Annotated in this window: 51 protein-coding genes, 2 tRNA genes and 1 riboswitch (2 of these 54 only partly in view); of the genes, 23 read left to right on the forward strand and 30 right to left on the reverse strand. The window is 68.7% G+C overall.

Annotated features, from left to right (window positions below; genetic code table 11):
* From mutM to ACQPYS_RS21200, 5 genes are all read right to left on the reverse strand, one after another.
* Window positions 1-652 carry the 5' portion of a bifunctional DNA-formamidopyrimidine glycosylase/DNA-(apurinic or apyrimidinic site) lyase gene (mutM, locus tag ACQPYS_RS21180; protein WP_433490564.1) on the reverse strand. Its footprint begins 236 nt before the window's first position, so only the first 652 of its 888 coding nucleotides appear in the window; its start codon is at window positions 650-652; its stop codon lies beyond the left edge, outside the window.
* Window positions 653-1,375 (reverse strand): ribonuclease III, encoded by a 723-nt coding sequence (gene rnc, locus ACQPYS_RS21185; RefSeq protein ID WP_063041739.1) that lies wholly within the window; start codon window positions 1,373-1,375, stop codon window positions 653-655.
* A 14-nt stretch (window positions 1,376-1,389) separates the two neighbouring features.
* On the reverse strand, window positions 1,390-1,572 hold the full coding sequence (rpmF, locus tag ACQPYS_RS21190; RefSeq protein WP_039825884.1) for a 50S ribosomal protein L32: 183 nt from the start codon (window positions 1,570-1,572) through the stop codon (window positions 1,390-1,392).
* 2 nt (window positions 1,573-1,574) lie between these two features.
* A complete protein-coding gene (locus tag ACQPYS_RS21195; protein ID WP_063041741.1) occupies window positions 1,575-2,234 on the reverse strand; it encodes a YceD family protein in 660 nt (219 codons plus the stop codon).
* Window positions 2,235-2,735: 501 nt separating this feature from the next.
* On the reverse strand, window positions 2,736-3,482 hold the full coding sequence (locus ACQPYS_RS21200) for a DivIVA domain-containing protein (RefSeq protein WP_063041743.1): 747 nt from the start codon (window positions 3,480-3,482) through the stop codon (window positions 2,736-2,738).
* A gap of 225 nt (window positions 3,483-3,707) precedes the next feature.
* On the opposite strand from ACQPYS_RS21200, the gene ACQPYS_RS21205 reads away from it, so the two are divergent.
* Entirely contained in the window at window positions 3,708-4,283 is a 576-nt protein-coding gene (locus ACQPYS_RS21205; RefSeq protein ID WP_433490565.1) for a GtrA family protein, read from the forward strand.
* Here the strand turns inward: ACQPYS_RS21205 and coaD are convergent.
* From coaD to ACQPYS_RS21220, 3 genes are read right to left on the reverse strand one after another with little or no spacing between them, the layout of a single operon-like run.
* The gene (coaD, locus tag ACQPYS_RS21210) at window positions 4,251-4,736 is read right to left on the reverse strand and encodes a pantetheine-phosphate adenylyltransferase (RefSeq protein ID WP_431940387.1); all 486 of its coding nucleotides are present in this window, start codon (window positions 4,734-4,736) and stop codon (window positions 4,251-4,253) included. The genes ACQPYS_RS21205 and coaD overlap by 33 nt on opposite strands.
* A gap of 3 nt (window positions 4,737-4,739) precedes the next feature.
* Window positions 4,740-5,333 carry a 16S rRNA (guanine(966)-N(2))-methyltransferase RsmD gene (gene rsmD / locus ACQPYS_RS21215; RefSeq protein ID WP_433490566.1) on the reverse strand — a complete coding sequence of 198 codons (594 nt, stop codon included), beginning with the start codon at window positions 5,331-5,333 and terminating at the stop codon, window positions 4,740-4,742.
* The gene (locus ACQPYS_RS21220; protein ID WP_433490567.1) at window positions 5,330-8,728 is read right to left on the reverse strand and encodes a pyruvate carboxylase; all 3,399 of its coding nucleotides are present in this window, start codon (window positions 8,726-8,728) and stop codon (window positions 5,330-5,332) included. The genes rsmD and ACQPYS_RS21220 overlap by 4 nt, the downstream gene beginning before the upstream one ends.
* A gap of 365 nt (window positions 8,729-9,093) precedes the next feature.
* A riboswitch (cobalamin riboswitch) is annotated at window positions 9,094-9,231 on the forward strand.
* 177 nt (window positions 9,232-9,408) lie between these two features.
* On the opposite strand from ACQPYS_RS21220, the gene metE reads away from it, so the two are divergent.
* The gene (gene metE, locus ACQPYS_RS21225) at window positions 9,409-11,667 is read left to right on the forward strand and encodes a 5-methyltetrahydropteroyltriglutamate--homocysteine S-methyltransferase (RefSeq protein ID WP_433493096.1); all 2,259 of its coding nucleotides are present in this window, start codon (window positions 9,409-9,411) and stop codon (window positions 11,665-11,667) included.
* Between the two features lie 39 nt (window positions 11,668-11,706).
* Here the strand turns inward: metE and ACQPYS_RS21230 are convergent, their stop codons facing one another.
* The 3 genes from ACQPYS_RS21230 to ACQPYS_RS21240 form a co-directional block, all read right to left on the reverse strand.
* Complete coding sequence (locus ACQPYS_RS21230) at window positions 11,707-11,859, reverse strand: hypothetical protein (RefSeq protein ID WP_433490568.1); 153 nt, start codon at window positions 11,857-11,859, stop codon at window positions 11,707-11,709.
* A gap of 81 nt (window positions 11,860-11,940) precedes the next feature.
* Window positions 11,941-14,199 (reverse strand): ATP-dependent DNA helicase RecG, encoded by a 2,259-nt coding sequence (recG, locus tag ACQPYS_RS21235; protein ID WP_433490569.1) that lies wholly within the window; start codon window positions 14,197-14,199, stop codon window positions 11,941-11,943.
* A gap of 48 nt (window positions 14,200-14,247) precedes the next feature.
* The gene (locus tag ACQPYS_RS21240; protein WP_433493097.1) at window positions 14,248-15,954 is read right to left on the reverse strand and encodes a DAK2 domain-containing protein; all 1,707 of its coding nucleotides are present in this window, start codon (window positions 15,952-15,954) and stop codon (window positions 14,248-14,250) included.
* Between the two features lie 386 nt (window positions 15,955-16,340).
* On the opposite strand from ACQPYS_RS21240, the gene rpmB reads away from it, so the two are divergent.
* From rpmB to ACQPYS_RS21255, 3 genes are all read left to right on the forward strand, one after another.
* The gene (rpmB, locus tag ACQPYS_RS21245; protein WP_011210730.1) at window positions 16,341-16,532 is read left to right on the forward strand and encodes a 50S ribosomal protein L28; all 192 of its coding nucleotides are present in this window, start codon (window positions 16,341-16,343) and stop codon (window positions 16,530-16,532) included.
* Window positions 16,533-16,598: 66 nt separating this feature from the next.
* Window positions 16,599-17,192: an N-acetyltransferase family protein gene (locus ACQPYS_RS21250; RefSeq protein WP_433490570.1), complete on the forward strand. Its 594-nt coding sequence runs from the start codon at window positions 16,599-16,601 to the stop codon at window positions 17,190-17,192.
* Between the two features lie 10 nt (window positions 17,193-17,202).
* Complete coding sequence (locus tag ACQPYS_RS21255; protein WP_063041348.1) at window positions 17,203-17,988, forward strand: enoyl-CoA hydratase/isomerase family protein; 786 nt, start codon at window positions 17,203-17,205, stop codon at window positions 17,986-17,988.
* A gap of 53 nt (window positions 17,989-18,041) precedes the next feature.
* On the opposite strand, the gene ACQPYS_RS21260 is transcribed toward ACQPYS_RS21255, so the two are convergent.
* The 4 genes from ACQPYS_RS21260 to ACQPYS_RS21275 are packed head-to-tail and all read right to left on the reverse strand — an operon-like array spanning window position 18,042 to window position 20,912.
* Window positions 18,042-18,905, reverse strand: coding sequence for an alpha/beta fold hydrolase (locus ACQPYS_RS21260; RefSeq protein WP_431940393.1), 864 nt, complete (start codon window positions 18,903-18,905; stop codon window positions 18,042-18,044).
* Between the two features lie 50 nt (window positions 18,906-18,955).
* Window positions 18,956-19,195, reverse strand: coding sequence for a hypothetical protein (locus ACQPYS_RS21265; protein ID WP_063041350.1), 240 nt, complete (start codon window positions 19,193-19,195; stop codon window positions 18,956-18,958).
* A gap of 38 nt (window positions 19,196-19,233) precedes the next feature.
* Entirely contained in the window at window positions 19,234-19,917 is a 684-nt protein-coding gene (locus tag ACQPYS_RS21270; protein WP_063041352.1) for a uracil-DNA glycosylase, read from the reverse strand.
* Between the two features lie 11 nt (window positions 19,918-19,928).
* Window positions 19,929-20,912, reverse strand: coding sequence for a thiamine-phosphate kinase (locus ACQPYS_RS21275; RefSeq protein WP_433490571.1), 984 nt, complete (start codon window positions 20,910-20,912; stop codon window positions 19,929-19,931).
* 276 nt (window positions 20,913-21,188) lie between these two features.
* On the opposite strand from ACQPYS_RS21275, the gene ACQPYS_RS21280 reads away from it, so the two are divergent.
* Window positions 21,189-21,782, forward strand: a complete 594-nt coding sequence (locus ACQPYS_RS21280; protein WP_433490572.1) for a DUF3515 domain-containing protein — start codon at window positions 21,189-21,191, stop codon at window positions 21,780-21,782.
* Between the two features lie 6 nt (window positions 21,783-21,788).
* Here the strand turns inward: ACQPYS_RS21280 and ACQPYS_RS21285 are convergent, their stop codons facing one another.
* Window positions 21,789-22,904 carry a D-alanine--D-alanine ligase family protein gene (locus ACQPYS_RS21285; protein WP_063041354.1) on the reverse strand — a complete coding sequence of 372 codons (1,116 nt, stop codon included), beginning with the start codon at window positions 22,902-22,904 and terminating at the stop codon, window positions 21,789-21,791.
* 55 nt (window positions 22,905-22,959) lie between these two features.
* On the reverse strand, window positions 22,960-23,955 hold the full coding sequence (locus tag ACQPYS_RS21290) for an NAD(P)H-dependent glycerol-3-phosphate dehydrogenase (protein WP_063041356.1): 996 nt from the start codon (window positions 23,953-23,955) through the stop codon (window positions 22,960-22,962).
* Between the two features lie 30 nt (window positions 23,956-23,985).
* Between ACQPYS_RS21290 and cofC the strand changes: the two genes are divergently transcribed.
* From cofC to ACQPYS_RS21305, 3 genes are all read left to right on the forward strand, one after another.
* Entirely contained in the window at window positions 23,986-24,675 is a 690-nt protein-coding gene (cofC, locus tag ACQPYS_RS21295) for a 2-phospho-L-lactate guanylyltransferase (protein WP_063041358.1), read from the forward strand.
* A gap of 131 nt (window positions 24,676-24,806) precedes the next feature.
* Window positions 24,807-26,993 carry an RNA degradosome polyphosphate kinase gene (locus ACQPYS_RS21300; protein ID WP_433490573.1) on the forward strand — a complete coding sequence of 729 codons (2,187 nt, stop codon included), beginning with the start codon at window positions 24,807-24,809 and terminating at the stop codon, window positions 26,991-26,993.
* Window positions 26,990-27,955 (forward strand): NUDIX hydrolase, encoded by a 966-nt coding sequence (locus ACQPYS_RS21305; protein WP_063041360.1) that lies wholly within the window; start codon window positions 26,990-26,992, stop codon window positions 27,953-27,955. Before ACQPYS_RS21300 ends, ACQPYS_RS21305 begins: the two co-directional genes overlap by 4 nt.
* 293 nt (window positions 27,956-28,248) lie before the next feature.
* Here the strand turns inward: ACQPYS_RS21305 and ACQPYS_RS21310 are convergent, their stop codons facing one another.
* From ACQPYS_RS21310 to leuC, 3 genes are all read right to left on the reverse strand, one after another.
* Window positions 28,249-28,890, reverse strand: coding sequence for an HU family DNA-binding protein (locus ACQPYS_RS21310; protein WP_063041362.1), 642 nt, complete (start codon window positions 28,888-28,890; stop codon window positions 28,249-28,251).
* Window positions 28,891-29,046: 156 nt separating this feature from the next.
* Window positions 29,047-29,655, reverse strand: a complete 609-nt coding sequence (leuD, locus tag ACQPYS_RS21315) for a 3-isopropylmalate dehydratase small subunit (protein WP_431940400.1) — start codon at window positions 29,653-29,655, stop codon at window positions 29,047-29,049.
* Between the two features lie 49 nt (window positions 29,656-29,704).
* Window positions 29,705-31,120: a 3-isopropylmalate dehydratase large subunit gene (gene leuC, locus ACQPYS_RS21320; RefSeq protein ID WP_433490574.1), complete on the reverse strand. Its 1,416-nt coding sequence runs from the start codon at window positions 31,118-31,120 to the stop codon at window positions 29,705-29,707.
* A 147-nt stretch (window positions 31,121-31,267) separates the two neighbouring features.
* Between leuC and ACQPYS_RS21325 the strand changes: the two genes are divergently transcribed.
* A complete protein-coding gene (locus tag ACQPYS_RS21325; RefSeq protein WP_431940402.1) occupies window positions 31,268-31,969 on the forward strand; it encodes an IclR family transcriptional regulator in 702 nt (233 codons plus the stop codon).
* Window positions 31,970-32,003: 34 nt separating this feature from the next.
* On the forward strand, window positions 32,004-32,531 hold the full coding sequence (locus ACQPYS_RS21330) for a pyridoxamine 5'-phosphate oxidase family protein (protein ID WP_433490575.1): 528 nt from the start codon (window positions 32,004-32,006) through the stop codon (window positions 32,529-32,531).
* A 191-nt stretch (window positions 32,532-32,722) separates the two neighbouring features.
* Here the strand turns inward: ACQPYS_RS21330 and ACQPYS_RS21335 are convergent.
* The 4 genes from ACQPYS_RS21335 to ACQPYS_RS21350 form a co-directional block, all read right to left on the reverse strand.
* Window positions 32,723-32,795, reverse strand: a tRNA-Glu gene (locus tag ACQPYS_RS21335).
* A gap of 149 nt (window positions 32,796-32,944) precedes the next feature.
* A tRNA-Gln gene (locus ACQPYS_RS21340) sits at window positions 32,945-33,016 on the reverse strand.
* 211 nt (window positions 33,017-33,227) lie between these two features.
* Complete coding sequence (gltX, locus tag ACQPYS_RS21345) at window positions 33,228-34,703, reverse strand: glutamate--tRNA ligase (protein ID WP_433490576.1); 1,476 nt, start codon at window positions 34,701-34,703, stop codon at window positions 33,228-33,230.
* A gap of 13 nt (window positions 34,704-34,716) precedes the next feature.
* Window positions 34,717-35,478 carry a fumarylacetoacetate hydrolase family protein gene (locus ACQPYS_RS21350; RefSeq protein ID WP_063041372.1) on the reverse strand — a complete coding sequence of 254 codons (762 nt, stop codon included), beginning with the start codon at window positions 35,476-35,478 and terminating at the stop codon, window positions 34,717-34,719.
* 186 nt (window positions 35,479-35,664) lie between these two features.
* Between ACQPYS_RS21350 and ACQPYS_RS21355 the strand changes: the two genes are divergently transcribed.
* The gene (locus ACQPYS_RS21355) at window positions 35,665-36,882 is read left to right on the forward strand and encodes an MFS transporter (protein WP_433490577.1); all 1,218 of its coding nucleotides are present in this window, start codon (window positions 35,665-35,667) and stop codon (window positions 36,880-36,882) included.
* Between the two features lie 231 nt (window positions 36,883-37,113).
* Here ACQPYS_RS21355 and ACQPYS_RS21360 read toward each other — a convergent pair whose 3' ends face one another.
* The 4 genes from ACQPYS_RS21360 to ACQPYS_RS21375 form a co-directional block, all read right to left on the reverse strand.
* The gene (locus tag ACQPYS_RS21360) at window positions 37,114-37,716 is read right to left on the reverse strand and encodes a Uma2 family endonuclease (RefSeq protein WP_433490578.1); all 603 of its coding nucleotides are present in this window, start codon (window positions 37,714-37,716) and stop codon (window positions 37,114-37,116) included.
* A 106-nt stretch (window positions 37,717-37,822) separates the two neighbouring features.
* Window positions 37,823-38,830: a 3-isopropylmalate dehydrogenase gene (locus tag ACQPYS_RS21365; protein WP_063041374.1), complete on the reverse strand. Its 1,008-nt coding sequence runs from the start codon at window positions 38,828-38,830 to the stop codon at window positions 37,823-37,825.
* 183 nt (window positions 38,831-39,013) lie between these two features.
* The gene (serA, locus tag ACQPYS_RS21370) at window positions 39,014-40,612 is read right to left on the reverse strand and encodes a phosphoglycerate dehydrogenase (RefSeq protein WP_433490579.1); all 1,599 of its coding nucleotides are present in this window, start codon (window positions 40,610-40,612) and stop codon (window positions 39,014-39,016) included.
* A gap of 604 nt (window positions 40,613-41,216) precedes the next feature.
* Complete coding sequence (locus tag ACQPYS_RS21375) at window positions 41,217-41,420, reverse strand: cold-shock protein (RefSeq protein ID WP_030521844.1); 204 nt, start codon at window positions 41,418-41,420, stop codon at window positions 41,217-41,219.
* Between the two features lie 362 nt (window positions 41,421-41,782).
* Between ACQPYS_RS21375 and ACQPYS_RS21380 the strand changes: the two genes are divergently transcribed.
* Both ACQPYS_RS21380 and ACQPYS_RS21385 read left to right on the forward strand, forming a co-directional pair.
* Entirely contained in the window at window positions 41,783-42,112 is a 330-nt protein-coding gene (locus ACQPYS_RS21380) for a hypothetical protein (RefSeq protein WP_433490580.1), read from the forward strand.
* A gap of 321 nt (window positions 42,113-42,433) precedes the next feature.
* Window positions 42,434-42,805 (forward strand): helix-turn-helix domain-containing protein, encoded by a 372-nt coding sequence (locus ACQPYS_RS21385; RefSeq protein ID WP_431940409.1) that lies wholly within the window; start codon window positions 42,434-42,436, stop codon window positions 42,803-42,805.
* 68 nt (window positions 42,806-42,873) lie between these two features.
* On the opposite strand, the gene ACQPYS_RS21390 is transcribed toward ACQPYS_RS21385, so the two are convergent.
* Both ACQPYS_RS21390 and ACQPYS_RS21395 read right to left on the reverse strand, forming a co-directional pair.
* Window positions 42,874-43,479 carry a ClpP family protease gene (locus tag ACQPYS_RS21390; protein ID WP_433490581.1) on the reverse strand — a complete coding sequence of 202 codons (606 nt, stop codon included), beginning with the start codon at window positions 43,477-43,479 and terminating at the stop codon, window positions 42,874-42,876.
* 174 nt (window positions 43,480-43,653) lie between these two features.
* Window positions 43,654-44,259, reverse strand: coding sequence for a ClpP family protease (locus ACQPYS_RS21395; RefSeq protein ID WP_433490582.1), 606 nt, complete (start codon window positions 44,257-44,259; stop codon window positions 43,654-43,656).
* 233 nt (window positions 44,260-44,492) lie between these two features.
* Here ACQPYS_RS21395 and urtA point away from each other — a divergent pair, with 233 nt between their 5' ends.
* From urtA to ACQPYS_RS21440, 9 genes are all read left to right on the forward strand, one after another.
* Entirely contained in the window at window positions 44,493-45,818 is a 1,326-nt protein-coding gene (urtA, locus tag ACQPYS_RS21400) for an urea ABC transporter substrate-binding protein (RefSeq protein ID WP_431940412.1), read from the forward strand.
* 4 nt (window positions 45,819-45,822) lie between these two features.
* Window positions 45,823-46,710 carry an urea ABC transporter permease subunit UrtB gene (gene urtB, locus ACQPYS_RS21405; protein ID WP_433490583.1) on the forward strand — a complete coding sequence of 296 codons (888 nt, stop codon included), beginning with the start codon at window positions 45,823-45,825 and terminating at the stop codon, window positions 46,708-46,710.
* The gene (gene urtC, locus ACQPYS_RS21410) at window positions 46,707-47,825 is read left to right on the forward strand and encodes an urea ABC transporter permease subunit UrtC (RefSeq protein WP_433490584.1); all 1,119 of its coding nucleotides are present in this window, start codon (window positions 46,707-46,709) and stop codon (window positions 47,823-47,825) included. The genes urtB and urtC overlap by 4 nt, the downstream gene beginning before the upstream one ends.
* The gene (gene urtD, locus ACQPYS_RS21415) at window positions 47,822-48,763 is read left to right on the forward strand and encodes an urea ABC transporter ATP-binding protein UrtD (protein ID WP_433490585.1); all 942 of its coding nucleotides are present in this window, start codon (window positions 47,822-47,824) and stop codon (window positions 48,761-48,763) included. Before urtC ends, urtD begins: the two co-directional genes overlap by 4 nt.
* A 5-nt stretch (window positions 48,764-48,768) precedes the next feature.
* Window positions 48,769-49,461 carry an urea ABC transporter ATP-binding subunit UrtE gene (gene urtE, locus ACQPYS_RS21420; RefSeq protein WP_433493098.1) on the forward strand — a complete coding sequence of 231 codons (693 nt, stop codon included), beginning with the start codon at window positions 48,769-48,771 and terminating at the stop codon, window positions 49,459-49,461.
* A gap of 10 nt (window positions 49,462-49,471) precedes the next feature.
* Entirely contained in the window at window positions 49,472-50,173 is a 702-nt protein-coding gene (locus ACQPYS_RS21425) for a GntR family transcriptional regulator (RefSeq protein WP_433490586.1), read from the forward strand.
* A 50-nt stretch (window positions 50,174-50,223) separates the two neighbouring features.
* Window positions 50,224-53,883, forward strand: coding sequence for an urea carboxylase (gene uca, locus ACQPYS_RS21430; protein ID WP_433490587.1), 3,660 nt, complete (start codon window positions 50,224-50,226; stop codon window positions 53,881-53,883).
* Window positions 53,880-55,622, forward strand: a complete 1,743-nt coding sequence (atzF, locus tag ACQPYS_RS21435; protein ID WP_433490588.1) for an allophanate hydrolase — start codon at window positions 53,880-53,882, stop codon at window positions 55,620-55,622. The genes uca and atzF overlap by 4 nt, the downstream gene beginning before the upstream one ends.
* A gap of 747 nt (window positions 55,623-56,369) precedes the next feature.
* A protein-coding gene (locus ACQPYS_RS21440) for a hypothetical protein (RefSeq protein ID WP_433490589.1) crosses the window boundary here: on the forward strand, window positions 56,370-56,588 show its 5' end (the start). 468 nt of this gene lie beyond the right edge of the window; 219 of the gene's 687 nt are visible here — the first part of the coding sequence; its start codon is at window positions 56,370-56,372; its stop codon lies off the right edge, out of view.

Genomic DNA, 56,588 nt, shown 5'->3' on the forward strand with positions numbered 1-56,588 from the left:
CCTCGGCGAGCAGGGTGCGCAGTACCGGACGGGTGAGCACCGAGGCGATCCGGCCGCCGTGCACCTTCGCCCGCCACAGCGCCTCGTCGGCGTAGATATTGCCGATCCCGGAGATCACGGCCTGATCCAGCAGCACCCGTTTGATCTCGGTGTTCTTGGTTCGCAGCACACCGACCACCCGCTCGGCGTCGAACCGGGGGTCTAGCGGATCGCGGGCGATATGCGCGAGCAGGTCCGGGAGCAGGTCGCCGTCCACCTCCACCAACGGTGCCAGCACCCAGCCACCGAAGGTGCGCTGGTCGACGAAGCGCAGTTCGCGCCCGTCGTCGAGGGTCGCCCGGATATGGGCGTGCTTCTCCACCGGGGCACCGGCGGACTGCACCAGCATCTGCCCGCTCATACCCAGATGCACCACCAGCGCGGTATCGGCGGATCCGCCGCCGGGCTCATCGAAGGTGAGCCACAGATACTTCCCGCGCCGCTGCGCCACGGCCACTGTGAGCCCGGTGAGCCGGGCCGCCATATCGGCGGCGCCCGGTTCATATCGGCGCACCGACCGCGGATGGGTGACGGTGACCGATTCGACGGTCCGCCCGCACAGATGCTCGGTGAGGCCGCGACGTACGACCTCCACCTCGGGGAGTTCGGGCATTCAGGATTCGCCGGTCAACGCGCGGTAGGCCGCGCCCGCCGCCTTCTGCTCGGCTTCCTTCTTCGACCGGCCGACCCCCTGGCCATAGGCATCCCCGGCGATAACGGTGGTCGCGGTGAATTCCTTGTCGTGGTCGGGGCCGGTCGAGGTGATCTCGTAGCTGGGCACACCGAGGCCGCGTTCGGCGGTCAGCTCCTGCAGGCTGGTCTTGAAGTCCAGCCCGGCGCCCATTCGCGGACCGCGTTCGAGCAGGTCGGCGAACAGCCGCAGCACCACCTCACGGGCCACGTCGATACCGTGCTCGAGATGGACGGCGCCGAGCAGCGATTCCATACCGTCGGCGAGGATGCTGGGCTTGTCCCGGCCACCGGTGAGTTCCTCACCTTTGCCGAGCAGCAGATGCGCGCCCAGACCACCCTCGCCAAGATTGCGTGCCACCTCGGCGAGCGCGTGCATGTTCACCACGCTCGCGCGCAGCTTGGCCAGCTCACCCTCGGATTTCTCCGGATGCTCATGGTAGAGCCGTTCGGTGATGCTCAGACCGAGCACCGAGTCCCCGAGGAACTCGAGCCGCTCATTGGTCGGCAGGCCGCCGTTCTCGTACGCATACGAGCGATGGGTCAGCGCCAGTCGCAACAATTCCGGAGCCACCTCGACGCCCAGGGCGGCGAGCAGGCCCGAATGATCACCCGGTTCACCGGGTTCGTCTTTACCCGCGGTCAACGGTCGACCGGGGGTCAGACGGCGGAAACGACCTGGCGGCCCTTGTAAGTACCGCAGGAGGGGCACGCGATATGCGGCGGGGTCTTCTGACCGCACGCCCGGTTCGGGCAGGTGATCAGGGTGGGGGCGGCGGCCTTCCACTGGCTGCGCCGCGACCGGGTGTTGGAACGGGACATCCGGCGCTTGGGAACGGCCACGACTATTTCTCCTCTGTACTGTTACGTGCTGTATCGGCGGAAGGGTCTCCGGTAGCCGCACCCTCGTCGGGGCTGCCGCTGCCGGGCGATCCGGGGGCGAATTTCGCCAGCCCGGCCCAGCGGGGATCAAGTATCTCATGCCCGTGATCGGATCCTGCAATCGCCATCCGAACACCGCACTCCGGGCACAGCCCCTGACAGTCGGGGGAGCACAGCGGCTGCAGCGGCAACTCCAGGCCGAGCTGGTCCACGACCAGGGGTTCGAGGTCGATGAGATCGTCGCTCATCCGGTAGACCTCGTCCTCGGAGGAGGTCTGGTCGGTGGCACTGTCCGGGTAGGCGAACAGCTCGGTCAGCGACAACCGCACGGTATCGGTGAACGGTTCGAGGCACCTCGAGCACTCACCGGCCACCGGAGCCTCGAGCGTCCCGGTGACGAGCACTCCCTCGGATACGGATTGCAACCGCAGATCCAGCTCGACCTCCGCGCCGACGGGTACGCCGGCGAGGTCGAGTCCGAGTCGTTCGGTGGTGGTGACCGTCCGCCGCAGTTCGCGCATCGAGCCCGGGGCGCGACCGAGGCTGCGGACATCCAGCACGAAACCCGCGCCGTGTGCACGAGATGCACCGGAACGCGAGCGCGCGGTGGTATCGGCAGGCATCGCAAACACTCCACTGGGTGGGTCGGGGCTGTTGGTTTTGCGCCGGAATCGGCGAGCAACCACACCACAGTACGGCGAACCCGTCACCCGGGCAAAACTGTGTTTTCGGCGCGCTGGCGCACGCGGGGTCGAGGCCCCCCTTGTTTCTCGCCGTTCCGGTCGGCATGCCGAGCCACGCGCCCAGGGCTTTCGCCCACTTCGGTCCGAACACCTTCCGCCTACTCCGGATGGTCGGCATTCGGGGCCCGCCCCCGGTTCTGGAGCGTGTGCAGCCGACAGTCCAGAGACCGGTGACCATTGAGCACTTACAGTGCTGTGAGCCTCCCCAAGCCGGTCGAGGCGCGCGACCGCATGCACCTTCTGCCTGTTCCGGAGGGTCTACCCCAGTAGTCGGGGCCCCGATTCCGGACCGACGGAGCGAAGGAGCGCAGCGACCGATCGAAGAAGAATCGGGTCACCGGGCCCCGACCCGCGCGCCGGAGGCGCGCAAATGAACACAGCTCACCGCCGGAACTCCGCGGCATAGTCGGGGACGCCCGCCCCGTTGCGCAACTGCTGGCGGCCCCGGCCGACGGTGCGCAGCGCACTGCCGAGGGTGTCCTCGAACTCGGCGAGCTTGGTGTCGACGTAGTGGTCGCAGTCGGCGCGCATCCGGTCGGCGTCGGCGTGCGCCGTATCGATGATGCGCGCCGATTCGGCGTGCGCGGCCCGCACCACCTCGGTGTCCTCCACCAGCCGGCGCTGCTCGGCCTGGCCGTCGGCGACCGAGCGGTCGTAGGAGGCCTGGCCTGCCTCGATGGTCCGGTCGGCCTCGGCGCGGGCCCGACCGGTGACCGCCTCGTATTCGGCCTTGGCATCGGTGACCAGACGTTCGGCCTCGGCCGTGGCCGTATCGACCATCCGGTCGGCGTGCGCGGTGGCCTCGGCGACCATCCGGTCGGCGTGTGCCTTGGCCTCGGCGAGGATACGGTCGGCCTCGGCGCGGGCGTCGGCCACGGTGCCGGCCGCCTGTTCGTCGGCGGACCGGATGGTGTCCTCGGCGAGCCCCCGGGCGTCGTCGACGATCTTGTCCCGGTGGTCGAGCACATCCTGGGCGTCGTCGATCTCGGTGGGCAGCGCGTCGCGCACATCGTCGAGCAGATCGAGTGTTTCCGGACGCGGCACGATGCAGTTGCGCGTCGCGGGGATACCCCGCGCCTCCTCGACTATGGCGACCAGTTCGTCGAGCGCCTCGAATACCCGGTACATGCTCACTGTCCTCCTGCTGACGATCGGCGATACATCACGCCGTTCCCAGTGTGCCCCGGGCCGGTGGATGCGCCGAACCTACTTTCGGTGTGTCGCCCGGTCTGCCCGATATCTGCGAAGTCACACAATCAACTGGAGGCCCACTCTCCGCTTGGTGTTAAATTCTTGGGGAGCCCCACCGCGGCGCGGAGGGGCTGCCTGTCCCTTGCCCGATCGGAACCGCCCATGACCGTCCTGCAGTTGCCTACTTCCACGGCACTGACCGCCGGGGATCTGGATATCGATTGGCCGGAACCGTTCGCCCACGCCGCCTGGCGGCAGCGCCTCGTGCTTTACCTGCGCGGGGACCATGCGTTCCCTCAGTTGATTCGTTTCGCACTGGTCGGCGGATTGAGCAATATCGCCTATGTCCTGCTCTTCCTGAGCCTCACCGGCGCCGGGACCTTGCTCGCCAATGTGGCCGGCTCGGTCGTGAGCACCGTCATTGCCAACGAACTGCACCGCCGGCTCACCTTCCACGCCGCCGAGCGGGTCGGCTGGTTCACCGCGCAGTGGGAAGGCGGCGGCCTGGCGCTGCTGGGGCTGGGTATCAGCACCGCGGCCCTCGCCGCGGTGGGCGTATTGGCCCCGACGCTGAACGAACCCACCCAGGCCGCGGCCGTGCTGGCGATCAGCGCCGCGGTCGGGGGTCTGCGGTTCCTGGCGTTGCGCGGTCTGGTGTTCCGGCCGCTGCGGCGGGCCCGGGAAATAACCGCGCAGCGGTCCGGATCAGCCCGCCCGCTCGGCCAGCCGGTCGAGTAGTCGCTTGTGCACCAGTGGCGGCAGCATATCGCTGACATCGCCACCGAAGGCCGCCACTTCCTTGACAAGGGAGCTGGACAGGTAGCTGAAGGTGGGGTTGGTCGCGATAAAGAAGGTGTCGACGCCGGAGAGCTTCTTGTTCATCTGCGCCATCTGGAGCTCGTAGCCGAAATCACCGGCGTCGCGCAGCCCTTTGACGATGGCGCTGATGCCCTGTTCGCGGGCGAAATCGACCAGCAGGCCATCCCAGGAGGCGACCCGCACGTTCGCGAGGTCGGCGGTGGCGTCCCGCAGCATCTCGATCCGTTCGTCGATCGAGAACATGCCCTGCTTCTTCTTGTTGATCATCACCGTGATCACGACCTCGTCGAACTGCTCGGCGACCCGCCGGAAGACATCGAGATGGCCGTTGGTCACCGGATCGAAGGATCCCGGGCACAAAGCTCCTGCCATGGGTCAGACGCTAGCAGGTTCTTCCGGTTCCGCCGGGGTCGCGCCGACGTACACCGCCGACTCGATCCGGGTCTCCCCGTAGCGCCGCGCGACGCGACTCTCGAAGCCTGCGGGCCAGGCGATCTCGGCCGACCGCGCGGAACGCTCCACCAGCAGTAACGCCTCCTCGGCGAGCCATCCGTGCGCGGCGAGCGCCGTGAGATCGCCCTCGACGGCCGCGGTCGGCAGTTCGTAGGGCGGATCGGCGAACACCAGATCGAAAGCGCCCGCGCCGCCGTGGGCGAGCACCTGCGTCACCGTCCCGATCCGCACCTGCGCACCACCCAGGCCCAGCTCGGCGATATTGCCGCGCAGCACCCCGGCCGCCCGCCGGTCCGATTCGACCAGCAGCGCCGCGGTGGCACCGCGCGACAGCGCCTCCAGCCCGAGCGCGCCCGAGCCGGCGTAGAGGTCGAGCACCCGGGCGCCCGCGAGGTCCATCCACGCCTCGATCGAGGAGAACACGGCCTCCCGGACCCGGTCCGCGGTGGGCCGGGTTCCGGCCGGCGGCACCTTCAGGCGCCGCCCACCGGCGGTCCCGGCGACGATCCGGGTCATTCGGATTCGCGCTCGCCCAGCTCGACCAGCAGATCACCGCCCTCGACCTGCTGCACCTGCGCTATGGCCACCCGACCCACCACACCGCCGCGCGGCGCGGTGATGGCGGCCTCCATCTTCATGGCCTCGATGGTGCCGATGGTGTCGCCCGAGGCGACCGTTTCGCCTTCGGCCACGGTCAGCGTCACGACACCGGCGAAAGGCGCCGCGATGTGATGCGGGTTGTTCTTGTCGGCCTTCTCCGCGGCCGGGACCTCACTGGCGATGGAACGGTCACGCACGGAAACCGGCCGCAACTGTCCGTTGAGGATGCACATGACCGTGCGCATCCCGCGTTCGTCGGGTTCGGAGATCGCCTCCAGACCGATGAGTAGGATGACACCCTTCTCGAGCTGCACCCGGTGTTCCTCACCATGGCGCAGGCCGTAGAAGAACTGATTGGCCGACAGGCCGGTGGTATCGCCGTATTTCTCCCGATGCGCCAGGAATTCCGCGGTCGGGCCGGGGAACAGCAGCCGGTTGAGGGTCGCGCGACGCTCGTCGGAGGTACCGGCCAGACCCGCTTCGTCCGCCTCGGACAACTCGGATTCGGGTTTGGCCGCGCCCCGGCCGGCGAGCGCCTTCTCCCGGAACGGCTCGGGCCAGCCACCGGCCGGCGTGCCGAGTTCCCCGCGCAGGAAACCGATCACCGAATCCGGGATGTCGTAGCGACCCGGGTCGGCGGCGAACTGCTCGATATCGATCCCGGAGCCGACCAGCGACAGCGCCAGGTCACCGACCACCTTGGACGACGGCGTGACCTTGATCAGCCGGCCCAGCAACCGATCCGCGGCCGCGTATTTCGCCTCCACCTCCTCGAACCGATCCCCCAACCCCAGCGCGATCGCCTGCTGACGCAGATTCGACAGCTGCCCACCGGGGATCTCGTGGGTGTAGACGCGGCCGGTCGGCGCCGGCAGACCGGATTCGAACGGCGCGTACACCTTGCGCAACGCCTCCCAGTACGGCTCCAGATCACAGACATTGCGCAGATCGAGCCCGGTGTCGTATTCGCTGTGCGCGGCGGCGGCCACGATCGCCGAGAGCGCGGGCTGACTCGTGGTACCGGCCATCGCCGCCGACGCGCCGTCGACGGCGTCGGCGCCGGCCTGCCAGGCAGCGAGATAGGTGGCCAGCTGCCCGCCCGGAGTGTCGTGGGTGTGCACATGGACCGGCAGATCGAAATTGCTGCGCAGCGCGGTCACCAATTTCGCCGCCGCGGGCGCGCGCAACAGTCCGGCCATATCCTTGATCGCCAGCACATGCGCGCCCGCGTCCACGATCTGCTCGGCCAGTTTGAGGTAGTAGTCGAGGGTGTAGAGCTTCTCGTCCGGACCGGTGAGATCACCGGTGTAGGACAGCGCGACCTCGGCGATCGCGGTACCGGTTTCCCGGACCGCGTCGATGGCCGGGCGCATCTGGTCCACATTGTTCAGGGCGTCGAAGATCCGGAAGATATCGATACCGGTCTCGGTGGCCTCGGCCACGAACGCCCGGGTCACCCGCTCCGGATACGGGGTGTAACCGACAGTGTTGCGACCGCGCAGCAGCATCTGCAGGCAAATATTCGGAATCGCCTCGCGCAGCGCGGCCAGCCGCTCCCACGGGTCCTCGTAGAGGAAGCGCAGCGCCACATCGTAGGTCGCCCCGCCCCACGCCTCGATGGACAGCAGCTCCGGGGTCAGGCGCGCCACATGCCCAGCCACATCGAGCAGGCCGTTGGTGCGTACCCGGGTCGCCAGCAGCGACTGGTGCGCGTCACGGAAGGTGGTGTCGGTGACCCCGACAGCCTTCTGTTCGCGCAACGCCCGGGCGAAACCCTCGGGGCCCAGCGTCAGCAGTTTCTGCCGCGAACCGTCCGGCGGCGGCACCGCCAGGTCGATGGTGGGCAGTTTGTCGTGCGGGTACACCGCGGTCGGCCGGGCGCCGTGCGGTTTGTTCACCGTGATGTCGGCCAGGTAGTTCAGGATCTTGGTACCGCGGTCGGCGGATTCGCGGGTGGCCAGCAGTTCCGGACGCTCGTCGATGAACGATGTGGTGATGCGGCCGGCGGTGAAATCGTCGTCGCCGAGTACCGCGAGCAGGAACGGGATATTGGTGGTGACACCGCGGATCCGGAACTCCATCAGCGCCCGCCGGGCCCGCGCCACCGCCGCCGGGAAGTCCCGGCCGCGGCAGGTGAGCTTGACCAGCATGGAATCGAAATAGGCACCGATCTCCGCGCCGAGATTCGCGCCGCCGTCGAGCCGGATACCGGCGCCGCCGGGGGTGCGGTAGGCGGTGATGCGGCCGGTATCGGGACGGAATCCGTTGGCCGGGTCCTCGGTGGTGATCCGGCACTGCAGCGCCGCACCGCGAATGGTCACCTTGTCCTGGCTCAGCCCCAGATCGCCCAGGCTCTCCCCGGCCGCGATCCGCAACTGCGACTGGACCAGATCCACATCGGTGATCTCCTCGGTCACCGTATGTTCCACCTGGATCCGCGGATTCATCTCGATGAACACGTGTTTACCGCGTTCGTCGAGCAGGAATTCCACCGTGCCCGCACAGCTGTACCCGATCTGCCGGGCGAAGGCCACCGCGTCCGCGCAGATCCGGTCCCGCAACTCCGGATCCAGATTCGGGGCCGGGGCCAGCTCGATCACCTTCTGGTGCCGCCGCTGCAGCGAACAGTCCCGCTCGAACAGGTGCATCACATTGCCCTGGGTATCGGCCAGGATCTGCACTTCGATATGCCGCGGGTTCACCACGGCCTGCTCCAGGAACACCGTCGGATCACCGAACGCCGACTCCGCCTCGCGCGAGGCCGCCTCGATCGCTTCCCGCAGCCCGGACCGCTCGGCCACCCGGCGCATACCGCGCCCGCCGCCACCGGCGACGGCCTTCACGAATACCGGGAACTCCATGGATTCCGCGGCCGTCAGCAACTCCGCCACGTCGGCCGAGGGTGCGCTCGAATCCAGGACCGGCAGCCCGGCCGCGCGCGCCGCGGCGATCGCGCGGGCCTTGTTGCCCGCCAGTTCGAGAACCTCGGCCGACGGTCCGATGAAGGTGATGCCCTCCCTCGCGCATGCGGCGGCCAGATCGGGATTCTCCGAGAGGAACCCGTAGCCGGGGTAGATGGCGTCGGCGCCCGCGGTCTTCGCCGCCTCGATGATGGCGTCGACCGAGAGGTAGGCCCGGACCGGATGACCTTCCTCGCCGATCTCGTATGCCTCGTCCGCCTTCAGGCGGTGGACCGAATTACGGTCCTCGTGCGGGAAGACGGCAACCGTTCCGATACCGAGCTCGTACGCCGCACGGAAGGCTCGGATGGCGATTTCGCCGCGGTTGGCAACCAAGACTTTCGAGAACATTGAACCAACGTACCCGGCGTCACACCCAGGATCGACAGCGAAGTCCACTTCGCAGAGTTTTCACAAGGGGGTATTGCAAGGGTGCGAAAAGGAGTTCACCGTGCCGTCATATCTCACCACCCGCGGCCCCCTGCGGCGCGGTGCCGGAACCCCAGCCAATACCCCGCTATTCCGGGTACGTGATCACCACCGGCAAACGCGTCGCTGCCGCACCACGTACCGCCGCCCGCGCCCGTGCCGCGCGGGGAGATGCGGACCGCTCGTGCCGGCGCGTTATGGTGGAACCCGCAGCTGGTCCGCCGGCCGGACGACGAGGAGCCCCGAACGTCCGCCCCCGGCGCCGAAGCCCGCACCACGCGGGTGAGAGGGAATCCGGTGGAAATCCGGAACTGTCCCGCAGCGGTGAGCAGGAACGACCGCCGTCATCAGCACTGGGCAGCACGCCTGGGAAGCGACGGCCAGTAGGTCGGCCGACCGGCCGGTGCCCGCGAGTCCGAAGACCTGCCGGTTGTACCGGATACGCCGTATCCGGTGGTCGTCGCCTCGTGGAGCGGGCGCCGCCACCAGTGCTGACAACCGACCCGACCGCACGGCCGGGTCGTTCGGGGTCTCATCGGTGCCGTGCGTCCGGGAACGGCGACGGCCGTCGAACTTCAGCACTGGAGAACACCGTGACTGTTATTTCGCACACCCCGTTCACCGCAACGGTTCTCGGACTCCCCCGGGTCGGGCCGCGCCGGGAACTGAAACGGGCGACCGAGTCCTACTGGGCGGGCCGGATAGACGCGGCGCGACTACACGAGACCGGCCGCGCGCTGCGCCGGGACCAGTACGCGGAACTGACCGCCGCCGGACTGGACTCGATCCCCGTCGGCACCTTCTCCTACTACGACCAGATGCTCGACACCGCCGTTCTTCTCGGCGCCCTACCCGAGCGGGTCGCCGGGATCGAGGATCGGCTGGACCGCTATTTCGCGGCCGCGCGCGGAACCGAGTCGGTGGAACCGCTGGAGATGACCAAGTGGTTCGACACCAACTACCACTACCTGGTGCCCGAACTCGGCCCGGACACCAAATTCGGCCTGCATCCGGAAGATCTGCTGGCGCAGGTGGCCGAAGCGATCGAACTCGGCGTACCGGTCCGGCCCGTGATCATCGGACCGGTCACCTTCCTGAAACTGGCCAAGACCACCGACGGCGCGGCGCTGGACCGGATCGACGAACTGATCCCGCTGTACCGGGAATTGCTGCGGCTGCTCGCCGAGGCGGGCGCGGGCTGGGTACAACTCGACGAACCCGCGCTGGTCACCGATCTCACCGCGGTGGAACTGGCGACGGTCCGGCGGGTCTACACCGAACTCACCGCGGCGGGGCGGCGGCCGGCGGTGCTGGTGGCCACCTATTTCGGGTATCCGGGCGCGGCGCTGGAAGCGCTGGCCGCCACCGATGTCGAAGGTATCGCCGTCGATCTGGTCGCCGGCACCGAGGTCGCCGCGGTGGCGGCGGTCCCCGCTCTGTCGCACAAACTACTGGTCGCGGGCGTGGTCGACGGTCGAAATGTCTGGCGCACCGATCTCGACGGTGCGCTGTCGACGCTGGCCACGCTGCTGGGCAGCGTAGGGGCCCTGGCGGTTTCCACCTCGTGCTCGCTGCTGCACGTCCCGTACTCGCTGGAGGTGGAGACTCGACTCGACGACGCACTGCGCTCCTGGCTCGCCTTCGGCGCCGAGAAGACCGCCGAGGTGCGGGTGCTGGCGACCGGACTGAGCTCCGGCACCGAGGCGGTCGCCGCGGAACTGGAGACCGCCCGGGCCGCCGCCGCGAGCCGCCGTGCCGATCCACGGATCGGCAATGCGCAGGTACGGGCGCGACTCGCCGCGCTGGGCCCGGACGCCGCCCGGCGGGCTCCCGCCGAACAGCGCCGGACCCTGCAGCGGGAGCGTCTGCACCTGCCGCCGCTGCCGACCACCACCATCGGCTCCTACCCGCAGACCTCGGCCATCCGGCTGGCCCGGGCGGCACTGCGGTCCGGGGAGATCGACCGGGCCGAGTACGTGCGCCGGATGCGGGCGGAGATCGGCGAGGTCGTCGCCCTGCAGGAGGAACTCGGGCTCGATGTCCTCGTACACGGCGAACCGGAACGCAACGATATGGTGCAGTACTTCGCCGAACAGCTGGACGGATTCGCGGCGACCGATCTGGGCTGGGTGCAGTCCTACGGCACCCGCTGCGTGCGCCCGCCCATCCTGTTCGGTGACGTCTCCCGCCCGGCCGCGATGACGGTTGACTGGATCACCTACGCGCAGTCGCTCACCGACAAACCCGTCAAGGGCATGCTCACCGGCCCGGTCACCATCCTGGCCTGGTCCTTCGTCCGCGACGACCAGCCACTGGCGGATTCGGCCCGGCAGGTGGCCCTGGCGATCCGGGACGAGACGGTGGATCTGCAGAACGCGGGTATCCGCATCGTCCAGGTCGACGAGCCCGCGCTGCGGGAGCTGCTCCCGCTGCGTGACGCCGATCAGCAGGCGTACCTGGACTGGTCGGTGCATGCCTTCCGGCTGGCCACCTCCGGGGTGGCCGACTCCGTCCAGATCCACACCCACCTGTGCTACTCGGAGTTCGGTGAGGTGATCGACGCCATTGCCGGGCTGGACGCCGATGTCACGTCCATCGAGGCCGCCCGCTCGCGGATGGAGGTACTGGGCGATCTGAACGCCTCCGGCTTCGCCGCCGGGGTGGGACCGGGCGTCTACGATATCCACTCGCCCCGGGTGCCCGGTGTCGAGGAGATCACCGCGTCCCTACGTGCGGCCCTGGAAGCGGTGCCGGCCGAACGTCTCTGGGTCAATCCCGACTGCGGCCTGAAGACCCGCGGCCCGGCCGAGGTGGAGGCATCTCTGCGCAATATGGTGGCCGCCGCCCACGGCGTCCGCTGAATTCCCGGTCCGGGCCGCGCCACCCGCGACCCGGACCGTTCAGCCCTCCAGCTCCCCGGCTCCTGGTTCCCGGCGTTTCGTCCGCCGGGCCACACAGTGCGGGCAGGCCTGCGCCACGCGCAGCACCGGCCGGATCCGGGCCGGTGCGGACGGCCCCCGCCGCACCACCCGGCACCCTTGTCTTTCCCCCATGAGACCTGATCCTTTCCTTCGGCGTTTTACCGTTGCCAGGTTTGACGCCGGGTGTCCCGGCCCGGTTCCCAGGTACGCCGATCAGGATTTGGCCAGATATTCCAAGCGTTCGGAATCGACGGCAGCGTGCATCATCGCCGCCAGCCCGGGGTGCCGGGTCAGCCCGGGATCCTGCTCCACCACCGTGCGGGCCAGTTCCTGGGCGGCGGTGATGACCTCCAGATCGTCGAGCAGCGACAGCAGGCGCAGCGACCGGGTGGTCCCCGACTGCGCCGCGCCGAGCACATCGCCCTCGCGGCGCTGCCGCAGATCGAGTACCGAGAGCTCGAATCCGTCGGTGGTGGCGGCGACGGCCTCCAGCCTGGTCATCGCCGGACCCCCGGGTGCGGCGTCGGTGATCAACAGGCACAGCCCGGGATGTGCACCGCGCCCGATGCGGCCCCGGAGCTGGTGCAGCTGGCTCACCCCGAACCGGTCGGCGTCCACGATCACCATCACGGTCGCGTTCGGCACGTCCACGCCCACCTCGACCACTGTCGTACAGACCAGCACATCGATATCGCCGGCATTGAAGTCGCGCATCACCTGGTCTTTTTCATCCGACGGCAGCCGTCCGTGCAGCAGCCCGATCCGCAGCCGCGCGAGCGGTCCGGTGCGCAGGCGGTCGAAGACATCGACCACGGCCTGTGTCGGCGGAGCTTCCTTCTCCGCGGCTTTCTTACCCCGTGCCCCGGAACCGTCTTCGTCGTCACCGATCCGCGAGCACACGACATAGGCCTGCCGGCCCGCGCCGACCTCCTCGGTGATCCGCTCCCAGGCCCGGTCCACCCAGTTGGGATGCACCCGGCGCGGTACCACCTTCGACTGGATGGGCGAACGCCCGCGGGGCAGTTCGGCGAGCGTGGAGGTCTCCAGGTCGCCCAGGGTGGTCATGGCGATGGTGCGCGGGATCGGGGTCGCGGTCATCACCAGCAGATGCGGGGAGAAACCCGATTTCGCCTTGGCCCGCAGCGCATCACGCTGCTCCACCCCGAACCGGTGCTGTTCGTCCACCACCACCAGGCCCAGATCGAAGAATTCGACCGCGTCCTGGATCAGGGCGTGGGTGCCGATCACGATGCCCGCGTCCCCGGTCACCGCGGCGAGCAATGCGGCTCGTTTCGCCGCGGCCGGCATGGAACCGGTCACCAAGGTCACCCGGGTGGCGGTCTCGGCCGCACCCAGTTCCCCCGCCTGCCCGAGGTCGCCCAGCATCGCCCGCAGCGACCGATAGTGCTGGGCGGCGAGTACCTCGGTGGGCGCGAGCAGCGCACACTGCTGACCCGCGTCGATCACCTGCAGCATGGCGTGCAGCGCGACGACGGTCTTACCCGAACCCACCTCGCCCTGCAGCAGCCGGTGCATGGGTTGCTCCCGGGACAGATCCGCCGAGATCTCGCCGATGACCCCGCGCTGTCCCGCGGTGAGTTCGAACGGCAGCCGCTCCTCGAAGGCGGCGACGATTCCGTCCGTGCGCAACGGGCAGACCCGCGCGGTACGGCCCGCCACCTCGTGCCGCCGTTCGGCGAGGACCAGTTGCAGTGCCAGCGCCTCGTCGAACCGCAGCCGTTCCCGGGCGCGTTCGATATCGGAGGTGCGTTCGGGCAGATGGATCAGGCGCAGCGCATCGCCCACCGGCATCAGTTCCCGTTCGTCGCGCACGGCGGCGGGCAGCGGATCGGCGAGCGGGTCGAGCTGATCGAGAACCTGCCGGACACAGGCCAGGATCTCCCAGCTCTGCACCCTCGCCGTCGCCGGGTAGACCGGGATGAATTCCCGATCGAAGAAAGACATATCCACGCCGCCGGCGCCCTTCGCGCTCTGCGCGATCCCCCGTAGGTCACCCCCGCCGCGCACGGTGGTCAGGGTCGGTTCCTCGTCGTCGGCCTCCGGCAGGATCAGATATCCCGGATGGCTGAGATTCCACTGACCGGGCCGCCAGTAGTTGACCGTGCCCGACATCATGGCCCGGACGCCCTGCCGGACCGCGTATTTCACCTTGTCGCCGTTGAAGAACGTGACATCCACGCCGCGCCCGCCGCCGGTATCGAGCACCACCTTCAGCAGTGACCCGCGCCGCTGCCGCATCGGCCGCAGATCAGCCTTGGTGACCCGGCCGATCACGGTGATGTGCGCCCCGTCCTCCGGGGCCTCCTCGGTGAGCGGCTGCCCCTGGGTGGCGTAGCGCAGCGGATAGTGGCGCAGCAGATCTTCCACGGTGTGCATATCGAACGCGTCCGCCAGCGTCGCGGCGGCCTTCGCGCCGAGCAGATGGTCGAGCCGGTCGCTCAGTGTCGCCATCGCGCTACTCCTGTCCCCACGGCCCGCGGCGGCGGGTCCGGCGGATACTCATTCCACACCGATCTGTATCAGGTCGCCCTGCTGGCCTCCGGCATACACCGTGACCTCCACCCCGGCGAATTCGTCACCGATATGCCGCGCGAGATCGTCGGCGAGACCGTCCGGTGCGGCCGCGCCGACCAGCAGGGTCACCAGTTCACCGCCCAGCCCGAGCATCCGGTCCAGCAGGGTCTGCCCGGCGGCCCGGGTATCCCGGTCGATCACCACCACATCGTGGCCCACCAGGCCGAGCCCGTCGCCGGGCGCGCAGGTCCCGACCATGGTGAGCGCGCGTCCACGGGCCCGGCGCAGCGCGCCCCAGCGGGTGCTCGCGGCCGCCTCGGACATGGTGAAGGCATCGTCCACGGCGATCCGGGCCCGATCGTGTACCGCCAGGGCCGCGAGGCCCTGGACCATGCTCGCGCTCGGCAGCAGCAGCACGTCCCGGCGTGCGTCGCGGGCCGCCGCGCCGACCGCCACGAGTTCGTGGGCCGGCAGCGCACCGTTGGGGAGTACCAGCACTTCCCGATGCGGGAGCTGCCGGATGGCGGCGAGCAGTACGGCCGATTCCAGCGTCTGTTCGGCGTTCAGCACCACCGCGCCCCCCGCCTCGAAGAGCGCCGCGGCGCCGGCACCGGACGCGACGGCCAGCACCCCGCGGTCGGCGGGTTCACCGAGGCGTCCGCTGATCCGCCGGACGGCCCGGTCGTGCACCTGCCTACTGTCCGCCGCCTCGCGCACCTCGGTGACCACGGCGCCACCGGCGCGCGGGTCGCCGGGCCCGGTGCTCGCGCCGTTCCCGTGGTCGGCGTCCTCGATCAGATGCTCGATACGGATCGCGACCGGGCGTCCCACGGCGAGGCCGGCCTCCACCGCCGCACCCGCGTCCGCGCAGTGCACATGTGCCGACCAGCCCCCGGCACCGTCGGCGGCCACCACCACCGAATCCCCCAGGGCCGCGAGCCGGGAACGTAGTTCGGCGGCGAGATCCGCGCGAGCCCCGTCGATCCGGTACATCACCTCGTAGCGGTGCGCCGCTCCCGGCCCGGCCGACGCCGTGCGGAACGCGGCGGCCCGATACTCGGCCCGTACGGGGGTCTCGCCGGTCACCACGCCGACCAGCCCGTCCAGGAGGACCAGCAACCCGCGCGCACCGGCATCCACCACCCCGGCCGCGCGCAGCACCGGCAACTGGTCGCGGGTGTCCTCCAGCGCCCGCGCCGCCGCGTCGGCGGCGGCGCGGACCACCGCCGCCAGCCCGGGCTCGGTGCAGCCGTGCGCCGCGGCCCCTGCCCGGTCGAGAACCGTGAGGATGGTGCCCTCCACCGGATCGCTCAGGCTGCCCCGGACCAGTTCGGCCGCCCCCGCCAACGCGGCTCGATAGGTCGATTCGGTGAGCCCGGCGTCCACCGTCGCGTCCGCGAGCCCCCTCAGTACCTGGGACACGATGATTCCGGAGTTACCCCGCGCCCCGGCCGTCGCGCCCCGGGCCAATGCCACGGCCACCGGGTGGGCGGACGACCGGCCGGGGTCCCCGTCGGCGTCCGCCGGTAGGCGCTGCGCTGCCGCGACTGCGGCACGCATCGTCGCCAGGAGGTTGGTACCCGTATCGGAATCCGGTACCGGGAAGACGTTGAGCGCATCGATCTCCGCGCGCCGCTGTTCGAGCGCGCACACACACCGACGGCCCCAGTCCAGAAGTTCGGCCCCGCCCAGCCCGCCGTCGGCGGAACCGGTGGCCGGCGAACCGTCGCCGCTCACCTGCCGGGTTTCGGGCACCGTCACCTCATTCCTCGTCGTCGGAGCAGTCGAAGGCTAGGTTAGCGGCCGATCCCGACACCGCGACCCGGGACGGGCCACGCGAACGACGCCGCGCGTGGATCCGCCGGGTAGGCTCCGGATTGATGGATCAACCCCAGTTTGGTGGATCGCAGCGGGTCGGGCTACCCTTGCAGGGTTGCCTGGCGCGGCCGTTATCGGTCGGCGCTGTCCGATGGTCATCGAATCCGCCGATGCTCGTCGGTGGGCATGACGACATTGATCAGGATCGACCGCTATACCGGTGGCAGGTCCCCCATGATGACATGAAGGAGTTCGCGACTATGGCTGCCGTCTGCGACGTCTGCGCCAAAGGCCCCGGCTTCGGTAAATCGGTCTCGCATTCGCACCGGCGCACCAATCGTCGCTGGAACCCGAATATCCAGACCGTGCGGGCGCAGGTCGCCCCGGGTAATACCCGCCGGATGAACGTGTGCACTTCCTGCCTGAAGGCGGGCAAGGTGGTCCGCGGCTGATCACCGGGCGACCGGTTCACCCGTCGGGCACACAGCTCTTCGATACGACCTCGCCCCGGCTCCTGCGTGGAGCCGGGGCGAGGTCGTATCGCTTTCCGGAAGGAGCACCGGACGAACAGCGACACCGGCGTTCCGCGCAGCGCGGACGCCCCCTGGACACTCGCCGCACTGCGTCCCGACCACGCCCGCGCCCTGGCCGCCTGCCATATCGCCTGCTGGCGTGAGGCCTACCGGGGCCTGGTTCCCGACCATGTGCTGGCCGCCTTCGATATCGATCGCCGCGCCGCGAACTGGGAGCGCATCACCGGCAACCATTCCGGGCGAATCCTGGTCGCGGAATCGGGACCCGAGATCGCCGGGTTCACCCATTACGGCCCGCCCCGCGACGATCCCCCGGTCGCCGAGCGGGAACTGCAGGCCATGTACGTCCGTGCCGAGTGGTACGGCAGCGGACTGGCCCAAGCCCTGCTGGACGCGGTATTCGAACCCGAGCGCTCCTGTTCGCTGTGGGTATTCGCGGACAATCCCCGGGCCCGTGCCTTCTACACCAAATACGGTTTCGTCCCCGACGGCACCGCCCGCGCCGAACGTTTCACCACGGCCACCGAGATCCGGATGGTGCGACCGTCGGCGATATCCCGGTCCGGCCGCGCCCAGTAATGTCGCGACGATGAGCACCGAAGCCGAATACGTCCGCATCGACGACGGGGTCCTCGAGATCACCCTGTCCACCGCAGCCAAGGGCACCTCCCTGGATTTCGCCGGGGTCGCGGCGGGCACCGCCGCCCTCGCCGACCCGGGATCGGATATCGGTGCCGTCCTGCTCACCGGCGCGGGGCCGAACTTCTGCGCCGGTGGCGATGTGCGCGATTTCGCCGCGGCGCAGGACCGTTCCGCGCACCTGTACCAACTCGCCGATACCCTGCACGTTTTCGTCCGGGCGTTGGACAGCGCACCAGTGCCCGTGGTCGCCGCGGTGCACGGCTGGGCCGCCGGTGCCGGAATGAGCCTGGTCTGTGTCGCCGATATCGCGATCGGGGGGCCGGGCACCCGGATGCGTCCCGCGTATCCGGGTGTCGGGCTCAGCCCCGACGGGGGTATGTCGTGGACGCTGCCCCGGCTGGTGGGGGCGGCCAAAGCCCGCGAGATCCTGCTCACCGACGCCGTACTCGATGCCGCGGAGGCCCAGCGTCTCGGGATCCTGGCGCGTATCGCCGACAGCGACGAGACGGTCCGCGACGACGCCCGCGCACTGGCTCGCACCCTGGCGCGCGGGCCACGCGCGAGTTACGCCTCGATCCGGGCTCTGCTGAGCCGGTCGGCCACCGCCACGCTCGGCGAGCAACTGGACGCCGAACGCGATGCGATGGGAGCGGCCGCGGGCAGTCCGACCGGCCGCGAGGGGGTGGACGCGTTCCTCGCCAAACGCGCCCCGGACTATTCCGGACTGAGCTGACCGCCCCCGGCCCGGCGGCGCGGGATCATCGCGCCGACCGCGCCCGGTCCCGGTCAGCGAGACCGGGTGACGAACTTCGCGACCGCCTCGGTGAACGCGTCGTTGTCGTCGCCGGCGGCCGTATGCGCGGCATTGCCGATCTCGACCAACTCGGCGTGTGGCACCAGCTCCATGAATTCCGCGGCGCCCGCGGCGCTCACCACATCCGATCGCAACCCCCGCACCAGCAGGACCGGAATATCGAGTGCCCGTGCCGCGCCCTCGAGCGTGCGAGCCATTTCGTCGGGGTCGGCGGCTTTGTCGCCGAGAATGCCCGGATCCCAGTGCCAGTACCAGCGGCCGTCGCGTTCACGCAGGTTACGCAGCAGTCCCGCGTTGGATTTGGGCCGTGGCCGGTGTGGGAGATAGTCGGCCACGGCGTCCGCGGCCTCGTCGAGCGTGGCGAATCCATCGGGGTTTCTGCTCAGGAAGGTGAGCACCCGGTTGACGCCTTCGGGCTCGGGCCGGGTGACGATATCCACCAGGACCAACGCGCCGATCGCGTCTCCCCCCGAGGCCGCGGTGGCCAGTAGCCCGGTGATACCGCCCATACTGGCGCCGACCACCACCGCGGGGCCACCGCCCAGTTGTTCCAGCACCGCGAGTACATCGCCGACCATGGCCTCGTAGCGGTAATCACGATCGGGAGCCCATTGGCTGTCGCCGTGGCCGCGGGCGTCCAGTGTGACCGCCCGGATCCCCGCCGCGCCGAGTTGCGCACCGGTCTGTTTCCAGGAATGCCGGGTCTGGCCGCCGCCGTGCAGGAAGAGCACGGCCGGGCCGTCCGGCGGGCCGTATCGATCCGCAACGAGCTCGATCCCGCCTCGGCCGCGTACCCGCAGCCGGACGGGATCGAGCAGATTGTTCGCATTACTCACGATTTTCAGCATCGCAAATATGCGGACGTTACGCCGTACGAACGGCCGAATCAGCAGTCCAGATCCATGGCGCTCAGGGTCCGCTGGAAGAGACAGGCGCCCTTGGCGTTCACCGAGGCCGAGATCGTGGACGAGCCGCTCGAGGTGAAATCCTCGGCGATCGGGGCCGCGGGCTCGGTCGCCGGACTCATCGGTTCCAGCGTCAGCGGGGCCGCTCCGGCCGTCGCCCCGGCCGCACCCGACAGGGCGGCGCCCAGTGCGAGCGAGGCAGTGATGCCGCGCAGTTTCATGGTGTGCTCCTCTATCTTGTTTCTCTTTCGACGCCCGCTCAGGGCAGGCGCCAGTCCACCGGCTCGGCGCCGAGTTCGTCCAGCAGTTCGTTGACCCGGGAGAACGGACGCGAGCCGAAAAACCCGCGCGATGCCGACAGCGGTGACGGATGCGCGGATTCGATACTGGGCACCTCCGCGGCGGCCAGCGCCGGTTTCAGCGAGGCGGCGTCCCGGCCCCACAGCACGGCCACCAGCGGCTCGTCGCGCGCCACCAGTGCGGCGATCGCCTGCTCGGTGACCTTTTCCCAACCTTTGCCGCGATGGGAGGCCGGTTTGCCGGGCGATACCGTCAGGACTCGGTTCAACATCAGCACACCCTGGCGCGACCAGGGGCTCAGGTCGCCGCAACTCGGGGTGGGATGGCCCAGGTCCTTGGTGTATTCGGCGAAGATGTTGGCCAGGCTGCGGGGTACCGGCGAAACATCCGGCGCCACCGAGAAGCTCAGTCCCATCGGGTGGCCCGGGGTCGGATAGGGGTCTTGGCCGACGATCAGCACCCGGACGTCTTCGAACGGCTCCTGGAAAGCACGCAGTACGTTCTCCCCGGCAGGAAGATACCCGCGGCCCGCGGCGTTCTCCGCACGCAGGAATTCGCCCATCTCCGCGATACGGTCGGCGACCGGATCCAGTGCCTTCGCCCAGCCCGGATCGATGATTTCCACGAGTGGTTTCGTGCTCATGACCGCACAACCTATCGTGAGTGGCCGACATTCGCCGAGTCCGTCCCGGAGAACGCTTCCCAGCCCTGCGGACCGCGGTACCGCGCACCGTCCACGGTCACCCCCTGACCGGCCTCGATATCGCCGATCACAGTCCATCCAGGTGGCGCCGGCGACCCGGCCGGCCAGACCCCGGCGAACACATGGTCCTCGCCTCCGGTCAGGATCCATTGCCGCGCATCGGCTTTTAGGAAATCGGCGCATTCCTCGAGCTCGGTATCGTGCAGTGCCGCCGCACGCACATCGATGGCGACTCCCGAGGATTCGGCCAGATGCCCGATATCGGCGAGTAGCCCGTCGGAGATATCGGTGAGCGCCATTGGTGGATGCGCGCCGGTCACGGCGGCGCGGACGAGGTCGTAGGCGGGTCGCGGGGCACGGTGCGCGGCGACGGCCGTCGTCGCGCCCGGGCCGGACTCCGGCGAATACCCGCCCGCGAGTACGGCGTAACCGGCCGCCGACCAGCCCGGCCGCCCGGCGATCGCGAGGAACCCACCGGCCCGTGCCCCGGACCGGGTCACCGGCTGCTCACCCAGCGGATCACCGAATGCCGTCACCGAGATCACCACCTGCGGACTGCGCACGATATCCCCACCGGCGACCGAGCCGCCCGCGCGGGACGCCTCCGCCCAGAACCCGTCCGCGAGTCCGAGCACGAAATCCACCGGGGTCCGTTCCGGTACCCCGAGGCCCACCACGTAGCCGGCCGGTTCGGCGCCCATCGCGTAGATATCGGCGGCGTTCTGGGCGATCGCCTTGCGGCCGATCTCCTCGGCGGCCGACCAGTCCAGCCGGAAGTGGCGGTCCTCGATCAACATATCCGTGCTCACCACATAGCGCCCGCGCGCCGCCGCCAGTACGGCCGCGTCGTCACCGGGGCCCAACTGCACAGCGGGCCCCTGTTCCCGGCCCGCGTTGATCCGGGCGATGAGGGCGAATTCGCCCACGTCGCGCACCGTGGGTCCTGTATCGATCGTGGGACCTTCCTCACTCGCTGCTACCACCGGCGGCACCGGCCGCCGCCGCTCGGCCCGGGCAACGGGCCGTATGTCCGTCGGCGGAACGCGGCCCTGCTGTACCCCGGACGCCGCGGAGCCCCGATGCCGCGCGCCCGGCCGATACTCCGGTGTTACCCGCACGACGGTACCCTGTGCCCGATGACCAGGCGCGGCGGCCGGGACTCCCGCCGGTGCCCCGCCCCCACGTACGCGCTGATGAAAGGACCGCCGAGGATGCCGGGGACATCGCCGGACAACGACATCGATACCCCGGACGGCAGCGGCGCCGAACGCACCGGGTATCCGCCCGCGCTGATCGCGACCGCGGTCGCGCTGCCGATCGCCCTGCTGATCGGCGTGGTGGTCGCGGCGTTCATCGCCGCGCGCACACCGGTCGAACGCGAACCGCTGGCGCTGGGTCCGGTGCCGGCGCCCGCGGCCGACGGTCCCGCCTGCGCCACCCTGCTGCCCGCCCTGCCCGCCGACCTCGGCGAGTACACCCGTGCCACCCTCGTCGAACCGATACCGCCGGCGACGACGGCCTGGCAGCTACCCGACGGCGGCGAACCGATCGTGCTGCGCTGCGGACTCGACCGCCCTCTGGAATTCCACCGGGCCTCCCCGTTACAGGTGGTCAACGGCGTCCAGTGGTTCGAGATACGCGACGACGCGGCCGCCACAGCCACCTGGTTCGCGGTGGACCGCGAAACCTATATCGCCCTCACGGTTCCCGACGGGTCCGGCCCGACACCGCTGCAGGCGGTATCGGATACCGTCACCGCGCAGCTGCCGGCCCGCCCGCTCGACCCGGGCGAGCTGCCGAACTGAGCGCGGTCAGCGCAGCCCGGTACCGCGGGTGAGGGCCGTTTCCACGAGTGTGGTCAGCAGTTTCCCGTAACCGACCCCGGTCTCGTCCCACATCCGCGGATACATCGAGATCGGCGTGAACCCGGGCATGGTGTTGATCTCATTGATGACCGGGCCGTCCTCGGTCAGGAAGAAATCGACGCGGGCCAGGCCTTGACAGTCCAGCGCGCGGAAGGCACGCACCGCCATCTCGCGGACCTCGTCGGACACCTCGTCGTCGAGTTTGGCCGGGACATCGAATTCGCAGACGTCATCGAGGTATTTGGTATCGAAATCGTAGAAGGCGGGGCCGGGTTTCTCACCGGCGTCGGCATCGGCCAGGTCCTCGGGCATCTTGATCTCGGCGAGCACACTGGCTTCCACCCGGCCGTCCGGGAATTCCAGCACCCCGCATTCGACCTCGCGGCCCACGATGCCCGCCTCCACGATCACCTTCGGGTCGTGGGCGCGCGCGGCGGCGATCGCGGCGTCGAGATCGGCCCAGTCGGTGACCTTGGTGATGCCGATCGAGGAACCGCCGCGCGCGGGTTTGACGAACACCGGCAAGCCCAGCCGTTCCCGCTCCGCGGGAGTGACGGTGACAGTGCCCGGCCGCAACACCACCTGCATGCCGACCGGCAGGCCGTCGGCGGCGAGGAGTTTCTTGGTGAACTCCTTGTCCATACCGGCCGCGCTCGCCAGCACCCCCGGCCCCACATAGGGAATACCGGCCAGTTCGAGCATGCCCTGCACGGTGCCGTCCTCGCCGAACGCTCCGTGCAGTACCGGGAACACCACATCGATGGCTTCGAGCGCGGTGCGCGGATCGTCCAACGCGACCAGTGTTCCGGCCCGGCTCGGATCCGCGGCCAGCATCAGTTCCCGCCCGCCGCCGGTGACCGAGGGCAGGGTCCGGTCGTGCCGGCCGAGCTCGGCGGCGTCATCGCCGGCCAGCACCCAGGTACCCTCGGTGGTGATCCCGATCGGCACCGCGTCGAAACGCGCCGGATCGAGGTTCCGCAGCACTGCACCGGCCGACACACACGACACCGTGTGCTCGTTGCTGCGTCCGCCGAAAACTACGGCCACCCTGATCCGGTTCATGTCCGAACCGTACCCTGCCGGGATGCCCGCCAACCGTCCCGGACCACCGGTGTGCCTATTCGGGTTTTATCTGCCGGCCCAGCAGCTTCTCCAGCGCCGTCTGCACCGCCAGGCCTTCGTGGCACACCTGGTGCACGGCCTCGGTGAGCGGCATCTCCACATTCTTCGCGGCGGCCAGGGCGCGCACCGAGGTGCACGACTTCACCCCTTCGGCGACCTGGCCGTGTGTCGCCTCCTGTGCGGCCTGCATGGACCCGCCGCTGCCGAGGACCTGCCCGAAGGAGCGGTTCCGCGACAGCGGCGAGGTACAGGTCGCGATGAGATCCCCGACCCCGGCCAGCCCGGCCAGGGTCACCGGTTCGGCGCCCAGTGCCACACCGAGCCGGATGATCTCGGCCAGCCCCCGGGTCATCAGCCCGGCGAGGGAGTTGTCGCCGAAGCCCATGCCCGAGGCGATCCCGCACGCCAGGGCGATGACATTCTTGCAGGCACCGCCCAGTTCACAGCCGATCACATCGGTGTTGGTGTAGGGCCGGAAGTAACCGGTCACGCAGGCGCGCTGCACCGCGGCGGCCCGTTCGGCGTCGGCACAACCGATCACCGTGGCCGCGGGCTGCCCGGCGGCGATCTCCTTGGCCAGATTAGGTCCCGACAGCACCGCGATCCGATCCGGTGACGCACCGGTCACCTCGGCGATCACCTCGCTCATCCGCAGCAGGGTGCCGTTCTCGATCCCCTTGGCCAGACTGAGCAGCGTGGTGTCGGGGCCGATGGCCGGTGACCAGATCTTCAGATTCGCGCGCAGGGATTGCGACGGCACCGCGAGGACCACGATATCGGCGCCGTCGAGGGCCCGCGCGTAGTCGTCGGTCGCCGCGACCGGCGGCAACTGCACCCCCGGCAGGTACCAGGGGTTGCGGTGGTCGGTGGCCAGCGCCTCGGCGACCTCGGGCCGGCGGGCCCAGATGGTCACCTCGGTTCCCGCCTCCGCCAACACCTTCCCGAATGCCGTGCCCCACGATCCCGCACCCAGTACCGCCGCCCTCGTCATCAGCCCAATATGCCATGACAGGATGGGGCCATGTGCTCGCACACCGTGCACGCCGTCATCGCGGTGAAAACCCTGGAAAGCGCCAAGAGCCGGCTGGCCGGAGTCCTGGCCCCGGCCCAGCGGTCCCGGCTGGTCCTGGCCATGCTGACCGATACCGTGCGCGCGGCCGCGGCGGCCCCGGAGATCGCCTCGATCACCGTGGTCACCCCCGATCCCGTGGTCTCCCGCGCGACCCGCGCGCTCGGTGCCGACGTCCATCCCGAACCCCGCGGCGCCGCCACCGACCCCGATGCCCTCAACACCGCCCTGTCCACCGCGGCGGCCGCGCTGCGCGCCCGGCACGGCGACGTGTCCGTGCTGGCCCTGCAGGCCGACCTGCCGGCCCTGCGCACGCCGGAACTGTCCGCGGTCCTGGCGACCGCCCGCGGTGCCCGCGCGTTCGTGGCCGACCACGCGGGCACCGGTACCGCGGCGCTGCTGGCTCCGGCCGGTACCGCGCTGCGACCCGGATTCGGGCGGAATTCGGCGCGCCGGCACCGGGACGACGGCGCGGTCCGGTTGCACGGGGACTGGCCCGGCCTGCGTCACGATGTCGATACCGCCGACGACCTGGCGGCGGTGCGGGCGCTGGGAACGGGGCCCGATACCGCCGCACTGCTCGGCGAACTCGGCTGGCCGGCTCCCGTCCGCGATTCGGTCACCCAGGTGTGTCAGGCGTAACTCCGCCTTCGCTCCGCCCGTGCGCGGGAGGTGGACGGCAGCCACTCGACTGCGCCAACGGGCAGCCGCCACCGCGTGAACTCGAGATAACAGTCATCTACGGCATATGCACGGTCACAGGTTAGTAGGGAATGATCGTAGGTGTGAGCGATACGGAAACCATCAAGCAGCAGCAGGTCCTCCCGACCCCGCCTCCGGCCGCCACCCAGATCCCCGCCGTCGGGAGCGCACCCAGTTTGCCGGCCGATCGCTACCTGAACCGGGAGTTGAGCTGGCTGGATTTCAATGCCAGAGTCCTGGCCCTGGCCGAGGACGCTTCACTGCCGTTGCTGGAACGCGCGAAATTCCTGGCGATCTTCGCCTCGAACCTCGACGAGTTCTACATGGTCCGCGTCGCCGGTCTCAAACGCCGCGCCGAAACGGGGCTTTCGGTGCGGTCGGCGGACGGTCGCACGCCGAACGAACAACTGGCCCTCATCGCGGTGCGCAGTCAGGATCTCGCGGTCCGGCACGCCGAGGTTTTCCTCCACGAAGTACTGCCCGCGCTCACCGAAGAGGGCATCGCGATCATCGACTGGGCCGATCTCGACGAGGCCGAACAGGAACGATTGTCGGGGCATTTCCAGGACCAGGTCTTCCCCGTCCTCACCCCGCTGGCCGTGGACCCGGCCCACCCCTTCCCCTATATCAGCGGATTGAGCCTCAATCTCGCGGTGACCGTCCAGGACGAGACCACCGGCGGTGAGCATTTCGCGCGCGTGAAGGTCCCCGACAATGTGGACCGTTTCGTGCGGGTGCGCCGGCAGGGTTCGGGCAACGGCGGCGCGATCGCGGCATTCCTGCCGATGGAAGCACTCATCGCGGCCCATCTGGACCAGTTGTTCCCCGGTATGACCGTGGTGGAGCACCATTCGTTCCGGATCACCCGCAATGCCGATTTCGAGGTCGACGAGGACCGGGACGAGGACCTGTTGCAGGCGCTGGAGCGGGAACTCGCCCGCCGCCGCTTCGGATCCCCGGTCCGGCTCGAGGTCTCCGACGATATGACCGAGCACATGCTCGATCTGCTGCTGCGCGAGCTCGAGGTCGATCCCGCCGATGTCATCCAGGTCCCCGGGCTGCTGGATCTGTCCTGCCTGTGGCAGGTGTACGGGGTGGACCGCCCGAATCTCAAGGACGCTCCCTACGTGCCCGCGACGCCGCCCGCGTTCGGCGAACGGGAGACACCGCGCAATGTGTTCCAGGCGCTGCGCGAGGGTGATGTGCTGGTGCACCACCCCTATGACTCGTTCTCCACGAGTGTGCAGCGTTTCATCGAACAGGCCGCCGCCGATCCACAGGTGCTGGCCATCAAGCAGACCCTGTACCGGACCTCCGGCGACTCCCCGATCGTGAACGCCCTCATCGATGCCGCCGAGGCGGGCAAGCAGGTGGTGGCGCTGGTGGAGATCAAGGCACGGTTCGACGAGCAGGCCAACATCAAATGGGCGCGCACGCTGGAACAGGCGGGTGTGCACGTGGTCTACGGTCTGGTCGGACTGAAGACCCACTGCAAGACCTGCCTGGTGGTGCGGCGCGAGGGTTCCACCATCCGCCGCTACTGCCATATCGGCACCGGGAACTACAACCCCAAGACGGCGCGGCTGTACGAGGATGTCGGACTGCTCACCGCAGCGCCCGAGATCGGTGCCGATCTCACCGATCTGTTCAATTCGCTGACCGGTTATTCCCGTAAATCCGATTACCGCAATCTGCTGGTGGCCCCGAACGGCATCCGCGCCGGGATCATCGCCCGGATCGAACGGGAGATCGAACTCGCCCGCTCCGGTGCCGAGGCCGGAATCCGTTTGAAAGCCAATGCGCTGGTCGACGAGCAGATCATCGACGCGCTCTACCGCGCCTCCCAGGCGGGGGTGCCGGTACGCATCGTGGTGCGCAGTATCTGCGGGCTGCGGGCGGGGGTTCCCGGGATGAGCGAGAACATCGAGGTGCGCTCGATTCTGGGCCGCGTTCTGGAGCATTCCCGGATCCTCAACTTCCGGGCACAGAACGAATTCTGGATCGGCAGCGCCGATATGATGCACCGCAATCTGGACCGCCGGGTGGAGGTCATGGCCCAGGTGAAGGATCCCAGGCTGTGTGAACGGCTCGACGAGATCTTCGAATCCGCCCTGCACCCGATGACCCGCTGCTGGGTCCTGGACTCGGACGGCAACTGGAAATCCAGCCCGGACCGGGCCGGTACCGGCGGTGGCGGTACCGAAGTCCGCGATCACCAGGTGGCGCTCATGCGACTACGCCGTCCGGATCAGCAGTGAACGACACCCACACCCCACCGACCTACCCGGATCCCCGGACAGCACCCAATATCCACGCGGCGGGCACCGTGTTGTGGCGGCATGCCCCCGGTTCCGCGGGCGGTCTCGAGATCGCGGTCATCCGGCGCCCCAAATACCAGGACTGGTCGCTGCCCAAGGGCAAACTCGATCCCGGGGAGTCGCCGGTCCTGGCGGCATTCCGGGAAACCGAGGAGGAAACCGGATTGCGCCCCCGGCTGGGCCGCTATCTGGGCAAGGTGACCTATCCGGTCACCGGGCATCGCAAGATGAAACGGGTCGACTACTGGGCCGCGGAGGTAGTCGACGGGGAATTCAGCGCCAACAGCGAGGTCGACGAATTGACGTGGTGCGCGCTGGACACGGTGATGTCGGAGCTGTCGTATCCGATGGATCGCCAGATCGTACGGGCGTTCACCCGGTTACCCGCCGATACGCACACCGTGCTGCTGGTACGCCACGCCAAGGCCGGACGACGCGACCGCTACAGGGGCCCCGACGAACAGCGCCCGCTGGAGCCGGCCGGCTATCGGCAGTCCCTGGCGCTGGTTCCGAATCTGCTGGCGTTCGGCGCGCAGGACATCTATTCGGCCGAACCGCTGCGCTGCGTACAGACGGTGGCGCCGCTGGCCGAGGAACTCGGCGTCGATGTGGAGATCGAACCGCTGCTGGGCGATATCGGCTACGCCGCCGATCCGGACAAGGCCCGCGACCGGATCCGGTCACTGGTCTCGGCGCCGCGGGTCCAGGTGCTGTGCAGCCAGGGCGATACCATTCCGGATCTGGTCCGCTGGTGGGCGGCCCAGGACGGGATGCGGTTGTCACCCGCGCGGACCCGTAAGGGGTCGGTCTGGGTGTTGTCGTTCTCGGGTGAGCGACTCGTGGCCGCCGATCATCTCGACCGATCCCTGTCGGTCGATACCGCGCCCGCGGTCACCGCATAGGACACGCGGGCAGCCGAAACGGCTACAGAGACGGCTACGCCCCCGGGGGTTGCCCGGGGGCTGGTCCGTCCGGCGTTCCGGTCGTGTGGATCCGCGAGTCGCCGAGTCGTCACACCACCCGGTGACTCGCTGACGAGAACCGATCGCGGGGTCTCGTACCGTCCGCGGGTGCGAGCACGCACCCGGGATCCGGCGGAGTCGAACAGTGCGGCAGAGCCGCATGGCGGGCCGGGCACACGGGATCCGGTGGGACCCCGGCTGGAAAGTGCGGCGCCGGCGCGCCTGGCCCGCGGTCAGCGAGCCTTTTTGGCTGTCGTCTTCTTGGCCGGGGTCCGCTTCGCGGTGGCCGACTTCTTGGCCGTGGACTTGGCGGCCGTGGTCTTCTTGGCGGTGGCCTTCTTGGTGGCCGTGGCCTTGGCTGTCGTCTTCTTCGCCGCCGTCTTGCGGGCCGCGGTCTTGGTGGCGGCCTTCTTGGCGGCGGTGCTCTTGGCCGGCGCCTTGGTGGCGGTCTTGCGTGCCGTTGTTTTGGCGGGCGCCTTCGTCGCGGCCTTCTTGGCGGTGGTTTTCTTCGCCGTTGTCTTCTTCGCCGTGGATTTCTTGGCCGCCACAGGAGCATTGACACCGCGTTTCACCGCGGGTCCGGTCGCCGCGAGCTTCTGTTTACCCGCGATAACCGCCTTGAACTGGGCACCGGGCCGGAACGCCGGCACCGAAGTGGGCTTCACCTTGACGGTTTCCCCGGTACGCGGATTCCGCGCCACCCGGGCTGCCCGCTTACGCTGTTCGAACACACCGAATCCGGTGATGGTGACGCTCTGCCCTTTGTGTACCGCGCGCACGATGGTGTCGACCACATGCTCGACTGCCGCGGTGGCCGTGCGCCTGTCAGTACCCAACTTTTCGGTCAGAACGTCGATCAGTTCCGCCTTGTTCATTGAATCCTCCGCAGACTAATGGCCCGTCGTCGGACCGACTAGGTACCACGGTAAACCCACATTGGGCAAGAGTCTATGTGCCACGCCAAAATTCATGTGGTCTAGCACACGCACAGCTACCACGACATCTGGGGGGCCACTAAGAGGCCGAGAACATTACGCCTGCGAAATAGGTTCGGGCAGGGTCTTTGGTTTCCAAGCCGGCCTTGTCTTTTCGAACTCGGCGATCACATCGCTACGCCGCAGCGTCAGGCCGATGTCGTCCAAACCCTCCAACAGGCGCCACCTGGTGTAGTCGTCAATATCGAACGGCAACACGATGGTTCCTGCGGTCACCGTGCGCGCCGCGAGGTCCACAACCAATTCCAGTCCGGGCTGTTCCTCGAGCAACTTCCAGAGCATTTCGACATCATTCTGTGACATTCGTGCCGCCAGCAGGCCACCCTTGCCCGCATTACCGCGGAAGATGTCGGCGAAACGTGAAGAGATAACTACCCGAAAGCCATAGTCCATGAGCGCCCAGACAGCGTGCTCACGGGAAGATCCGGTTCCGAAATCGGGCCCGGCCACCAGGACGCTGCCCTGCTTGTACGGCTCGGTGTTCAGAATGAAGTCCTCGTCACCGCGCCAGGCGGCGAACAGGCCGTCTTCGAATCCCGTACGAGTGACGCGCTTCAGATAGACGGCGGGGATGATCTGGTCGGTGTCGACATTGGACCGGCGCAGCGGAACGCCGATCCCCTTGTGCACTGTGAAGGCTTCCATCGTATTTCTCCCTGATTCGGCTATAAGTGAGTTTCGATATAAGACGGGCTCAGTCGATGTCCGCGGGCGCCGACAGCGTGCCGCGGACCGCGGTCGCGGCGGCCACCAACGGCGACACCAGGTGGGTGCGCCCGCCTTTGCCCTGCCGGCCCTCGAAGTTCCGGTTCGAGGTGGACGCGCAGCGCTGGCCCGGAGCGAGCTGATCGGGGTTCATTCCCAGGCACATCGAGCATCCGGCCTGCCGCCATTCGGCCCCGGCCGCAGTGAAGATCTCGCCCAGCCCCTCCGCCTCGGCCTGTTCCCGCACCCGCATCGAGCCCGGTACCACCAGCATTCGCACGCCCTCGGCCACCGTGCGGCCCCGCAGCACCTCCGCCACGGCCCGCAGATCCTCGATCCGGCCGTTGGTGCAGGATCCGACGAAAACGGCGTCCACCGACACCTCGCGCAGCGGCATACCCGGGGTCAAATCCATATAGCGCAGCGCCTTCTCCGCGGACTCGCGGGCGGTCTCGTCGGCGATCTCCGCCGGATCGGGCACGTTCGCGGCCAGCGGCAGCCCCTGCCCCGGGTTGGTGCCCCAGGTGACGAACGGGGTCAGCGCGCCGGCGTCGATGTGCACCTCCCGGTCGAAAACCGCGTCGTCGTCGGTCTTCAGCGCCTCCCAGGCCTCGACCGCGGCATCCCAGTCCGCGCCCTGCGGGGCGTGCGGGCGGCCTTTCAGGAACTCGTAGGTGGTTTCGTCCGGGGCGATCATTCCGGCTCGGGCACCGGCCTCGATGGACATATTGCAGACGGTCATCCGCGCTTCCATCGACATATTGCGAATGGCCTCACCGCGATACTCGAGCACATAGCCCTGGCCGCCGCCGGTGCCGATTTCGGCGATCACCGCGAGAATCAGGTCTTTACTGGTGACTCCCGGCGGCAGCACGCCGTCCACGGTGATCGCCATCGTCTTGAACGGCCGCAGCGAAAGGGTCTGCGTGGCCAGCACGTGCTCGACCTCGCTGGTGCCGATTCCCATGGCCAGCGCGCCGAAAGCACCGTGGGTGGAGGTGTGGCTGTCGCCGCAGACCACGGTGGTGCCGGGCTGGGTCAGCCCCAGCTGCGGTCCCACGACGTGGACGATGCCCTGCTCCCGGTCGCCCATCGGGTGCAGCCGGACGCCGAATTCCGCGCAGTTGCGGCGCAGCGTCTCCACCTGGGTTCGCGACACCGGGTCGGCGATGGGTTTGTCGATATCGACGGTCGGGACATTGTGGTCCTCGGTCGCGATGGTGAGATCGGGCCGGCGCACGGGACGACCGGCGGCCCGCAGACCGTCGAAGGCCTGGGGGCTGGTGACCTCGTGCACCAGATGCAGATCGATGTAGATCAGATCGGGTTCGCGCGCCTCGCCCTCACCCTCGCCGCGGGCGACGACGTGCTGTTCCCATACCTTCTCGGCCAGCGTACGTGGCATTGTTTCGATCACCTTTCGGGCTCGGCATCCGGCCCGGGCCTGCCCGGCACCGGATACGCGCTAGCTGGAATCATGCGACCACTTCCAAGGACGCCACCTGGGCAGTTCGTAATGGCATCTCAGAATGCAGGACGCTAATATCGTTGTATGAGACAGCATAGCGGTATCGGCGTCCTGGACAAAGCGGTGGCAGTGTTGTATGCGGTCGCCGAACGACCCTGCGGTCTCAACGAGCTGTGCGAGCGCACCGGCCTGCCCCGCGCGACCGCGCACCGGCTCGCGGTCGGCCTGGAAACCCACCGGCTGCTCGCCCGGGACGGCAACGGCTCCTGGCGCCCCGGCCCCGCCCTCGCCGAACTCGCCGCCGGCGCCGCCGATCCGCTGCTCGAGGCCGCGGGCTCGATTCTGCCCCGGCTGCGCGAGATCACCGGCGAAAGTGTGCAGCTGTACTGCCGGGAGGGCAACGAACGGGTCTGCGTCGCCGCCCTCGAACCCCCCGCCGGGCTGCGCGATACCGTACCGATCGGCTCCCGTCTCCCGCTCACCGCGGGATCCGCCGCCAAGGTACTGGTGGCCTGGGCCGATCCCGACCTGCAGCGCACCGTCCTCGGTGACGCCATGTTCACCGAGCGCACCCTCGCGGAGGTCCGCAAACGCGGCTGGGCCCAGAGCGCCGGTGAGCGCGCGTCCGGGGTGGCCAGCGTTTCGGCGCCGGTACGCGATCAGCAGGGCGCGGTGGTCGCCGCGGTCTCGGTATCGGGCCCGATCGATCGAATGGGCCGCCGGCCGGGGGCTCGCTGGGCGGCGGACCTGGTGGCGGCCGCCGATGCGCTGCACCGCCGACTCTGAGCGGCGGGCAGCTGCCGTCACTTATGGTGGCCTGATGGGAGTGAACCAACGGTCGCAGATCGTGATGACCGATACCGAGATCACCGATTTCCTCACCCGCAGTCGCGTCGCCACCCTGGCCAGCCTGGGTGCGGACGGTAAACCGCACCTCACCGCCATGTGGTACGCGCTGATCACCGATCCGGAGCGGCCCGACGCGATACCCGAACTGTGGTTCGAGACCAAGGGCAAATCCCAGAAGGCCGTCAACCTACGCCGCAACCCCACGGTCACCTGCATGATCGAGGCCGGAAAAACCTACGACACCCTGCGCGGAGTCTCCCTCGAGGGCCGCGCCGAGGTCATCGACGACCCGGAGAAACTGTTCGCCGTCGGTGTCAGCGTCTGGGAACGCTACACCGGCCCGTATACCGACAATATGCGCGAGTACGTCGAGGGCATGCTGAACAAACGCGTCGCGGTCCGCGTCGTCCCCGATCGCATCCGCAGCTGGGACCACCGCAAACTGGGTCTGCCCGCCATGCCCCTGGGCGGCTCCACCGCCCACGCCCTGGACGACTGATCGACCTCCGGGTGCTGTCGGCCCGGTAGCACCCGGCACCCATTCCGGCCGCTACCGGCCCGAAGGCGGGCGTCGGACGCATCCCGCCGCCGAGCCCGCCTGGGCGGGGTGCGAGGGTTACACCCCCGCAAAACATCGCGAATCAGCAAAGGCCCATGCTCTCTGTGAGCATGGGCCTCGCAACTGAGGAGTAGCCCCGACGGGATTTGAACCCGCGCTACCGCCTTGAGAGGGCGGCGTCCTAGGCCGCTAGACGACGGGGCCAGGACTTATGACCAACTCCTGGCTGGAGTGGATCGCGGATCTTTCGATCCGAAGCTCGATCAGCGTAACCGACCGGGCGGCGGCGACCAAATCGCCTGGATAACTCGTTCCGTACCGCATCTGGACGATGAAGCTGAGAGCGATCTCCGCTGGGGTACCAGGACTCGAACCTAGAATGGCTGAACCAGAATCAGCTGTGTTGCCAATTACACCATACCCCAATGACCTGGACTTTCGGCTGCACCGCTGGCTGCGGTGGCACCGTCGTTCCGGCCGAGAAAGAGAGTACCAAACCGTTCCGGGGAAACTACAAATCGCCTGGTCACGCCGCCACATCGAGTGTGTAACGGTGCTGCGGCGTGCCGCCCGGCCGCGGGTGGCGGATGGACGGACGCCGTCCTGGGTGGCGCGAGGACGGCGTCGCACCGCCGCTCACTCGGCCGGCGGCGTCCATTCGCGGCCCCCGCGCAGTCGCTGCATGGTGAGCTCGCGACCCAGCAGTTCCATGGATTCGTACAGCGGCGGACTGATATGCGATCCGGTGACCGATACCCGCACCGGCGCGAATGCCTTCCGCGGTTTCAATTCCATTCCGTCGATGAGCGCGACTTTCAGGGCATCCTCGATCGCGGATGCGGTCCAGGCGGTCAGTGGTTCGAGTGCGGAAATTGCGGCATCCAATACCGGAACGGCGTCCGGACCCAAATTCTTCTTGCCCGCGGCGGGGTCGATACCGAACTCGTCGGACGGCGCGAAGAGGAATCGCAACAGACCCCATGCGTCGTCGAGCACGACAATGCGCGTTTGCACCAGATCGGCGGCAGCGGCGAAAACCTTCTCGTCTATTCCGGCACCGATATATCCGCGGTCCGTGAAAAAAGTGCGCAACCGTCCGGCAAAATCGCCCGGATCCAGCAAACGGATGTGCTCGGCATTGATCGCGTCGGCCTTCTTCTGATCGAAGCGGGCCGGGTTCGAATTCACTTTCGATATATCGAAGGCCGCGACCATCTCGTTCATGGAGAAGACATCGCGGTCGTCGGCGATGCTCCAGCCGAGGAGCGCGAGGTAATTGAGGAGCCCCTCCGGAATGAATCCCCGGTCGCGGTGGAGGAAGAGGTCGGACTCCGGGTCGCGTTTGGACAGCTTCTTATTCCCCTGCCCCATCACGAACGGCAGATGACCGAATTCGGGAGTGAAATCGGCGACCCCGATCCGCTGCAGCGCGGCATAGAGCGCGAGCTGGCGCGGCGTGGAGGAGAGCAGATCCTCGCCGCGCAGGACGTGGGTTATCCGCATGGTGGCATCGTCGACCGGGTTGACCAGCGTATAGAGCGGATCGCCGGTGCCGCGGGTGAGAGCGTAATCCGGCACCGAACCGGCTTTGAAGGTGGTTTCTCCGCGTACCAGATCGTGCCAGGTGAGATCGGCATCGGGCATCCGCAGCCGCACCACCGCGCCTCGGCCGGCGGCCTTGTATTCGGCGATCTGCTCGGCCGTGAGATCGCGGTCGAAATTGTCGTAGCCGAGTTTCGGATCACGACCGGCCGCCCGGTGACGCGCCTCGACTTCCTCTGGCGTGGAAAAGGATTCGTACGCCTCACCGGCATCGAGGAGTTTCCGCACCACGTCGCGATGGATTTCGCGCCGCTGCGACTGTCGGTAGGGTTCGTAGGGCCCACCGATTTCCGGGCCTTCGTCCCAATCGAGTCCGAGCCAGCGCAACGCGTCCAACAGTGCCTGATAGGACTCTTCGGAATCCCGTGCGGCATCGGTGTCTTCGATACGGAAGACGAACGCGCCGCCCTGATGGCGGGCATAGGCCCAGTTGAACAGCGCGGTGCGGATGAGCCCGACATGCGGTGTCCCGGTGGGCGACGGGCAGAAACGGACCCGTACGTTTGTCATGTCCCTCTTTCGTTCAGCGTTTTGCGGCAACGGGATTGGTCAGCGTGCCGATACCGGAGACGGTGACCGAGACCGTTTGACCGTCTTTCATCGGACCGACACCCTCGGGAGTTCCGGTGAGGATCACGTCACCGGGGAGCAGGGTCATCACACGGGTGACCCATTCGATGATATCCGGAATATCATGCAGGAGTAGCGATGTGGTACTACGTTGACGTACTTCACCGTCGAGTTCGGTGGTGATCTCGAGGTCCGCCGGATCGAGTTCGGTTTCGATCCAGGGGCCCAGCGGGCAGAAAGTGTCGTAACCCTTGGCCCGGGTCCACTGGCCGTCCTGGGCCTGCTGGTCGCGGGCGGTCACATCGTTGGCGACGGTATAGCCCAGGATGACGTCCTTGGCCCGGGCCGCGGGAACGTCCTTGCAGGGCCGCCCGATGACCACGGCGAGTTCGCCCTCGAAGTCGACGCGGGACGAACTGGGCGGCACGATGATCGGAATGTCGGGGCCGATGATGGACGTATTCGGTTTCATGAAGATCACCGGTTCGGCCGGCGCCTCACCACCCATCTCGGCGGCATGGGAGGCGTAGTTCTTACCGACGCAGATCACCTTGCTGGCCAGGATCGGGGCGAGCAGCCTGATATCGGCCAGCGGCCAGCTCCGGCCGGTGAACGTCGGGGTACCGAACGGGTGTTCGGCGATTTCCTTGGCGGTTTCGCCTTCGATGGCGACGAACGCGACCCCGTCGGGGCTGGCAACTCGACCTAGACGCATGACGGAAGTCTATCCAGCCGGGTCCACCAGCCCGAATGCGCCCGACCGGTCGGTCCGCCCGATGGTGAGAACCGCGCCACTACTTGCGAGATCCCCACCTCCGGGGTGTACCGTGGCCGTCGTAAATTCAAAGATTGAGAATTGATTCTCATATATTGAGATACGCTCGCTCCGAGATGGGGAATTATGGCGCACAGTCCCTCGGCGGCCTTCCCGATCGCCGCGTCCGGCAGACAGATCTCTCCCACCCACCGCTGGCTCATGCTCGGCTTCGGGGTCTTCGCCCAGGTGTCCAGCGCGATCTTCGTGCACGGGGTACCGTTCCTGCTCCCCGCGCTGACCGCCGGCGGTATGCCGCTGCCCACCGCCGGCCTGCTGGTGGCCATGCCCACGGTCGGCCTGTGCTGCACCCTCATCGCCTGGGGTTATCTGGTCGACCGGGTCGGCGAACGGATCGCCCTGGTCGCCGGGCCGGTGATCATGTGCGCGGCCGGGGCGGCCGCCGCCTTCACCACCAGCTATCCCGCCCTGGGAGCCCTGCTGTTCCTCGGTGGGATCGGCGCCGCCAGCACCAACGGCGCCAGCGGCCGGGTGATCGTCGGCTGGTTCCCGCCCGACCGGCGCGGCCTCGCCATGGGAATCCGGCAGACCGGCCAGCCGCTGGGCGTCGGAATCGCGGCGATGTCGGTGCCCCTGGTCGCCGACCGGATCGGGGTCGCGCCCGCGCTGAGCGTGCCCGCGCTACTGGCCGGACTGGCCGCCGTGTGCTGCCTGCTGGGCATCGTCGACCCGCCCCGGCCGGCCCGAGCCCAGGCGACCGGCGCCAACCCCTACCGGGGTAGCAGCACACTGTGGCGGATCCACGGCGTATCGATTCTGCTGGTCGTGCCTCAGGCCACCGTCTGGACCTTCGCGCTGCTGTGGCTGCACCGCGACCTCGGCTGGTCACTGGCGGCGGCCGGCGCGCTGGTCACCTTCACCCAGATCCTGGGCGCGCTGGGCCGGATCGGCGCCGGCGCCTGGTCGGACCGGGTCGGCAGCCGGATGGGCCCGCTGCGCCAGGTCGCGATCGCCGCGGTCGCCACTATGGCCCTGCTGGCGCTGACATCCTGGACCCACTGGTGGTGGGCCGCCGTCCCACTGCTCGTCGTCGCCTCGGTGGTCACGGTCTCCGACAACGGCTTGGCCTTCACCGCCATCGCCGAACGCGCCGGGCCGTTCTGGAGCGGTCGCGGCCTGGGCATCCAGAACACCGGCCAGAACCTGACCGTCGCCGCGGTGCCGCCGGTATTCGGCGCGCTCATCACCGCGACCGGTTTCCCGGCGGTCTACCTGGCGGCAGCGGCCTTGGCGGCGGTGGCGATCCCGCTGGTCCCGGTGGCGTCGGAAAAGCCCCTCGAATAATCAGCAGCCGAATCCGTTTCCGCCGCCCTCGGTCCTACCGGCCGGCCAACGAATAACCAGCCGAGTCTCGATGAGTACAGCCGAGTCGTTCGCGCGGACCGGGTTCCGTTCGCCGGTCCCTATCCCACCCTTCTGATCCCCGCAGGCGTGAGCGAGCGCGCACCACCACACGCTCGTCGTATCGGCGATGTATCCGGCGGCCGGCCGGGTCGGACGAGCGGATCGAACTCGTCAGATCTCGATGAGCACCGCCGGATCGAGCGCCACGCGAATTCTCGCGTCGGCCTCGATCTCGGCGATGAACTCTGCGCCTTCCGCGACCGGCGGGTCCCACCGATAGGAGGCACCGTCGAGGGTGCCTCGATGAATCCGTATATGCGGCTGATGTTCGACGAGCCAGTACTCCGCAATTCCCAACGCCGCGTACTCGCGGACCTTGCGCACTCGGTCGGTACGTTCACTGCCACTACCCGGTGACACCACCTCGACGGCCAACAGAATGTCGGTACCCGGGATCAGTTTCGGCGATTCGTCGACAATCGCGGCTCGCGCCATTGCTTTCGGCACGACGAACACATCGGGCTTACGGACACCCGACGGCGTACTGACCTCCCACTCGACGCCGTCACAGACGAATACGTCGGCGCATTCCGCGGCGGTCCGGATTCGGCCGGCCAGCGACCACCCGATGAAGTTGTGCCGCGCCCCCGCTGCCACCTCGACCAACCATCCGTCTTCGAGTTCGAAACCCTTGCCGTCCTCCGGCAGATCGTAGAGATCCAGCACTGTGTACGGGCCGAAGCCGACATCACTGGTGGCGTGCCACGCGGTCATGCTGCCTCCAAGTGCTCGGGCCGTCTATCGGGGATACGCCCAGGTATCCCCGATGGTATCGAACACGCAACCCGATTTCGCGCACGGAAATCCGGGCCCCTCGAGGTCAGAGGGCGGAAACGATCCGATCGCCGATCTCGGTGGTCGACGCGGTGCCGGTGCGGCCGGACAGATCCTTGGCGACCGCGTCCTGGATACGGGCGGCGGCAGCGGTCTCACCCTTGTGCTCGAGCAGCAGCGAGACCGAGAGGATGGCGGCGGTCGGGTCCGCCTTGGACTGGCCGGCGATATCGGGGGCGCTGCCGTGCACGGGTTCGAACATGCTCGGGTTGGTGCCGGTGGCGTCGATATTGCCGCTGGCGGCCAGGCCGATACCGCCGCTGACGGCGGCGGCGAGGTCGGTGATGATATCGCCGAACAGGTTGTCGGTGACGATCACGTCGAATCGGCCCGGATCGTTGACCATGTGGATGGTGGCGGCGTCGATGTGCTGGTAGGCGACCTCGACATCACCGAATTCCGCGCCGACCTCGTCCACCGTGCGCTGCCACAGCGAACCGGCGAAGGCGAGCACGTTCGTCTTGTGCACCAGGGTGAGATGCTTGCGCCGGGCCTGCGCCTTGGCGAAGGCGTAGCGGACCACGCGCTCGACACCGAACCGGGTATTGGTGCTGACCTCGGTGGCGACCTCGTGCGGCGTATCCACCCGGATCGCGCCGCCGGTGCCGGTGTACGGGCCCTCGGTACCCTCCCGGACCACCACGAAGTCGATATCCGGGGTGCCCGCCAGCGGGCTGCCGACGCCCGGGTACAGCTTGGAGGGGCGCAGGTTCACATGGTGATCGAGCGCGAACCGGGTGCGCAGCAGCAGACCGCGTTCCAGGATGCCGCTGGGTACGGACGGGTCGCCGATGGCGCCGAGCAGGATCGCGTCGTGCTGTTTCAGTTCCGGCAGCACCGATTCGGGCAGGATCTCCCCGGTGGCGTGGTAACGCTTGGCGCCCAGGTCGTAGTGGGTCCGTTCGACTCCGGGCAGCACCACATCGAGCACTTTCAGCGCCTCGGCGACGACTTCCGGTCCGATACCGTCACCAGGGATCACGGCGAGTTTCATGACAACCACGCTTTCTACGAACGAGGCCGCGAACTCCAGCGGGACGCGGCTGCCGGGCCGGGTAGGTCTGTCACCGGGACGGTGGCCGGGTGCGGCCCGCCCCGGACCGCGTGGCCCGGGGCGGGTGCGTACCCCGCGGCGCACGCCGCCCACCGGCCCGGGCGGCGGCGTGCACGGAACAGCTCAGAACAGGTCGACCAGGGCGACCTTGGCGGCACCGACCGCGGCAGCGATATCGGAACGCACCGCTTCGGGCACCTCCTTGTTGACCCGCAGCACGACGGTGGCGCCTTCCTTGTTGGCGTCCTGGGTGAGCTGCGCGGCGAGGATATCGACCTCGGCGGCGCCCAGCGCGGTGCCGACCTTGCCCAGCGCGCCCGGCTTGTCCTCGTAGTTGAGGACGGCCAGGTTGATGCCCTCGGCGCGCATATCGTAGTTGCGGCCGTTGATGTTGACGATCTTCTCGACCTGCTGCGGCTCGGTCAGCGTGCCCGCGACATTGATGGTGCGGCCGTCACCGAACACGGCGCGCAGATCCACCAGGCTGCGGTGGCTGGGGCTCTCGCTCACAGTGGTCACCTCGGCGCTGATCCCGCGGGCCTCGGCCAGTGCCGGGGCGTTGACGAAGGTGACCTGATCGTCGACGTGCGCGGAGAATACCCCGCGCAGTGCCGCGAGCTGCAGCACCTCGACCTGGGAGGCGGCCAGTTCGCCGCGCACCTGCACCTCGAGGCTCACCGGCAGTTCGTCGGCGAGCGCGCCGAGCAGGGCGCCCTGTTTACGAACCAGGTCCAGCCACGGCGCGACCTCGTCGCCGACCACGCCGCCGGTGACATTGACCGCGCCGGGTACGAACTCGCCGGCCAGGGCCAGCAGCACGGACTTGGCGACATCGGTGCCGGCCCGATCCTGGGCCTCGCTGGTGGAGGCGCCCAGATGCGGGGTGACCACGACCTGGGGCAGGTCGAACAGCGGGCTGTCGGTGCAGGGCTCGGTCTCGTAGACGTCGATACCGGCGGCCCGGACATGTCCGGAGGTGATCGCCTCGGCGAGCGCGCCCTCGTCCACCAGGCCGCCGCGCGCGGCGTTCACGATGATGACGCCCTTCTTGGTCTTGGCGAGCGCGTCCTTGCCGAGCAGACCCTTGGTCTCCGGGGTCTTCGGCAGGTGGACGGAGATGAGGTCGGCCCGTTCGAGCACCTCGTCGAGGCTCAGCAGTTCGATGCCGAGCTGGGCGGCGCGCGCCGGGGAGACGTAGGGGTCGTAGGCGACGATCTTGGTTTCGAAGGCGGCGAGGCGGGCCGCGAACAGCTGTCCGATCCGGCCCAGGCCGATCACACCGACAGTTTTGCCGAAGATCTCCACGCCGTTGAAGCTGCTGCGCTTCCAAGTGCGCTCGCGCAGGGTGGCGTCGGCGGCCGGGATCTGGCGGGCCGCGCTCAGCAGCAGGGTGACGGCATGCTCGGCCGCGGTGTGGATATTGGAGGTGGGCGCGTTGACGACCATCACGCCGCGTTCGGTGGCGGCGGGGACATCGACATTGTCCAGGCCGACTCCGGCCCGGGCGACGATCTGCAGGTTCTTGCCGGCTTCGAGGACTTCGGCGTCGACGGTGGTCGCGGAGCGGACGAGCAGCGCATCGGCCTCGGGCACCGCGGCCAGCAGCGCGGGCCGATCGGGGCCGTCGACCCAGCGGACCTCGACACCGTCACCGAGCGCGTCGACGGTCGACTGGGCGAGCTTGTCGGCGATCAGAACTACAGGACGGCCTGCTTGGCTCACAGTGGGGTACTCCTGGATGTGGGGACGGCCAGTTGACGGGGCCAAGCTTAGTTCGGACCGATCCGGCCATGTCCCACCCCCTGCTATAGGTATCGACCGACCTGCGCGTACGCGGTCGCGTGGGTGGGCCGGATCACGCACCGGAGCGTCGCTCACCCGGGCGGGAGCCGTGGCTGTACAGGTGCGGGGCGCATTCTCCCGGGCCGCGGGGCTGCCGCCACGGATTCGGATACCGCCGCGGGTACACCGGCTCGGTCCGCGGACCGGTTCCGAATCCGCCGAGCCGGATCGGGAGTAGAGGAAAAGCATTCGGGGTGGCGTTCGGCCGAAATCCGCGCAGTCCGAATATCGGGATTCGAACCGGGAAATTCGAATTGCCGAATTTTCACACCGGACGGCCACGGACGCTCGCTCGATAATTCGGTTCGGCACACCTGGACCGACCGGCAAACGACGACCGGCGAACCAGGACCTCACTCGTGCCGAGCCGACAGGGAATTTTCATACCCGGCGGTCGGCTTCCGGCCGAGGCCGCGAATTCCCCCGGAAACGGAGCGAGGCCCCGTACCTTCCGGTACGGGGCCTCGCTGCTTCGTCACACCACTCAGATGGCGCGGACGTCCTGAGCCTGCGGACCCTTCTGGCCCTGCCCGATCTCGAACTCCACGCGCTGACCCTCTTCGAGGGTACGGAAACCGCTTCCCGACACTGCCGAGTAATGCACGAAGACGTCAGGTCCGCCCCCGTCTTGCGCGATAAAGCCGAAGCCCTTCTCGCTGTTGAACCACTTCACGCTGCCTTGAGCCATGTTACTTACTTCATACTTTCTGTTGCGAGCCAGACGGACCACGGTCGATCCGCCTGATCTCTCTGACAACGATGCCATGTCCGGGAAAGTTCCTCCACTTCGAAAATTTTCCATCGCGAGGAAGGACGCAGCGCCAGGAGACCGGCGTCACGCTCCGACGGGGCCGTCCGCCGCACGGATGACCCGCTCACCGCCCGGTGGAAGCAGGACCCCGGGATTCCCCGTAGTACCCGGGGATGATTTCTCGATCGAATCCGCGGAAGGTCTGTGACTTTCGCGACCATTGCGCGAGGGTGAAGGTTCAACGTCTTCCGGCCGGCCACTCCGGCTGTGCCGCAGGACACAGCACGAGAGGATTCGACGTGTTCCGCACGAACCGAGTATCCGCGATCCGCCGGGCCACCGCCCGGCTCGCCGCCGCGGGTGCCATCACCCTGGTCCCGCTGGCCGGCCTCGCGGCGCCCGCGATGGCCGACCCGGCGGCCCCGGCCCCGGGCTACACCCAGGTGGATCGCGACCGCCACGGTGACCGCGACCGCCACTGGGACCGCGACCGCGACCGCCATCGGGATCGCGATCGCGATCGCGATCGCGACGACCACTGGAACCACGACCGGCACCGGGACCGCGGCTGGCAGGACCCGGCGGGCTGGGTCCGCCATCTGCTGCGCGGCCTCTTCGGCAGCAGCTGATCGGTATGCGGGCCCGCGTGCGCGGGCCCGCGTACTCGACCGAATCCGGCAGGATCCCGGCGCCCGATGCCGGTACCGCGCCGCGCGAGCGCACACCGAACACACCGGTGCACCCGAACCACCGACGGCCCTGTTGCGGGTGGTCGACACGGAGAAGCCGCCCGTGCAGGTGCTGTTCGGTAGCACCCCGAGGCAGATCGCGCCGCGGGATCAGCTTTCTTCGCGAGCACAACTCCGCACATCGACCCCCTGAGCCGGCCCGGATGTACGCCCATAGCGTAATCCGCCCGTACCGGCGGACCCGGGTTCTAGGCTCTGTCCATGACCGAGCCCCGCAGACTCCAGGCGATTCCCGGTGGACGCGCCGAACGTCCGCCCCGGCAGCCGGCGGACCGGCCCGAGCCGCTGTGGCGCGAGGTCCTCGGCGGCCGACTTCGTATGCTACGCAACGACAAACGCGAAACGCTCGCGGAAACCGCCGAGCGCGCGGGCATTTCACCGCAGTACCTCTCCGAGGTGGAACGCGGCCGCAAGGAACCCTCCAGCGAGATGATCGCCGCGCTGGCGGGCGCTCTGGGCACCTCCCTCGGCGCGCTCACCGAGCAGGTGGCCGACGAGCTGCGGACCCGGCGTCTCCCCGTGGCGACCCGGCGGCCGGGCACCGCACCGACCGCGCTGCTCCGAGCGGCCTGACCGATCGGCGGTCCGTGCCCTCCTCGGTCGCCGCTCACCGGCGGGATCGTGACCGCCGTGGTCGCCGCTCACCGGGCGGGAGCCGGACTCCGCGGCGTCAGCACCGAATCGATCAGCCCGTAGTCGACCGCGGCCGCCGCGGTGAACACCCGGTCGCGGTCGGTGTCGTGCCGTAGTTGCTCCGGGGGCCGCCCGGTGTGCCGGGACAGGATCGTTTCGATCTCCGCCCGCATACGCACGAGTTCGTCGGCTTGCAGAATGAGGTCGGGAATCGCTCCCTGGCCGCGGGCCGCGGGCTGGTGCAGCACCACCCGGGCGTGCGGGAGCATCGCCCGGTGGCCGGGGGCGCCCCCGGCGAGCAGCACGGCGCCGACCGCGATGGCCTGGCCGACGCAGGTGGTGTGTACCGGGGCGCCGATGTGTTGGACGGTGTCGTATACCGCCAGCATCGACGACAGATCGCCGCCTTCACAGTTGATGTAGAAGTCGATCTCCTGGCCCGGACTCTCCGATTCCAGGTGCAGCAGCTGCGCGATGAGCGCGTTGGCGACCCCGGAATCGATCGGGGTGCCGAGGTAGACGATGCGTTCGGAGAGTAGGTGCGAATAGATATCGGTGATCCGTTCGCCCCGCGGATGCTGGGCGATCACATTGGGGATCGTATAGGTGCTCATCGGGGTCTCCCTGTATTCGGTGCGGCTGTCGTCGACTCTTCGCGCCCGGTGCTGCCGGTTCCTGCTCTCCGCGGTCACGCACTCCGGGACACGGCCCGCTCGTGCCGCGCCGGATGGGCGCGCGCACGCTCCGTCGCTGTGATCACGCCCGCGCCCCGCGCCGGACACGGCCGCTCATGCGGAGATCCCGACCCGTTGGCGCTGTGGGACGACCTGCGCGAAATCGCCGACGATATGGTCGATGAAGCCGTATTCCTTCGCCTGGGTCGCACTGAACCAGCGGTCGTGCAGGGAATCCTCGTAGACCCGTTCGTAGGGCTGCCCGGTGTCCGCGGAGATCAGGCCGAGCACGGTTTCCACGGTGTAGCGCAGATCGTCGGCCTGCACCTCCACGTCCACCGCGGACCCACCGATACCGGCCGACCCCTGGTGCATCAGGACCCGGGCGTGCGGTAGCGCGAAACGTCTACCCGGCGTCCCCGAGGAGAGCAGGAACTGGCCCGCGCTACAGGCCAAGCCGAGGGCGAGGGTGGATACCGGGCTCGGGATCAGCCGCATGACATCGCGGATGGCCAGCATCGCCGGTACCGACCCGCCGGGCGAATGGATCCACAGCGAGATACCGGCCTCGCCGTCTTCGGCGGCGAGGGTGAGCAGCTGGGTCGCCAGCAGGGTGCCGTTGTCGTCGTCGAGCGGGCCGTCGAGAACCAGGATGCGGCGGGCCAGGAGCTGTTCGCGGGCACGCCAGCCGAACAGCGGGGATTTGTCGTCGTGAGCCATGGTCACCACGCTGCCGGAGCGGGCGCGCGAGCGGGAGTGCGCGCTGCTGTGGGCAGATCTGCTCTCGGCAGTGCCGCCCGGGATCATCGGCCGATCGATACTCGAGCTTCACGCTGCGATACGTGGGCGAAACACAGCCTCCCTACCGTAATTCTTCGTATACGCCGCTGTATACAACGCCGAATACATGCTGGTCAGCGGGCTGACCTTTCCTGAGTGGAGGCCGAACGGTCATGAATGCAGCCAGAACCGAAACCCCTGGACAACCCAGGAAAGGTGCGGTATCCCGCGACACCCGCAACCGTCGGCAGCGCCGGCGCGCCCGGAATCTTCTCGCGCTGCCGGCCGCGGTGTGCGTGACCGCGCTGGCGGTCACCGCCTGCGGTAGCTCCGCCTCCGATCAAGCCGGCGCGAACGCGACCTCCTGTGTCGACACCGCGGGCCCGAATATCAAGGTCGGCTCACTGAACTCGCTGTCGGGGACCATGGCGATCTCCGAGGTCACCGTGCGAGATTCGATCAGGCTCGCCGTCGACGAGATCAATACCGCCGGCGGCGTGCTGGGCAAGCAGATCCAGCTGGTCGGCGAGGACGGCGCCTCCGAGCCCACGGTTTTCGCGGAGAAAGCGGAGAAGCTGATCAGCAGCGACTGCGTGGCCGCGGTTTTCGGCGGCTGGACCTCGTCGAGCCGCAAGGCCATGCTGCCGGTGTTCGAGGACCGCAACGCGCTGCTGTACTACCCGGTCCAGTACGAGGGCCTGGAATCGTCGGAGAATATCTTCTACACCGGCGCCACCACCAACCAGCAGATCGTGCCCGCCCTTGATTATCTGAAGGGCCGCGGCGTGAAATCGCTCTACCTGGTCGGTAGCGATTACGTCTTCCCGCAGACCGCCAACCGCATCATCAAGGCCTATGCCGAGGCCAACGGTATCGAGATCAAGGGCGAGGACTACACGCCGCTCGGCTCCACCGATTTCTCCACCATCGTCAACAAGGTCCGCTCGGCGGACGCCGACGCCGTGTTCAACACCCTCAACGGCGATTCCAATGTCGCGTTCTTCCGCGAGTACAAGAACGTCGGCCTGACCGCACAGGATATGCCGGTGGTCTCGGTGTCCATCGCCGAGGAGGAGGTCGGCGGTATCGGTGTGCAGAACATCGCCGGCCAGCTGACCGCCTGGAACTACTACCAGACCGTCGACAACCCGCAGAACACCGCGTTCGTCAAGGCGTACAAGGCGAAGTACGGCGCGAACAAGCCGACCTCCGACCCTATGGAGGCCGCCTACGTCTCGGTGTATCTGTGGAAGAACACCGTGGAGAAGGCGCAGTCCTTCGCGGTCGCCGATGTGCAGCAGGCCGCGGGTGGGGTCACCTTCGAAGGGCCCGAGGGTCTGGTGACCATCGACGGCGAGAACAACCACATCACCAAAACCGCCCGGATCGGCGAGATCCGTCCCGACGGCCTGATCTACAGCGTCTGGGATTCCGGTGCGGCCGTCGAACCCGATCCGTACCTGGCCGGCTACTCGTGGGCCGAGGGACTCGGGGGCTGATCTCGTGGAAGCACTGGTCGGGCAGCTGTTCACCGGCTTGAGCCTGGGTTCCATCCTGCTGCTGGCGGCCCTGGGGCTTTCGCTGACCTTCGGTCAGATGGGCGTGATCAATATGGCCCACGGCGCGTTCATCATGGCCGGCTCCTACACCGCCTACACGGTGCAGGAGTACCTGGTGGCGAACGCCGAGGTCTCGCTGATCATCTCGCTGCTCATCGGTTTCGGAGTCGGCGGTCTCATGGGTGTCGCCCTCGAGGTGACGCTGATCAAGCGGATGTACGACAGACCACTGGACACCCTGCTGGTGACCTTCGGCGTCGGTTTGATCCTGCAGCAGGCGGCCCGGGACATCTTCGGCGCGCCCGCGGTTCGCGTGGTGACCCCGGAATGGCTCGGTGGCGGGGTGGAGATCCTGGGCGCGGTGGTGCCCAAGACGCGGATCTTCATCATGCTGCTCGCGGTGCTGTGCGTGACGGCTGTCGCGGTGACGATGAAGTACACCGCGATGGGCCGGCGCATCCGGGCCGTGGTGCAGCATCGTGATCTCGCCGAAACCAGCGGGATCTCCAGCCGCGGCACCGATATCACGACGTTCTTCATCGGGTCCGGGCTCGCCGGGGTGGCGGGTGTGGCGCTGACGCTGATCGGCTCCACCAGTTCCAATACCGGCACCACCTATCTGGTGGACGCCTTCCTGGTGGTCGTCATCGGCGGGCTCGGGCAGATCCGCGGCGCGGTCCTGGCCGCGGTGGCGCTCGGACTGTTGAACTCGTTCATCGAATACAGCACCACGGCCTCGGTCGCGAAGGTGATCGTATTCGTCGTCATCGTGGTCTTTTTGCAGATCCGCCCGCAGGGACTGTTCACGATCCGGTCGAGGAGTCTGGTATGAGGGAATTCCTCACCACCCGCTGGAAGGTCTATTCGGGCTTCGCGGTCGCCGCCGTACTGCTGTTCGCGGTGGCGCCCGCGGTGCTCTCGGACTTCCGGCTCAACCTGCTCGGCAAGTTCCTGTGCTTCGGCATCGTCGCGGTGGGTATCGGATTGGCGTGGGGCCGGGGTGGCATGCTCACCCTCGGACAGGGCGTGTTCTTCGGCCTCGGCGCCTACATCATGGCGATGCATCTCGAGATCTCCGACGCGCAGCTGCGCGGTGACGATGTCCCGGGTTTCATGCAGATCGCCGGGATTCGTGAGCTACCCGGTTATTGGGTGCCGTTCGCCTCGCCGGTGTTGACGATACTCGGCATTCTGATCGTGCCGCCGCTGGTCGCGGTGCTGCTGGGACTGGGCGTATTCAAACGCAAGGTCAAGGGCGCCTATTTCGCGATCCTGTCGCAGGCGCTGGCCGCGGCCTTCGCCATCCTGCTGGTGGGTCAGCAGTCCACCGGCGGTAGCAACGGGCTCAACCGGTTCCGCAGTTTCTTCGGGCTGGCGCTCAACGACCCGGTGAACCGGCGGCTGTTGTTCTTCATCGCGGCCGCCACCCTGCTGGTGATCGTCGCGGCGACCCGGCAGCTGATGTACAGCCGGTACGGCGAACTGCTGGTCGCGGTCCGCGATCAGGAGGAACGCGTGCGTTTCCTCGGCTACGACCCGGCCAATGCGAAGGTCGTCGCCTACGCGGTGGCGGCGCTGTTCGCCGGGATCGCCGGCGCGCTGTTCGTGCCGATCGTCGGGATCATCTCCCCCGCCGATATCGGGATCGTGCCCTCCATCGCGTTCCTGACCGGTGTCGCCATCGGCGGACGCACCACCCTGCTCGGCCCGGTACTCGGCGCGATCGCGGTGGCCTGGGCGCAGACCGGCCTGTCGGAGAACTTCCCCTCCGGCTGGGTGTACGCGCAGGGCATCCTCTTCATCGTCGTGGTCGGTTTCTTCCCGGCCGGTCTGGCGGGCCTGGTGACCCTGCTGCGGCGGAAACGCCGTGGCGACGAACAGGCGGATCCGCCGCCCACTCGGACGCCGGACCCCGCAGCCGCTACCCCGGTAGGAGTGTCGACATGACCGAGACAACCACCGTGAAAGCTCCGGTGACCGGCGGAAACGCCGGTATGCACAGCGATTACCTCGAGGTCCGCGGGCTGAGCGTCGAATTCGACGGGTTCAAGGCGGTGTCGAATGTGGACCTGACGCTCTTCCAGGGTGATCTCCGTTTCCTCATCGGCCCCAACGGCGCCGGGAAGACGACCATGATCGACGCGATCACCGGTCTGGTCCCGGCCACCGGATCGGTGCAGAAATCCGGGGTCGAACTGCTCGGCAAGAAGGTGCACCGGATCGCCCGGCTGGGCGTGGGCCGCACCTTCCAGACCGCGAGCGTATTCGAGGAACTGTCGGTACTGCAGAACCTCGATATCGCCGCGGGCGCCGGACGATCGCTGTGGACCATGCTGCGGCGCCGGCCGGCCGCGGTCTCCGCGTCGATCGAACAAGCTCTGGAGACCATCGGTCTCACCGCGCTGCGCGACCGACCCGCCGGGACGCTCGCCCACGGCCAGAAACAGTGGCTCGAGATCGGCATGCTCCTGGTACAGGATGCCTCGGTACTGCTGCTGGACGAACCGGTCGCCGGGATGAGCCAGGAGGAGCGCGAGGAAACCGGGAACCTGCTGCGCCGCATCGGCGGCGAACGCACGGTCGTGGTGGTCGAACACGATATGGACTTCATGCGCAGTTTCGCCACCTCGGTGACGGTGCTGGCTCGCGGCGCGGTCCTCGCCGAGGGGACGGTGGCCGAGGTGCAGGCCGATCCGGCCGTCCAGGAGGCGTATCTGGGAACCGCGGCGGCCGCCGAGCAGGACGGCGTGGGCGAACCGGATCCGGCGGCCGCGGCACGACGTGACCACGCCGGGGAGTCGCCCGCGTCGAACGGTCACCGCGGGGCGATCACCTCCCGTGACCGCGCAGGCTCGCCGCGTATCGCCGACGAGAGCGAAGGGTGACCGCGATGCTGGAACTCATCGATGTTCATGCTGGTTACGGCCGCACCGAGGTCGTGCACGGGGCCGGGATAGAGGTACCGGCCGACGGTGTGGCCGCAATCATGGGCCACAACGGCGCCGGTAAAACCACCTTGTTGCGCGCGGCGGTCGGTCTGGTGCGTACCCACCGGGGCAGGATCCGATTCGAGGGAGCCGATATCACCGGGTTGCGGCCGAGCGCCCGGGTGAAACGCGGATTGGCCTATGTCCCGCAGGGGCAGCAGTGCTTCGGTCATCTCACCACCGCCGAGAACCTGCGAGTGGTGGCGGACGGCCGCAAACGCGGCCGGGCACTGATCGACGAACAGCTGGATCTGTTCCCCGCGCTGAAGGAGTTGCTCGACCGCCGGGCCGGGCTGCTCTCCGGTGGGCAGCGCCAGCAGCTGGCGATCGCGCGGGCACTGATCACCGAACCGCGCATGCTGATCCTCGACGAACCCACCGAGGGCATCCAGCCGTCGGTGGTCGCCGAGATCGAGAACACCATCACCGAACTGGTGACCCGTGGCGGGCTCGGGGTGCTGCTGGTGGAACAGCACATCGGTTTCGCGCTGCGGGCCGCGAGCCGGTACTACGTGCTGGAGAGCGGCCGGGTCACCTCTACCGGGGAGGGCGGTGCCGGAGCAGTGGAAACCGTTCGCGCCGCCATGACTCTCTAGGCTGCGCGTCGTGACGGAACCACGAGGTAAACGCGAATCACGCAGCGACGCCGTATACAAGTCGCTGCGCGACGAACTCATGTCCGGCGCGCTGGGACCGGAGGAACGGCTCGGCGAGGAACGGCTGGCCGAACGCTACGGTGTCTCGCGCACTCCGGTCCGCGAGGCGCTGGCCCGGTTGCAGGCCGACGGTCTGGTGGAGCGCCACGACGCCGGACTGTTCCCCTACCGGCCGCGCCTGGACACCCTGGGCGACTACTACGAGCTGCGGATCACCCTGGAGGTGCAGGGCATCGCCCGCGTCCTCGACGATCCGGAACTCGGCCACGACCGGGCCGTCCTCGGACCCGAGATCGACCGCTGGCGCGCCTTCCGCACCGCGCCCCCGGACCCGGATGCCGGTTTCGTGGCCGCCGACGAACAGTTCCACACCGTCCTGCTCGACTCCTCCGGCAACCACGCCCTCACCGATGCCCTGAAAACCGTGAACGCCCGGATACGCCCTGTCCGGATGTTCGACTACCTGACCCCCGACCGCATGCTCGCGACCATCGAGGAACACATCGCCATCGGCGAGGCCGTCCTCGACCGTGATCTCACCGGCGCCCGCGCGCAGCTTCTCGCCCATATCGACCAGTCCCGCCGCGTGGTGGCCGACCGCGCCGGTCAGGTGCTCCAGCTGACCCGGATGGCCCGCGCTACCAAGACCTGATATTCCCGGCTACTCCGGTAGCCGCACTGTCCACGCCGAGAGGATCGACCGTGACCGAGACCGCCCCGCAGTTGTATACACCGCTGCATACGCCGCTGCCCGAATGCCTGCTGATCGCCAACCGCGGTGAGATCGCCTGCCGCATCCTGCGCACCGCCCGGCGGCTGGGGATCGAGACGGTCGCGGTGTTCTCCGACGCCGACGAGGGTGCGCGGCATGTGCGGATGGCCGATCGCGCGGTCCGGCTCGGCCCCGCCCCGGCCGCCGAGTCGTATCTGCGGGCGGACGCGGTGATCGAGGCGGCATTGTCCACCGGCGCCACCGCCGTCCACCCCGGCTACGGGTTCCTCTCCGAGAACGCGGGTTTCGCGGCGGAGGTGGAGGCCGCGGGGATCGCGTTCGTGGGGCCGGCCGCCGAGCACCTACGGCTGTTCGGCGACAAGCACAGTGCCCGCCGGGCCGCGGCGGCGGCGGGTGTGCCGCTGGTTGCCGGGAGCGGTCTGCTCACCGGGCTCGACGAAGCACTGGCGGAGGCCGAGCGGGTCGGATACCCGGTGATGCTCAAGGCGGCCGGGGGCGGCGGCGGTATCGGGATGGCCGCATGCGCGGGGCCCGGCGAACTCACCGACGCCTACCAGCGGGTGATCCGCCTGGCGCAGAACAACTTCGGCTCCTCCGCGGTGTACCTGGAACGGTTCGTCGCCCGCGCCCGCCATGTGGAGGTGCAGATCTTCGGTGACGGCCGCGGTCGGGCCGTCTCCCTGGGCACCCGCGACTGTAGTCTGCAGCGGCGCAACCAGAAGGTCATCGAGGAGGCACCCGCCCCCGGTCTCCCGTATACCGTGAGCGAACAACTCCTCGAGTCGAGCCGGAAACTGCTCGGTGACGTCGGTTATCGTTCCGCCGGGACGGTCGAGTTCATCTACGACGTCGACCGCGGGGAGGCCTCGTTCCTCGAGGTGAACACCCGGTTGCAGGTGGAGCATCCGGTCACCGAGGCCGTGACCGGTGTGGACATCGTCGAGTGGATGCTGCGCCTGGCGGGTGGTGACGCCGGGTTCCTCGACGAGATCCCCGATTCCGGCCCGCCGATCACCGGATACGCGGTGGAGGCCCGCGTCTATGCCGAGGACCCCGGCAACGACTACCGGCCCGGCGCGGGCACCCTCACCGGTGTGGAGATCCCCGCCGCGGCGGCCCGGGTAGAGACCTGGGTCGAGACCGGTACCGAGATCAGCCCCTATTACGACCCGCTGATCGCCAAGATCATCACCACCGGGGAGAGCCGCCCCGAGGCCCTGCACCGTCTACGCGCCGCACTCGACGAGACCCGCATGTTCGGGATCACCACCAACCTGCCGCAGCTGCGCGCCGCCGCCACCAGTTCCCCTATGCTCGACGCCCGGCACACCACCGCGACCCTCGGCAGCCTGGCCACCATCCGTCCCCGCCTGGAGATCCTGCGCGCCGGTGTCTCCACCACCATCCAGGACTTCCCCGGCCGCCTCGGACTCTGGAATGTCGGTATCCCACCGTCGGGCGCCTTCGACGATCTGTCCTTCCAGCTCGCCAACCACGCAGTCGGGAATTCGCTGGGAGAGAACGGTTTGGAGGCCACGCTGCTGGGTCCGCGGATCCGTTGCACCGACACCACCGTCGTCTGCGTGACCGGCGCCGAAGCCCCCGTCACCGTGGACGATCGGCCGGTCCCCATGTGGGAGCCGGTCACCGTCCCCGCCGGTTCGGTCCTCGATATCGGCGCGCCCCACGACACCGGCCTGCGCACCTACCTCGCCGTCCGCGGCGGCATCCTCGCCCCCGACTATCACGGCAGCGCCGCGACCTTCACCCTCGGCGGGTTCGGCGGTATCACCGGCCGCGCCGTGGCCACCGGCGACATCCTCGGCCTCAAACCCGACGCGGGCGGCCTGTTGGAGCCCACGCCGATCCCGGCCGGCGAACGCCCCGAATTCGGCCACATCTGGTACGTCGGTGTCGGCGAGGGGCCCCAGCCCGCCCCCGACTACTTCACCCCCGCCGATATCGACCAGTTCTACGACGCCACCTGGCAGGTACAGGCCCACGCCAACCGCACCGGCCTGCGCCTGGCCGGCCCCAAACCGACCTGGTCGCGGACCGACGGCGGCGACGCCGGCCTGCACCCCTCGAATCTGCACGACTGCCCGTACAGCGTCGGCGCGCTCAATCTCTCCGGCGACACCCCGATCCTGCTCGGCCCGGACGGTCCCAGTCTGGGCGGTTTCGCCTGCCCGCTCACCGTGATCTCCGCGCACCGCTGGAAACTCGGTCAGATGCGCCCCGGTGACCAGGTGCGTTTCGTCCCGGTCGGCGACGACCGCACCGGCGCGTTCCGTTCCGCATCCGCGCTGCGCGGCCGCGGCCGCCCCACCCCCGAACTCCTCGGCTCGCGGGAGCAGGACAACGGCGTCCTGGGCCGCCGCGACGCCGGAAGCGGCACGCCCGAGGTGAGATACCTGCGCGGCGGCGACGACAATGTGCTGATCGAGTACGGCCCGAGGGAACTCGATCTCGGGCTGCGGATGCGGGTACACGCCCTGAGCGAGCGCCTCGAACAGGCGTCCATCCCCGGCCTGATCGATATCACCCCCGGGGTGCGCTCCTTGCACCTGCACTTCGACCCGGATGTCATCGATCAGCGTACGGTGGTCCGGCTGCTCGGTGAATTCGAGGACGATATCCCCGATACCGCCGATCTGCGGGTCCCGAGCCGCCATATCGAACTTCCGCTGTCCTTCGACGACCCCACCATCGGGCAGGCCATCGAACGCTACGGTCGCGGTGTCCGCGCCGAAGCCCCCTGGCTGCCGTCCAATATCGAGTTCATCCGCCGGATCAACGGGCTGGACAGTGTCGACGACGTACGCGATATCGTCTTCGACGCCCAGTACATGGTGCTCGGTCTCGGTGACGTCTACCTCGGCGCGCCGCTGGCCGTCCCGCTCGACCCCCGCCACCGGCTGGTGACCACCAAATACAACCCCGCCCGCACCTGGACCCCGTCCGACGCGGTGGGTATCGGCGGCAAGTACCTCTGCGTCTACGGTATGGAATCCCCCGGCGGCTACCAGCTCGTCGGCCGCACCGTCCCGATCTGGTCGGGGTACCGCCAGCGGGCTCCCTTCGAGATCGGGAAGCCGTGGTTGTTCCGGTTCTTCGACCGCATCAGCTGGTATCCGGTCGCGGCCGGGGAACTGCTGGACCTGCGCGCCGATATGGCGGCGGGCCGGTACGAGATGCGCACGAGCGTCGGGGAATTCGCCATGACCGACCACCTGGAGTTCCTACGAGACAACGCCGGGAATATCGCCGCCACCGAGGAATACCGGCCGGCCGCGTTCACCGCCGAACGGCAGCGATGGGAGGCCAGCGGCGAACTGAGCGACCGGGCCGATCTCGCCGTCGAACCCGAACCCGCCGAGGATCTCGACCTACCCGCGGGCGCCCATATCGCGGCGGCGCCCATGATGGCCAATGTCTGGCGGGTCGAGGTGGCCGCGGGCGAGTACGTCGAGGCGGGCACCACCCTGCTCGTGCTGGAGGCCATGAAGATGGAGCTGCCCGTGGTCGCGGAGGTCTCCGGCACCGTGCACACGATCACGGTCGCGGCAGGCGACCAGGTCACCACCGGCGCCCCTCTGGTCGCCGTCGAAACCGAAGGAGCGGCATGACGATGGAGCAACTACCGCTAGCGGAACCGGCGATGGATACGCCGGTACGCGTCGCCGACAAGGTCACCCGTGCCTACCGGATGATCCGCGAACACGATCGCCCCGAAATCTGGATCACATTACGCACCGAGGCCGAGGTCGCGGCCGAGGCCGCCGCGCTCGACGCCCGGCTCGCGCGGGGCGAGCGGTTGCCGCTGGCCGGGGTGCTCCTCGCGGTCAAGGACAATATCGACGTCGCCGGAATACCCACCACCTGCGCCTGCCCGGGTTTCGGTAGGACGCCGCAGCACACTGCTCCCGCTGTGGCCCGGCTGATCGGTAAGGGCGCGCTCGTCCTCGGCAAGACCAATCTCGACCAGTTCGCCACCGGACTGGTGGGTACCCGCAGCCCGTACGGCGCGGTCCGCAACGCCCTGTTCCCCGACCGTGTCTCCGGCGGCAGCAGCTCCGGCTCGGCCGTCGCCGTCGCACTCGGCATGGTCGACGCGGCACTGGGCACCGATACCGCGGGGTCGGGCCGGGTACCGGCCGCGCTCAACGGGGTCGTGGGCATCAAACCGACCCTCGGGCTGGTCTCCACCACCGGTGTCGCCCCGGCCTGCCCCGACTACGACGCGGTCACCATTTTCGCCCGCGATCTGGCGCTCGCCACCGAGGTGACCGCCGCCATGATCGGCCCCGACCCCGCCGACCCCCGTTCCCGCACCTGGCCGGCCGACACTCCCCTGGGCACGCCCGCCCGAACCACCCTCGCGGTCCCCGCCGACCACAACTTGACCGCCCTCTCCCCCGCCTACCGCGCCGCCTTCGACGCCACCGTCACGCGCTGGCGGGCCGGCGGCGGGGAGGTCGCCACGGTCGATATCGGCGAACTGCTCGACGCCGCGACACTCCTCTACGACGGCGCCATCGTGGCCCAGCGCTACGCCGCGATAGGCGAATTCCTCGCCGGGGAACCGGAGGGCGCCGATCCGGTGGTCGCGCGGATCGTCGCTGGCGCGGCGCGGCCCGCCGCCCACGAATACGTCACCGACCTCGGCCGTCTCGCCGTCGCGGCCGCCGCCGCGCGCCGGCTGTTCGCCGAATATCCCGCCCTGCTCCTGCCCACCACCACCGAGCATCCGACCCTCGCCGCGGTCACCGCCGAACCGGTGGCGATCAACAGCCGGATGGGCACCTTCACCAATTTCTGCAACCTTCTCGACCTGGCCGCGGTCGCGGTACCGGGCGAGGAGACCGCGGCGGGCGATCCGTTCGGCGTCATGCTGGTGACTCCGAAGTTCGCCGACCAGGTGGGTATCGATCTGGCCGCCCAGCTGCTGGACACGCCCGCCCCGCTGCTCACCGGGACCGGCACCGACCTTCTGGTCGTCGGCGCCCATCTACGCGGCCTGCCCTTACATCACCAGTTGGAACAGGCGAAGGCGCGGTTCCTCGGCGAGGTGGTCACCTCGGCGGCGTACCGCATGGTCGCACTGCCCGCCGAACCACCCAAACCCGGCATGCTCCGGGTCGGTGCGGACGCCGGCCGGGCGCTGCCCGGCGAACTGTACCGGCTCTCCCCGGCGGCCCTGGGCACCTTCCTGAGCGATCTGCCGGCCCCGATGACACTGGGAAAGGTGGAACTGGACGACGGACGCTGGGTCACCGGCTTCGCCTGCGACTACGAATCCGCTCGCGACGCAACGGATATCACCGAATACGGAGGGTGGCGCGACTACTTGAACACCAGTCGTTGACACTCCCCGCCCGAGACCCCGTGCGGCCCGTCCAACCGCACGGCGCCACCCGGCCGTTCCCGATGAGGGTTGCAGGGCAGCCTGCGAAGCAGGAACGGCCGGGTGGCCATCGGCCACCCGTGATGCGAAACGAGGACGGGCCACCCCACCGCCGGGTCCACTGACCTGCGGCGCCCGCTCGCCGCACGTAACCCACAGTGCTGGACTACAATTCACGACGATCATGACTGCCGAAGCGGGAGGGATTCGTTGTGCCGGAGCGTGCCGTGCCACCGCCGCCCGGCCCGGCCCATCTCCACGGCCGCCTGCGCGCCACCGCGATCCGCGAGCGCGACCCCTTCGGCCGGCAGCCCGCTTCCCGCGTATCGGACCACCGCCGGTGCGGCGGATGCGCCCATCGCACCTCGCCGGCCCCGTACACCTGCCGCCGGGCTTCCTCCCCGCAGCATCCGGCCCGCCGTGCGCGAAAGGTCGCGCCGATCCGGCGCACCCCGCCCACCCGGCCGGGCCGCCCTCGATTATCGACGGCCGGCGGCCCCGCCACCGCGCGGTGCTCCGGCCCGAATTCCCGGTGACGAAGACGGTTCCGCTCCCGGCGCCGTACGCCGTCACTCGGACCGCCCCGTGATTGTTCCGAGTCGGGAACAGCGCTCGAGAGTACGCGTCCCGGGCGCCCGCAGTCTTTGTCGGGCCGCCGTGCGCCGACGCCGGCCGTGATCGGGGCCTTCGACCGAACCATCGATCCGCTTGGAGTACGTGACCATGTCGATTCCGTCCACGCGTCCGGCCACCCAGGGGTCGCCTCTCGCACCCGGTGGCGAGCGTGTGCCGCTGTACGCACCCGAGTTCGCCGCCGACCCCACCGCCGCCTATCGGGAGATGCGGCGCCGGTACGGCGCGCTGGTGCCGGTGGACCTGGCGCCGGACGTCCCCGCGACGCTCGTCGTCGGATACCGCCACGCGCTG

The organism is Nocardia grenadensis, assembly GCF_050942415.1.
Classification (GTDB): Bacteria; Actinomycetota; Actinomycetes; order Mycobacteriales; family Mycobacteriaceae; genus Nocardia; species Nocardia grenadensis.

Excerpts from the sequence above, each read along its gene's own strand:
- ACQPYS_RS21195 (WP_063041741.1), bottom strand. The coding sequence starts at position 2,234 with ATGCCTGCCGATACCACCGCGCGCTCGCGTTCCGGTGCATCTCGTGCA.
- ACQPYS_RS21200 (WP_063041743.1), bottom strand. The coding sequence starts at position 3,482 with ATGTACCGGGTATTCGAGGCGCTCGACGAACTGGTCGCCATAGTCGAG.
- ACQPYS_RS21205 (WP_433490565.1), top strand. The coding sequence starts at position 3,708 with ATGACCGTCCTGCAGTTGCCTACTTCCACGGCACTGACCGCCGGGGAT.
- coaD (WP_431940387.1), bottom strand. The coding sequence starts at position 4,736 with ATGGCAGGAGCTTTGTGCCCGGGATCCTTCGATCCGGTGACCAACGGC.
- rsmD (WP_433490566.1), bottom strand. The coding sequence starts at position 5,333 with ATGACCCGGATCGTCGCCGGGACCGCCGGTGGGCGGCGCCTGAAGGTG.
- ACQPYS_RS21220 (WP_433490567.1), bottom strand. The coding sequence starts at position 8,728 with ATGTTCTCGAAAGTCTTGGTTGCCAACCGCGGCGAAATCGCCATCCGA.
- ACQPYS_RS21230 (WP_433490568.1), bottom strand. The coding sequence starts at position 11,859 with ATGGGGGAAAGACAAGGGTGCCGGGTGGTGCGGCGGGGGCCGTCCGCA.
- recG (WP_433490569.1), bottom strand. The coding sequence starts at position 14,199 with ATGGCGACACTGAGCGACCGGCTCGACCATCTGCTCGGCGCGAAGGCC.
- rpmB (WP_011210730.1), top strand. The coding sequence starts at position 16,341 with ATGGCTGCCGTCTGCGACGTCTGCGCCAAAGGCCCCGGCTTCGGTAAA.
- ACQPYS_RS21255 (WP_063041348.1), top strand. The coding sequence starts at position 17,203 with ATGAGCACCGAAGCCGAATACGTCCGCATCGACGACGGGGTCCTCGAG.
- ACQPYS_RS21265 (WP_063041350.1), bottom strand. The coding sequence starts at position 19,195 with ATGAAACTGCGCGGCATCACTGCCTCGCTCGCACTGGGCGCCGCCCTG.
- ACQPYS_RS21270 (WP_063041352.1), bottom strand. The coding sequence starts at position 19,917 with ATGAGCACGAAACCACTCGTGGAAATCATCGATCCGGGCTGGGCGAAG.
- ACQPYS_RS21280 (WP_433490572.1), top strand. The coding sequence starts at position 21,189 with ATGCCGGGGACATCGCCGGACAACGACATCGATACCCCGGACGGCAGC.
- ACQPYS_RS21285 (WP_063041354.1), bottom strand. The coding sequence starts at position 22,904 with ATGAACCGGATCAGGGTGGCCGTAGTTTTCGGCGGACGCAGCAACGAG.
- ACQPYS_RS21290 (WP_063041356.1), bottom strand. The coding sequence starts at position 23,955 with ATGACGAGGGCGGCGGTACTGGGTGCGGGATCGTGGGGCACGGCATTC.
- cofC (WP_063041358.1), top strand. The coding sequence starts at position 23,986 with ATGTGCTCGCACACCGTGCACGCCGTCATCGCGGTGAAAACCCTGGAA.
- ACQPYS_RS21300 (WP_433490573.1), top strand. The coding sequence starts at position 24,807 with ATGATCGTAGGTGTGAGCGATACGGAAACCATCAAGCAGCAGCAGGTC.
- ACQPYS_RS21310 (WP_063041362.1), bottom strand. The coding sequence starts at position 28,890 with ATGAACAAGGCGGAACTGATCGACGTTCTGACCGAAAAGTTGGGTACT.
- leuD (WP_431940400.1), bottom strand. The coding sequence starts at position 29,655 with ATGGAAGCCTTCACAGTGCACAAGGGGATCGGCGTTCCGCTGCGCCGG.
- leuC (WP_433490574.1), bottom strand. The coding sequence starts at position 31,120 with ATGCCACGTACGCTGGCCGAGAAGGTATGGGAACAGCACGTCGTCGCC.
- ACQPYS_RS21325 (WP_431940402.1), top strand. The coding sequence starts at position 31,268 with ATGAGACAGCATAGCGGTATCGGCGTCCTGGACAAAGCGGTGGCAGTG.
- ACQPYS_RS21330 (WP_433490575.1), top strand. The coding sequence starts at position 32,004 with ATGGGAGTGAACCAACGGTCGCAGATCGTGATGACCGATACCGAGATC.
- gltX (WP_433490576.1), bottom strand. The coding sequence starts at position 34,703 with ATGACAAACGTACGGGTCCGTTTCTGCCCGTCGCCCACCGGGACACCG.
- ACQPYS_RS21350 (WP_063041372.1), bottom strand. The coding sequence starts at position 35,478 with ATGCGTCTAGGTCGAGTTGCCAGCCCCGACGGGGTCGCGTTCGTCGCC.
- ACQPYS_RS21355 (WP_433490577.1), top strand. The coding sequence starts at position 35,665 with ATGGCGCACAGTCCCTCGGCGGCCTTCCCGATCGCCGCGTCCGGCAGA.
- ACQPYS_RS21360 (WP_433490578.1), bottom strand. The coding sequence starts at position 37,716 with ATGACCGCGTGGCACGCCACCAGTGATGTCGGCTTCGGCCCGTACACA.
- ACQPYS_RS21365 (WP_063041374.1), bottom strand. The coding sequence starts at position 38,830 with ATGAAACTCGCCGTGATCCCTGGTGACGGTATCGGACCGGAAGTCGTC.
- ACQPYS_RS21375 (WP_030521844.1), bottom strand. The coding sequence starts at position 41,420 with ATGGCTCAAGGCAGCGTGAAGTGGTTCAACAGCGAGAAGGGCTTCGGC.
- ACQPYS_RS21385 (WP_431940409.1), top strand. The coding sequence starts at position 42,434 with ATGACCGAGCCCCGCAGACTCCAGGCGATTCCCGGTGGACGCGCCGAA.
- ACQPYS_RS21390 (WP_433490581.1), bottom strand. The coding sequence starts at position 43,479 with ATGAGCACCTATACGATCCCCAATGTGATCGCCCAGCATCCGCGGGGC.
- ACQPYS_RS21395 (WP_433490582.1), bottom strand. The coding sequence starts at position 44,259 with ATGGCTCACGACGACAAATCCCCGCTGTTCGGCTGGCGTGCCCGCGAA.
- urtA (WP_431940412.1), top strand. The coding sequence starts at position 44,493 with ATGAATGCAGCCAGAACCGAAACCCCTGGACAACCCAGGAAAGGTGCG.
- urtC (WP_433490584.1), top strand. The coding sequence starts at position 46,707 with ATGAGGGAATTCCTCACCACCCGCTGGAAGGTCTATTCGGGCTTCGCG.
- urtD (WP_433490585.1), top strand. The coding sequence starts at position 47,822 with ATGACCGAGACAACCACCGTGAAAGCTCCGGTGACCGGCGGAAACGCC.
- urtE (WP_433493098.1), top strand. The coding sequence starts at position 48,769 with ATGCTGGAACTCATCGATGTTCATGCTGGTTACGGCCGCACCGAGGTC.
- atzF (WP_433490588.1), top strand. The coding sequence starts at position 53,880 with ATGACGATGGAGCAACTACCGCTAGCGGAACCGGCGATGGATACGCCG.